Raw genomic sequence first — 57,671 nt, 5'->3', positions numbered from 1 at the left:
GATCCACAATTCCTCCTGATTCTGTATTTCCGTCTGAAACCTGAGTCGTCTGTAAAGTTGGATATCTGTTGAAAATATTTTTGCTTCCCAATGTCAGGTTAAGGCTGTTGGAAAACTCATATCCAAATGAAATATCGGTAGTTACTTTGGGATTATAGACCTGCTCTGCATCATCATATCCTATTAAAGTTGTTTTGTCAAACCTTACCAGCTGTAAATTCGCATTGAATTTACTGATTTTGTAGTTGAGGTTCAGATTAATTTTAGTCTTTGGTGCAGAAGCAAGAATAAATCCTTTTTCCCTCTTGCTCAGATAAATGTCTTCTTTGCCTTTCAATTGGTCTGAAGTATTTACTTTGGTAATTTCCATATCATTATAGTTTCCGGCCAACATAGCCGTCAACTTTCCTGAACCAATAGTTTCGGTATAGCTCAGGATGATATCAAGACCTTTTGTCCTGGTATCTATTGCATTAGCGAAAAACTGGGCCTGATCAATATATTCGTAATTAGGATCATCCTGTACATCAATGGGAAGGTCCACTCTGGAAAAATATCCTGTCAGAACAATTCTGTCTTTTACCTTAATATAGTAACCGTCCACTGTTGCTGTAAACTTACCTGTATTAAATGTAAATCCTGCACTTCCGTTGAGTGAAGTCTCCTGTTTCAGCTGGGAGATTCCAACTCTGCTGGCGAGGTCACTGTCATTAGACGCAAGCTGAACTGCAATCAGCTGCCCTCCCTGAAAATTAGTGAATTGTTGGCTATAATATTTCTGAGCTAAAGAAGGAGCCCTGAAACCGGTGGAAACAGACCCCCTGAATGCAAACTGTGGAGTAATGGCATATCGGGTTGCAAACTTACCATTCAAAGTACTGCCAAAATCATTGTAATTTTCAAATCTTCCGGCTACACTGATCATCCAGTCTTTTGTAATGTCAAGCTCAGTATCTATATAGGCAGCAAAATTATTTCTGCTTTTGCCAATATCAGAGGAATATCCGGGAAAGCCTTGCGAGCCCCCGGGTCTTACAGCTCCATTTAAAGGGTTGGTTACCAATAGATTTTCGGGAGTATCCCGGGTAACAATATTTCCATTGATATCATACATGGCATAGGAAGCTTCTTCTCCTTTGATAATATTGAATTTTTCATAACGGAATTCAGACCCGAAAGCAATATTCAGACCTTCCAGCACTTTGAATTGTTTTACCGCATTAAACCCTGTTGTATTCTGAAGTAATGAATGGCCTCCCGCATCGAAACTTGTTGGAGACTTCACGCCCAGGGTTGCGTTGATCGTATTGGTAATATCATAGGTAAATCTGTTACTTCCAAAAGCATTGTAAAAATCAACTTCCCACTCGGCAATTTTGAATTTTAAGCCATTATCAAAGGTGAAATCTGTAATGCTGGTATCTTCAACCGGGTCAAAGCCATTAGGATACACTTCAGGAATATTCCCATCAGCATCGGGTGTCCTTGTCCAGGCGTAAGCTTTGGTGTTCCTGTGGGAAAACCCCTGACGTGAATAAAACTTTAACCCGTCAGATAATGGAAGTTCAACATTTCCGAAAAAGTAAGCATTCTGAGCCTTAGCGTCCCCGAAACGTTGACGGGAAGCAGTATATTTATCCGGGTTTGCATTTCGTATTGCATAATCTTTATTCACAAACTCTGCGGTAAAGTTCCCGAAGCCTCCTTTTGAGCCAATCTGGGTTCCGAGGTTTCCACTGAAATCAAAAGTTGTCCCGTCAATTTTATGGTCAGATACAATATCTTTATCTCCCGGACTTTTAAATAAGTTCATCCCATAAAAAGCATTGCCTTCAAAACCTTTATTACGGTCATTCAGGATTAGATTAATAACTCCGGCAATAGCATCTGAACCATATTGGGCAGAAGCTCCGTCACGAAGGACTTCCACTCTCTTTATAGCGCCAATAGGAATGGTATTCATGTCGGATCCGGTATTTCCCCTTCCTTTGGTTCCGAAAAGGTTAATCAGTGATGACTGATGGTATCTCTTGCCGTTTAGCAAAAGAAGAGTCTGGTCAGGGCCTAGGCCTCTGAGTGTGGCAGGATCTACAGCATCTGCGCCGTCTGATCCTGATTGTTTATTGGAGTTAAAAGAGGGGGCTGCAAACTGAAGTAACTGATTGACTTCTACCTGTCCTGTAGACTGGCTTACCTGTTTGATGTCTATGACATCTATCGGAACAGCGGTGTTGATCACTGTTCTCTTTTTATTCCGGCTTCCTGTTATGGCAACCTCTTCTATTTTGGATTCTTTGGTGATCGTATCATTGATTTGCTGGGCGTACGATAGAGCAGATACACTAAGGAACATAGCGCTAATGTATTTTATTTTCATATTTTGAGATTTTGATTGGTGGTTATCTCAAAATTATTGATTTTTATGATTAAATCAATGTTAAAAATATAAATTCATTAATAAAATTTTAAATTAGTTGTATTTTGGTTAATTGTTGAAAAAAATTAATCTTTTGAGCTATTGTGGTTTAAAATATTAATCTAAAAACTTTTAATTATTCTGTTTAATCCTTCTTCCAGAATTTCTTGTGAAGTCGAGAAACAAATTCTGACATGTCCTTCCGCTCCTTTTCCAAACCATCTTTCTGATCCTGGAACAATGGCTACCTTTCCATATTGTAAAACATGTCTGGCAAATTCTTCACTGGATAGATTATTTTTGATTTTAGGAAATAAAACAAACGTAGCTTCAGGAAGGGTTGGATGTAATATTTCAGAATAGGCTAAAATGTTGAAAGCAAGATCCCTGTTGGTCTGTAAGTGGCTCAAAAATTCTCTGTACCACGGTTTTGCTTTTTCCAGGGCGACACTCGCAGCGATCTGGGATAATGTTGAAACTCCCTCTATGGTTGAATTAAAGTTGGATTTTTCAATAAAATCATTAAAGATCTCCTGATCATTACACAAAACAGCTCCTATTCTTAACCCTGCAATTCCAAAAGACTTTGAAAATCCATATACCGTAAAGCTTTTTTTTCTTGCTTCTTCAGAAACAGATGAATAGGTATAAAACTCTTTATTGTTATATACTATGTCGCTCCAGATTTCGTCACTCATCACCCAAAGGTCATGAGCCGCGGCAATTTCAGAAATTTTTTTCAAAATATCTTTAGTATAAACTTTCCCGACCGGATTGTGCGGATTGCATATACTGATAAGTTTTGTATTGGAGCTGATCAGTGAAACCAGCTTCTCCAGATCAATATTTCCGGTTTCAGTATCAACGGGACATAATGTGATTGTACCGCCGGCAGCTTCGACTGATTTTTTAAACAGAAAATCGACAGGATCCAAAATAATTGCTTCTTCTCCAGGTTTCAGGACATATGATGCAATCAGAAACATTCCCTGAGCAGCACTGTTAACAGCCAATATATTTTCCGGGGTAAAATTTCCGTACTTCTCAGTATTGAAATGTTCAGCTACATTCCTTCTGAACTCCGGTAATCCTGAGAATGGTCCATAACTCAGGTAGCCATCTTTAATATATTCAATAATTCCCTGTTCAATTTCCGGAGCTGTTCTGAAGTCCGGGTCAGCAGCGGTTAAAGGAATAATTCCATCTTCGAGAGCAGCCCATCTCCCGTTGTATGCTTTTCTTTTCAGGGCTTCAAAATTGATATCGTTATTAGTGAACATTTTATTTATAAGAAATTGGTAAAATATTTTTGGAATGCTGATCAGGTGGAAGTAAAAACTGGTTCAGTAAAGCTCTTCCGTTGTTGATATGGAATTCAATTTCCGGTTTTCTTTCTGCTTCATATTTTTTTAAAGCTTCGGTTATATTCCTTTCTTCAGTAAGGTATTTTGTTAGGATAAAAGAGTCTTTTAAAGCTGAGGTGACTCCCTGGCTGGTAAAAGGGATCAGTGGGTGAGCTGCATCTCCGATAAAAACAATATTATTTTCATAAAAAGGGTTCAGCTCCTCCAATTCATAAACACGCCATAAATGGACATTTCTGTAACAGGATTCTTTGATGATAGAAGCAACCAGAGGATGCCAGTCTTTGAACACAGCTTGCATATATTTTTTCAGGGTCTCAACAGAACATTTATCCCCGATTTTATATTTTTCACTGTCAAACTGAGAGTACCATAAGATTGTATCGGCAGGAAGCTTTAATATTCCAAAAGTAAGACCTCCGTCTTCATGATGAAACTTCATGAAATTGTTTTCAATACAAGCTGCTATTTTTTTGCTTTGGATAATGTTTACGACTTCAAATTCTCTTACAGCTCTTATTCTTTCATCTTTAAAAAGAGCTTTTCTGATACGGCTTTTGGAGCCTTCTGAAATAATAGCGATGTCGGATTCAAGAGGAGTTCCGTCCGAAAAAACCAATGTCTTTTTGCTGTCTGAAAGTGATACTGCTGTTTCGTATGTTATTTTTTCTGGAAGAATGTTTTGGCTCAGTATATAGATCAGGGACTGTCTTGAAATGACAAAAACATTATTAAGTTCCTTTTCAGCCAATATTTTTCCTTTATGGGAATATTGTATGTACTTTTTTAAAAAGGTTCCATGCTGAAAAAGAAGAGAGGAATCAATAATATGGGATAGGTATTCAATCCCTTCCTGGGGGATTAGGAAGCCATGTCCTGCTAAATCATCTTTTTTCCTTCTTTCGTAAATATGGTAATCAATATTGTGCTTTTCTAAATAATTCGCCATGCTTAAGCCGGAGATACCGGCACCCACGACAGCAATTTTTTTCATTTCGGAATAACAGTTTTTTTCAGTTGGTGTTTAATTACTGTTTGTAATTTATTTTTTAGATAAATGCAAATGTATATTAATTACGATAATAATTTGAAAAAAATAAGTTAATTGATTTTGAAAGTTATAAATTTTAAAGAGTAAACATAATAAATCAATCATGTTTCCAGATGGCTATGAGGTGATGTTGGAAAACAAAAAAGCCGGAATTTTTCCGGCTTTTTTTATGCTTTTTCAAGATGTACTGTAAAGTGTCTCAATATTTCTGGCTCCCAGGTGATCTTATATCCTTTTGCAATTTCTCCGCGCCTCTCATATACATTCCTGACAGCTGCTGCAATATAGTCCATATGATTGTTGGTGTAGGTCCTTCTTGGGATGGCTAAACGTACAAGTTCCAGCTTGGGATAACGGTTTTCCCTTGTTTCAGGATCCCTGTCAGCCAGTAATGTGCCGATCTCTACGGTTCGGATTCCTGCTTCTTTGTAAATTTCAAGTCCTAACGTCTGTGCCGGATATTCCTCACGGGAAACATTAGGTAAAAAATTTAAAGAATCAATGAATACTGCATGTCCTCCGATAGGTTTCTGAACCGGAATACCATATTCTATTAATTTGTTTCCAAGGTATTCAACCTGAGAGATTCTGCTTTCAAGATAAGCAAACTCTGTAGCTTCATCAAGTCCCACCGCCAGTGCTGCCATATCTCTTCCTGCCATTCCTCCATAAGTAATGAACCCTTCATAAATAATGGTAAAATTGGATGCTTTTCTGAAAACATCCTCATTGTTCAAAGCAATGAATCCCCCGATATTTACCAGGCCATCTTTTTTAGAGCTCATTGTCATACCGTCTCCGTATGAGAAAATTTCTTTACAGATTTCTTTAATGCTCCTGTTTTCCTGACCCTTCTCTCTTTTCTTGATAAAATAGGCATTCTCAGCAAATCTGGCAGAGTCAAAAAACACCGGAATTCCATATTGATCAGAAAGGGCTTTTACTGCCTTCATGTTCTCCAGAGAAACAGGTTGTCCTCCCGAAGAATTACAGGTGATGGTAATCAGACAGAAAGGGATGTTTTCTTTAGGGTGGCTTTTATAAATTTCTTCCAGTTTTTCAAGATTGATATTTCCTTTAAAGGGGTGTAGGTCATTAATATCAAAAGCTTCATCAATAGTACAGTCTACAGCGTGTGCCTTTCTGAACTCAATGTGTCCTTTTGTAGTATCAAAATGAGAATTCCCGGGAATTACATCACCTTCTTTAACTAAAACAGAAAAAAGGACATTCTCCGCTGCTCTTCCCTGGTGTGTTGGTAATAAATACTTAAAACCGGTAATTTTTTCAACGGTATTCTGTAATTGTTCAAAAGAACGGGATCCTGCATAACTTTCATCTCCGGTCATCAAAGCACCCCATTGCCTGTCGGACATAGCTCCTGTACCGGAATCTGTTAAAAGATCAATAAAAACCTGAGATGATTTCAGATTAAAAAGATTATAATTTGCTTCTTTAAGCCATTGTTCTCTCTCTTCTCTTGTGGATTGGCGGATTTCTTCCACCATTTTGATGCGGAAAGGTTCCGCGTACGGTAAATTCATGTGTTAAAGTATGTTTTTAGATTGTTTGTAAAGAAAATCTGTTTGAAAATAATTTCAAATTCATCAATATATATTTGAGTAGAAACGGATTACTCCGGAGCCTTAAATATATTTTCATCAGAATGGAATCCGGCTACACCGCCGCTAACTGCAAACTTCATGGCTGAAGCAGCAGTCATTCCTACTACAGGTTTGATGTTTTTTTCTTCAGTAACAATTACCCAGCCCGATATTGCATAGGAATGGGGAAGGTATACCGCAACGTAATTATGTTTGTCAACATCCGACATTTCTTTTTGGGTTAAAAAACCAATTCGCCAGATTTCAGGATTTTCATTGGTTTTTACCCAGACAGGATCATTGAATTTTTTCTTGTCTCCTACGAATGATGACATAACATCTTTTGTAGGAGTATAAATATGTTTTACTCCAGGGGTCTTCTCAAGAAGGCTGTCCATGGTATCGAAAAAAAATTTTCCTACCACAAATTTATTTCCTAAATAGCCTAAAATAGCAGTAAATAATATTATTGAAACGAAAACAAGCCCCGGAACCTGTTTGGCTAATGAAGGAATAAGATTATCAATAGCACTGACAATGTACCAGATTACGAAAATAGTAAGTCCGATAGGACCAATGATAACCAGCCCCTGAAAAAAGTTTTTCAGGAAAAGATTGGCAATATTCTCAAAGCTTGGTTTTTTCAACTGTATATTTTTGCTGTTATATATTAACCGTGAATGGTCTCTTTATTTCCATAAGATTTAATGATTTCTGCTTCATATTCAAGCCACTCGTCCCAGCGTTTGTTTACTGTTTCCGGATCTCCAAGCTGTCTGGCAAATCCAATAAACGTGGTATAATGGTTGGCTTCAGATATCATCAGCTCTCTGTAGAAGATTTTAAGTTCTTCATCTTTAATGTTTTCTGTAAGGACTTTGAACCTCTCACAGCTTCTGGCTTCAATCATGGCAGCAAACAGCATTTTATCTACAATAAGATCTTCTCTGCTTCCCTGAACTATAAATTTAGCCAATTGATTTACATAATCATCTTTTCTGGCTCTCCCAAAAGCGTATCCTCTTTTCTTGATGATCTCATGAACCTGGTTGAAATGATCTAGTTCTTCCTGCGCAATAGCAAGAAGTTCTGTAACAATTTCAGGATATTCAGGAAGCATCGTGATCAGTGTAATAGCATTGGTAGCGGCTTTTTGCTCGCACCAGGCATGATCCGTTAAAATTTCTTCAATGTTTCCTTCTGCAATATTTGCCCACCTTGGGTCGGTAGGAAGTTTCAACTTAAACATGTTATAAATTTTTGTAAAATTAAAACAAATTGAGATAAGAAAGATTATTTTATTTTCAATTTCACCGCTAATGTGTTAAGACGCGGTCTTTCTTCTTAGGAATTCCAAAATTTTCCATCCCGTATTGTCTGCTTTTTTTAATCCCGCAGAAATGATGAACGCTAAAATGATGTTGATAAAGTAGATCAGTATCATTAATATCCACCAGTGCATATTTTCCTTTAGCGGAACTGCCAGAAAATAAACCAAAGATGAACTTATTCCCTGCGCGAAGTAGAAGAATATGGCATTCTGACCAATGTAAGTGATGAAATTTTCTTTTTTAACCTTTAGCCTGTTGTAAAGAACAAGCAGGGTTACAATAGAAAATAAAGTCCAGATGATATAGGGGATTTTTGGAGGAAATTTATTCTTGTTGATTTTATAGAAAATATCAGGACCGTAGAACCAGAACATCCATAAGAGTGCTCCGGCAACAAGGATGTATAAAACAGGAATGAATCTGCCCTGAATTTTTTTTCCCCGTATTCTGTTTCCAATTAGAAATATGGCCAGATAAAAAGCAACATAGCCAACCTGTCCGGTAGGATAATATTCTGGAAAAAGATTGAAAAGCAAAGTTAAGGCAATACAAATACCTATAAACCAATTAATATGCTTAGGAAAGAACTTTAAAATCAAAACGCCAAAGACTGTTAATATAAAGTAAACTTTCAAATACCAGAAACTTCCCATGACAACAGGAAAGGTGTCAGCATTGGTGTATTGATGGAGGTACCAGTTACCCAGGTTTTGCCATTGAGGAGTGGTGGAAATTGCGGTTGTTGAGTATTTTGAACCAAATGTTGAATAAAAGTTTTGAAGCCATTCCAGAGAAAAAAAAGTAAGACCGAAAACTTTAAAAAAGTAATCCAGAAAAAACAGCAAAGTCACAAAAATCATGTAGGTAATTTGTAACTTGAGCAGTCTGTAGAAAGTTTTTTCAATATTGGATCCTGATGTAATTCCACTTAAAGCATAAAAAACAGCAACATCAAAGACAAGAGAAAAGACCCTGATTTCAGCCGGAATATAAAATTGGCCAGACCAGAAAGCCGTATGGATAAATATTATGGAGAGAGTAGCCAGTCCCTTGGCAAAATCAATATAAAGGTCTCTGTTCATTGTTAAAGATATGGATCAAATGTAAATAAAACTTCTGTTATTTTTCAAATCAATAAAAAAGAGGCAAGACTTAATAGTCTGCCCCCTTTTCTTAAATATGCTAAATGAATGTTTATTTCAAATTCTTGAATTCTTCAGCAGAAATTTCTCCTGTCTGAATTTTTCTCAGCTCATCAATATATTGGCTCATGTATGCATCAATTTCCGGGTTTACTTTATTCTTAGCCATTTTGTAAGTGCCGTTTAATACCCCTTGGTAGTAATAGAAAAAATTATAATCGAAATTGGAAGCACTAAGATCATATTGTCCTAGAAGAAACCCTAAACGTACTGCAGATCTTCGTTGTGCAGGAGTCCCATGATGTCCCGGACTTGTTGTCTGATAATCACCTATGCTCTGAGCAAATTCATACGCAGCTGCAATTTCGGTGAAATTCGTTTTGTTGTATCCGTTAGGTCTTCTTAAATAGTAACCTGCAAAACCATCAGCCTCCAGTTCGTTGGGTCTGGCTGTACTTTCGCTGACAGAAGGAAGCCCGAAAATGTATTGTAACTGATGCCCATATTCATGAGCAAGGATCATTGCGTTGACAATGTCTCCGCCTTTTGATTTGGCATCGTAATAGATCGCATAACCATAATAAATTTTTCCGGTAGAGTAGGAAATAGCATTGTAAGTTGATCCGAAATTGGAGGGGTCATCTACAAACCGGAGTGTGGGATTGCTTCTTCCCCACAGGCTTGCAATTTTAGTCATCTGACCATTCATAAAGTTGGTGTCGGTAGAATTCTGGAGTGAAGTCTTCAGTACTGCAGTTGAGCTCCAATAGTTATCTACATAATAACAGATCTTTTCAAGATCACCGGGCTGGTCAATTTTTGCACTTGAAGTTTGTTCCGGTAGGACGGTTTCTTCCATTTTGTCATCGCTGCACGATGTTAATGCAGATGCAGCAATAAGTCCTGCTAGTAAGCAGAAATTAAAGGTTTTTTTCATAAAAATATTTATTTTGGTAAAGCGAAGGTAAGAAATTATCCATTACATATGAGTGGTTTAGTGTAAAAAATTATTCAAAACATAGTGAATATAGTAATTGCGTAAAAAATATACCTTTGATTGTAAGGTGTTTAGATTTTTATTTGTATATTTGCACCTCGAAATAACTAAAAATTTTATAAACAATGTTTGCAATTGTAGAAATAGCAGGGCTTCAATACAAAGTTGAGCAAGACCAGAAGTTGTTTGTAAACCGTTTAAAAGGAGACAAAGGAGGAAAAGTTTCTTTCGATAAAGTTCTTCTTACTGTAAACGGAGCAATCACTGTAGGCGCCCCAGCTGTAAGCGGTATCACTGTAGAAGCAGAGATCCTTGATCACGTAAAAGCTGATAAAGTAATCGTTTTCAAAAAGAAAAGAAGAAAAGGTTACAAAGTGAAAAACGGTCACAGACAATCTTTAACTCAAATCGTAATCACTGGTATTACTGGTTTTGAAGGAGGAGCAAAAAAAGCTGCTAAAAAAGAAACTGTGAAAGCGGAAGTTCTTTCTGATAATGCAACTGTTAACTTTGGTGAAGATCACGAATTGAACTATCACTTAAAGAAAAACGGATTGTCTCAGTCTAAAGAAAACAGAGAAGCTTTAATCGCTTTAGGAAAAGAAGTAAAAGCTGAATTAGGTAAAGATGTTCTTACTCATGAAGATGTAGATGCTGCTATCGCTAAGAATATTGAAAACTTCAAAGCACTTAACAAATAATATAATCCACTAATAAAATGGCACACAAGAAAGGAGTCGGTAGTTCCAAAAACGGTAGAGAATCTCACTCTAAGAGATTAGGTGTGAAGATTTTCGGAGGACAAGAAGCTATTGCCGGAAATATTATTGTTAGACAAAGAGGTACTCAGCACCACCCAGGTGATAACGTGGGAATCGGTAAAGACCACACTTTGTTTGCATTAGTAGACGGTAAAGTAGTTTTCAGAAAGAAAGCAAACAACAGATCTTTTGTATCTGTAGAACCAAACGCATAATCCAGGCGTTTTATAAAAATTAAAGCCTCAGCAGATGCTGAGGCTTTTTTATTTTTCCAATGAAATTGATAACAGAAAGGAGATTTTGTTTTTATTTCGATGACTCAGTAAATAATATAAAATTAACTGACAGAGTATAAACATTGCTTTTTCTGATTACGGCAGTATTGTCCCTTTAAAAATAGGAGCCTGCAGAAGACAATGGTGATTAAATTGTACTTTAGAATAATGCAAAATCAATCCGCAGACCAGAGCTGCGGATTGATGTCTTTATTTTTTAGAAACCTAGCTGAAAGCCGGCTTTAATACCAAATTTAGAAATATCGGGACGGTCGAGATAGTTTCCTCTCCAGTTGAAATCAATTCTGAAAATCCTAAGGTTGCCAAATCCTATATTTTCGATTCCAAACCCATATTCGTAGTAGATGTGTTCACTTGGAGCAGAATATTTAAAGCCTTCCACATTAATTGCTTTGGATGCGTCGCTTAAAGTTCCATATGCTCCCCTGATGAAAGCAACTTCTCTTAATTTCAGTTTTTTAATCAAAGGAATATAAGAAAGTATCTTGCCATTAAAATGATGTTCCAGATGAAGAGTAGTATAAGAGTCTGCAACAAATTCATAATAGTTTAGCTGGGAAAAAGCACTTGGGGACAATCCGTAAGAAAGATTGGCAGGAATGATATTCTGTAAAGCAAGAGGAACGGTATTAAAATTCTTTCCCGCCTCAAAATTAACAATGGTTTTGCCAAGGGTCCCTATCAGGAAAGGCTTTGAAAACATAAACTGAACCTTATTGTAATTAAAGTCAGCATTGAAAAGGCCTTCAATACCTCTGGTATATCTTAAAACAATTGTTGGTGCAAGATTTGAACTTTGGTAGCGGTCTATCCCTGTTTGGGAAAATCGTGCTCCAGGCTTTGCAATTACACTAATGGTAACATGGGAGTCGTTAACTGTTTTTCTAAGGCGCCCATTTTGGTAATACATAAGATTAAACAACTCCAGATTGGCGGACTTAATGCTTTGCATTACTCCATCAACTCGTATTTGTATGTTTTTCCACGGCTCAATGGCAGCAAAAACGCTGGTTTGATTTACAGAGCTTAAGGAGTTGTTTTCCCCTCTTGCAAAGAATGTAGAGGTAGATAAAGGACGGGTTGTAACGCCGTCTCCATTGGTTAGTTGCCCGCCTAGCTGTACAATATCCCTGCTTGTTCCTGCCCCGATCATAAACCGGTTCAGTTTATTAAACATATATCGGGCGTCCGCTCCATACTTAAATTGCTGATCTTTAAAACCATATGCTGTATAAAACTGTATCCTCCACATGTCGTTAAGTCCAAAATAAGTTCTAGCACCAAGTCTTATTCTGTCACCTTCAACATTGTTTCTGCCATATACTGAAAATATAGGGCCGAAATCCAATCCTTTTACTCCATTATAATATCCAGAGCCCAGCGTTTCAAACAGTTTTACTATTCTGTTGAATTTTGGAGTTTGCTGAAGCTGGTCGAGCATATTATAAACTCCCTGTTCAGATTTAGACAGGCTGTCTGGTCTTGCTTTAGTCCAATAAATATCGTCTTTTTTGACAAAATCGTCCTCATATTCTTCTTCTTTTCGTTTAAAAACACTTGGGTCAAGCGGTTTATTGAATTCGTAGTTAGAGTAATCTACAGACCTTTTTGCAATGACGCTTTTAGAACCTTTCTTTTTGGAAAAGGGACTCATTTCGATTTCTGTAACCAGCTTTTTGGGAAGGAATGTGGTTTCATCCGGATTATCATATTCCAGCTGAGTATAAATACTGTTAACAAAATTAACGTTAATCTTTTGGGTTGACTTTAAGGTGGCTCCCATTACAGCATATGTATCGGTATCTATATAAAGGTTCCCCTGAAAAGCCAGTATATCTTTCCTTTTGGGCTGGTATCTTATATGAAAGGCTTTTTCTCCCCGGATGTTAATGGTATCTACTAAATTATAATCATATGTAGCAAATCCATCTGAACCGGCAGGGCTTTGAAAGCCTATATCCAGATAATTAAGAATATTATCATAGATGTTGATCTCGCGGTATAAATTTTTTGCAGAGACTGTAATGACCTGGTTATCCTGAAAACCTGATGTCTTTTGGGCGACAAGAGTTCTTTTTTTGTCTTTATCGGGTTTGTTTTTACCATAGTTTTCATAGACCGCTTCATTCAGGAAAACAGGAAGTCCTAGTCTTCCGCTCGCTGTGGAATCAGCATAGTCGAAAATGAAATCCAATTTATTGAATATCTTTTTTTTCATAAAAGTACTATCCAGATTGTTGAGATCAAATTGGGTTTTTTCATATTCTTTATATGAATAGGTATCAAACTTTTCCAGCCCGTTATTTCTTTTGCGTTCCCAGACTTTCTGCATGATTGTGTAGGCGGGATTTTCCTTTTTGTTTTTATATTTGGTCTTTGCGGTATTGATTACAATTTCCTGGATATTACTCACTTTTGCCTGAGAAAGCTGTACAAAAATATTTTCAGCGTTCTCCGGAGTGATCTCTATTGTTTCAGGAGTAAAGTTTTTTCTGGAAAATTTTAATTTAGTGATAATACTGTCGGATTCTACTACAAAATTGCCTGTGGTTGTAGTAAAGGATGGAGCTTTGTTGTCGTTGATAAAAATATCAACTTTGCTCAGGTCTTTATTTTTTTCGTCAACAATTCTTCCGCTTACTCTGTTTTGTGCCCATGAAAGGCTCGTGAAAAGCAGGAAAAAAAGTAAAAATTTGTGTTTAGGATTATTATTTGACATCATTCGTTTCTTCAAGCAGTTAGCATAAACAAAAAGCATGCAGTTTATTAAAAAAATAGAAAAAAATAAAAAAATACTCTGGCTAAAAACGCAAAAGTAGCGAAAATAGTACTGCAACTAATCAAAAATTAAAAATGAAATTGAAATACTTTAAGATAGAAGAGATCAGAGAATGCTTAGGAATATTATACTCCTGCATTTTATGTGTTGTTTTTAGACAAAAATATGTTTAAAAGGTTTCAAATAAAAAAGACTTACAGAAATGTAAGTCTTTTTTATTGCTCCTCCTGCTGGGCTCGAACCAGCGACCCTCTGATTAACAGTCAGATGCTCTAACCAACTGAGCTAAGGAGGAATGTTCCTTTGTTTTTAAGTGCTGCAAATATAATGGGAATATTTGTACCAAACAAGTTTTTATCCTTTAATATTTAACGGAAATATCTATTTGTTTATTTTTCAATAAATTAAATTTTATCCTTTGAATGAGTAGTGGGGAATTGCCGGCAAAGCACGTATGGCAGGAATAACCGATATTATCAATAAAAAAAGACTTACAGTATTGTAAGTCTTTTTTTATTGCTCCTCCTGCTGGGCTCGAACCAGCGACCCTCTGATTAACAGTCAGATGCTCTAACCAACTGAGCTAAGGAGGAATGTCCTTGTTTTTAAGTGGTGCAAATATAGGACGAATATTTATACCCTGCAAATATTTTAAAGAAATTTTTCTGAAAAATTACAGACTTCCTGTAATGGCTTTGAAAATATCGCTTCCGAAAATTAAGACCATTAAGCCTAAAAGGAAGATAACTCCCACCATCTGAGCATTTTCCAGTACTTTTTGCGGAACCGGTTTTCCTACAATAATTTCGTATAATGTAAATAATACATGTCCACCATCAAGTCCGGGAATTGGAATAAGATTTAAGAATGCAAGCCATACAGAGAACATTGCCGTAAAGCTCCAGAACATGGTCCAGTTAATAGAAACAGCACCGTCTTTTGATTTTTCTACAGGCATATTTTTAATGATAGCAAGAGGGCCTCCTACTTTCTTGTATCCCTGTACTTTTTTATTGAAGACAAGCTTGAATTGCTTGATCTGGTACGTTAAGCTTTCAATACTCCTTGTAAAGCCTCTGCCGATTGATTCACCAAAAGTGAAATGCTGAATACTTGCATATTTCTCCAGCTGTTTATAGGACATAATTCCTAACGTTCCTTCTTTTGAAACTTCAAGAGTTAAAGGTTGTATGGTTCCTGATCTCAAAACGTCTACATTGATAGGTTTTCCTGAATTCTTTTTAACAAGTCCCTGAAGCTCATCATAATAATTAATCTTTTGCCCGTTTACGGAAACAATCTGGTCGCCAACTTTTAAACCGGCTGCAGCAGTTTTTGCGTTTACAATAGTATCTATTACAGGCGCATATCTTGGAGTAAGGAAAGCTCTTGGATTGTCATCCCTGAATGCCATTGCTTTTCCGTCATCATTAGTGTTGAATGTAACCTCCTTTCCTTTTCTTAAGACCGTTATTTCGTCACTCAGTAATATATCCAGTGAAAGTTTATCTAAACTATTCTGAACCTTTCCGTCTACTTTTAAAATTTTATCACCGTCTTCAAAGCCCATTGCTTTGGCAACTTCTGTATAGTGCATCGGTGCATCCACTTTTGTAGTGTCAAAAGAAGACTCCCCGTTAAAATAAGAAAGACATCCGTAAATGATCCATGCCAGGAAAAAGTTTACAGTAACACCTCCAAGCATAATGATTAGTCTTTGCCATGCTGGTTTGGATCTGAACTCCCAGGGTTCTGCAGGCTTTTTCATTTGTGCAGTATCCATGCTTTCATCCACCATTCCAGCAATTTTAACATATCCTCCAAATGGCAGCCATCCGATTCCGTATTTTGTCTGCTCAGGATATTTTCTCCAGTCATTGTCAGGAAGCTTTGATATGTCAATAGGAACTTCTTCCTTTTTTCCGTTTACTTCTATTTCTTCAGTATCCGGCAGGTTTGGTGAAAAGAATTTATATTTCCATTTTCCATTGATTTTTTTCATTGAAAAAATTGAAAACCAGGGATCAAAAAACAGGAAAAATTTTTCTGCTCTGGTTTTAAACCATTTTGCCGGTAAAAAGTGACCAAGTTCATGAAGAACTACCAATATAGAGATACTCAGAATGAACTGGAAGACTTTGATTGCTATTTCCATTAATAAATTTTAGATTTTAATTTGCAAAGGTAACAATTATCAAAACTATGCCAAATAAAAAAGCTTCCCGAAACGGGAAGCTTTGTCATATTTAAAGACAATTGATTATAAATTGAATGAAACCCCAAGGCTTCCGTTGTTACCCACTTCTGCAAAGACTCCCACTTTATCGGTAAAGTAATAACGCGCTCCAATATGAGCTCCTATTCCAAAGTCTTTCCCCAGGACCCCTACATCAACACCGGGATAAATGTCCCACTTTGAAGGAAGGTCCAGAGCTTCCTGTAAATGAAAGTTTAATCTTCCGAAAACAAAGACACGGTTATCCTTATCGTTATCCTTGTAATTGTCAAAGTAGCCATTGATACCGGCTCCTACTGATATAAGTTTGTTAAGTCCGTAATCATAGGTTCCGGTAATACCTGTTCCATATCCCCAGGCACTTAACCCCAACTGAATTTTCTGGTCTCCTTTGCCTGTCCAGGCCTGAGCATTGGCGACAACCCCCAAAAAGAGTACCATCATCATAAAAACCAATTTCTTCATAAATTTTAACTTTTAATGATATTATCAAATTATCAGCATCAAAAATGAAACCGAAAATTATTACATTTATAAAAATAAACTACTTTATGAATTATTAAGATATTCGCGGAGTAAATTTATTTTTCCTTTTATTCTTTTCACTGGTAATAATAAAAAGACGTACTTTTATAAGTTGGATATTGAAACTTAAAATAAAAAGGGATGAAAGTTGTAGGTCATAATCTGGATATCACCTGGAAAAATAAAGCTGAAAATTTTAGAACTATAGAATATGAACTGCAGAATGTAGATGCTGATCTATTTCTGTTGCCCGAGATGTTTTCCACCGGGTTCTGTATGGATGCCTCTGAGGTTTCTGACAGGAATGGAGAGTCTCTGGAATTTTTAAAAAAGATTTCAAAAGAAAAGAACGCTGCTTTCTGCGGGAGCGCTCCGGTAGAGCAAAATGGTCTCTTTTATAACAGAATGTATTTTGTACAGCCGGAAGGAGAGGTGATGTTTTATAACAAAAGGCATTTATTTTCTTTTTCAGGGGAAGACAAAGTTTATACTCCGGGTAAAGAACGTATTGTAGTAGATTATAAGGGGGTGAGATTTTTACTTCAGGTTTGCTATGATCTGCGTTTTCCTGTTTTTGCAAGAAATAACGATGATTATGATGTAGTTTTATATGTAGCTAACTGGCCGGAAAAAAGAGTTGGTGCCTGGGAGCATCTTTTAAAAGCCAGAGCCATTGAAAATCAGGCCTTCGTTTTTGGGTTAAACAGAATTGGAACAGACGGCAATAGCCTTACTTATCAGGAAAGCTCCCATTGTTTTTTTGCTGACGGAAGAGAAATTTCCCAAAAACACGGAAATATTGTATCAGCGGAATTAGAGATGGAAGAGCTGAAAGAGTTTAGAAAACATTTCCAGTTTTTAAATGACCGGGATGATTTTACCATTCACTTAGAAAATAATTAAGGTTGGGTTTGACACAAACCCAACCTTAATCAGATATATTGCTGTAAAAGCTGAGTCAGGGTATTTACATCATGGACTCCGCTTTCTTTCCATAAAAGTTCTCCTTTTTTGAAAATTGCCAAGGTAGGAACACCGCGAACACTATATTGTGAAGCTAAAGCAGGGTATTGATCTACGTCTACTTTTATAATTCTTGCTGCCTCGCCAATGTTTTCTTTTACACTATTCAGAACCGAAGACTGTACTTTACAAGGCTGGCACCAGGTAGCAAAGAAGTCAATAAGTACTGGTCTTTCGGAGTTGATTATTTCCTGAAATTTTTGTGACATAATTCTGATTTTTATTTGTCCGTTAAAATAGTTGATACTATATGAATCATTAATTTTACGGCTTTAATTATTTTTTGTCGGTTTCATCCTGTATTGCTTTTACATTTTTCCAGGTAGTTCCATCATAAGCTTCCACGCCATTTCTGTTCAGAATTTCCATCGCCTGATCTGCCTGAATACCTTTATTGCAGAATACAACTACTTTCTTATTCTTTAAAACCTCTACATTATTCTGAAGTTCGGCCAAAGGAATATTAATTGCACCCTTTGCTGTTCCTTGTAAATATTGCTCAGGAATTCTTACGTCTACCAGCACTGCATCAGGACTGCTCACAATCTCTTTAATATTAGTATGTGATGGTTCTGAAATATAGGTCTTACAGGAACTTACTATAAATGCGATGATAACAAATCCAAACAGTTTATTTTTCATGGGTTTATAATGTTTTGGATTGGCACACGAAATCAGTAGTCGGGAACTTTTCTGTTTTTTTGATTCCGTTAAAACCTCCCTCAATTTCTGTAAAGTTTCTGATTCCGTGAGCGTTAAGAATGCTGGCTGCAATCATGCTTCTGTATCCTCCCGCGCAGTGCAGAAAGAAATGTTCTGAATCATCAATATTACGGGCCCATTCGTTAATTGTATCCAAAGGCCTGTTATAGGCATTATCAATATGTTCTGCGGAATATTCGGTTAACTTTCTGACATCAATTACAGTGGAGTCCCTGGTGAACAGTTCAGCAAATTCAGCAGGAGTAATCCTTTTAATTTCATCTGTTTCCCTTCCTGCAGTTTTCCATGCTTCAAATCCTCCTTTCAGGTATCCGATAACATTATCAAATCCTACTCTGCTTAAACGGGTAATGACTTCTTCTTCCGTGCCTTCATCCGTTACCAATAATAACGGGTGCTTTACATCCACGATAAGTGAACCTACCCATGGAGCAAAATCTCCTTTCAATCCTATATTAATAGAGTTAGGAATAAAGCCTTTATGAAAATCTGCAGGTCCTCTCGTATCTAAAATCAAAGCTCCTGTTTCTTCTGCCAATGCTTCAAAATCTTCTGTGGAAACCGGATTTAAACCTTTATTCATGATAACATCAAGACTCTCGTACCCTCCTTTGTTCATGGCAACATTCATTCCGAAGTATTTCGGTGGAGCGGATAGCCCGTCCAGAACTTCTCTAATGAAGGATGCTTTGTCAGGCTGATTAAGCGCGTAATTGGTTTTCTTCTGGTTTCCCAAAATGTCTACTGTTTCTTTCTGCATATTTTTTCCACAGGCAGAGCCGGCGCCATGTGCAGGATATACAGTGATGCTGTCATCCAATGGCATGATCTTATTCTGAAGGCTGTCATACAGGATTCCGGCAAGATCTTCCTGGGTAAGGCTGGTGGCTTTTTGGGCAAGGTCTGGCCTTCCTACATCTCCCAGAAACAAGGTGTCACCTGTGAAAATTGCAGTTTCAGTGCCATTTTCATCAATTAAAAGGTAGGTGCTGCTTTCCATAGTATGTCCTGGAGTATGCAATACCTTTATTTTTATTTTGCCAATTTCAAAAATTTGATTGTCTTCTGCAATGATAGCTTTAAATTCAGGAGCAGCAGTTGGTCCATATACAATCGGGGCTCCCGTTTTTTTACTTAAATCCAGATGGCCTGATACAAAATCAGCATGGAAATGAGTTTCAAAAATATATTTTAATGTGACATTATCTTTTTCCAGACGATCCAGATAAGGTTTAACTTCTCTTAACGGATCAATAATGGCAGCTTCATTTTCTGATACAATATAATAGGCACCCTGAGCCAGACAGCCCGTATATATTTGTTCAATTTTCATTAGGTCTTTTTTTAATTAGTTAAAGATACAAAGTATTAGATAAATTGTAAACGAAATGTTAAATTTCGGTGATAGTTTCTTTCAATACTACAATTCTATAGGATACTTAAGCGCTTTTTTTCAACAAAAATAATGCCTTTGAAGATGCTAATCCGTAATTGCTGTTTTTTATCATGTTCGTTGGCGTAGTTCAGGATTTTATTTCCTGGTTTGGAATTTGCTTAATCAGGTTTGAAATTTCACAAAAGACAAACTTTTCAGGGAATATTTTAAAATGTTTTGCAAAAACTTTATATTTATATGTTAAAAAAAAGCGATCAGATGGCAGATAAAACACAATTTATTGAAGAATTAAATGCAAGATACACTCCAAAAGGAGAACACATTATATTAGGAAAAGGGATGCTGGATGGTGAGGTGGTTACAGAAGTAAATGTAACTATTCCCCTGAAAACAATCAACCGTCATGGTCTTATAGCCGGTGCTACCGGAACAGGTAAGACCAAAACATTACAGGTTTTTGCTGAGCAGCTTTCTCATGCCGGAATTCCCTCACTTGTTCTGGATATCAAAGGTGACTTTTCGGGGATTGCAGAAGCGGGACAAATGAATGCTATTATTGAAGAAAGATATGCAAAGACACAGCTTCCTTACAATCCGCAAGGGTTTCCCGTGGAATTGATGAGCATTTCAGGAGAAAAAGGAGTTAAGCTGAGAGCTACAGTTACTGAATTTGGACCTGTTTTATTAAGTAAGATTTTACAACTTAACGATACTCAGCAGAGTATTATGTCGATCGTTTTTAAATATTGCGATGATAAGGGCCTTCCTTTGATAGACCTTAATGATTTAAAGAAAGTATTACAATATGTAACGGATAATGCTCAGGGAAAAGCTGAATTAGCAGCGAACTACGGGTCAATAGCACCTGCTTCTTTAGGAGCTATACTCAGATCTATTGTCGCATTGGAACAACAGGGTGCCTCAAGCTTTTTCGGAGAATTAAGTTTTGATGTGCAGGACTTACTGGAAACCAGAGAAGGGAAAGGAGTGGTAAATATTTTAAGGGTCGCTGATATTCAAAGCAAACCACAATTGTTTTCTACATTTATGCTTTCTCTTTTTGCAGAAATTTATATGACATTTCCGGAAGAAGGAGACAGTGGAAAGCCAAAACTGGTATTATTTATAGATGAAGCCCATCTGATTTTTGATGAAGCGTCAAAAGCCCTTCTTTCCCAGATTGAAACGATGGTAAAATTAATCCGTTCCAAAGGCGTAGGGATTTACTTTATTACCCAGATCCCGGGTGATGTTCCTGAAAATGTATTGTCCCAGTTAGGTTTGAAAATTCAGCATGCATTGAGAGGCTTTACTGCAAAAGATAAAAAAGAAATTTCCAAAGCTGTTGAGAATTATCCGACAACAGAGTTTTACAATGCGTCCAGTCTGATTCAGAATTTAGGAATCGGGGAAGCTTTTGTAACGGCTTTGGATGAAAAAGGTATTCCTACACCTCTGGTTCATACTTATCTTATATCGCCTGAGTCCAGAATGGATGTGCTGAGTGAAGGAGAGATTTCAGAATTGACAGCAAAATCTGCTTTAGTAGCTAAATATGAACAGGCGGTGGATAAAGAATCAGCTTACGAAATTTTAACAAACAGAATGGAACAGGCTGCCCAGAACCCTTCCTCAAACCAAAAAACAAGACCGGTAAAAGAGGAGCCGGGTATGTTTGAACAGGTATTGCAGAGTAAAGCCGGAAGAACATTTACAAATACCTTAATGAGAGAAGGAGCAAAAGCTATTCTGGGAATGTTCGGATTAGGAGGCAGAAGAAGGTAGTAACCCTTTATGGATTTTAATTTTTTTCGTTACTTTAGCAGGTTATCTTTTATTGGTGGAAGAAGATGCATAATTAAAGATTATAATTAAATTAAATAGCAGTTAGCAGGAAATAAATGTATTCGATTATAGATATAGAAAGTAATGGTGCAGGTTATAGACATGAATGCATTATAGATATTGCCATCTACAGATATGATGGTCAGAAAATTACGGACCAGTTTATATCTCTTGTAAATCCTGAAAGTGATATTACTCCTTTTGTGCAGAAATTGACCGGTATTACACCTAAAATGGTTAAAACAGCACCCAAATTTCATGAAGTTGCCAAAAGAGTGATAGAAATAACACAAAATACAACATTAGTTGGGCATAATATTGATTTTGATTACAGAATGCTGCGCCAATCTTTTAAAAGGCTTGGTTATGATTTTAAAATCAATACATTGGATACAATTCCCTTAGCTAAAAAGCTGATACCGGAGGAAGTAAGTTATTCTCTCGGGAAACTGGTAAAATCCCTGGGAATTCCTCTGACCAATCATCACAGGGCAGAAGGGGATGCCCGGGCAACGCTGGAGCTGTTTAAACTCCTGGTGTCAAAAGATACTGAAAACGAGATTATTCAAAAGCAGCATGAAGAGACCAATGCCAAAACTTATATCAATAAGATTAAGGAATTGACCCAGGATCTGCCGAATGAAAAAGGTTTTGTTTATTTTCAGGATGAAGCCGGGAAAATTATATTTTCTGATTATGTTCAGGATATCAATAAGTTTTCAAAAAAGGTCTTTAATTCCAAGTCCAAGAAATGGGAATATATTCAGAAGGAAGCCGAACAGATTAATTATGAGCTTACAGGAACTGATATTATTGCAAAACTGATTTTGAATTCTAAAAATATAAAGAAAAAAGAAGTTCTGCCTTTCGGACTCTATTTCAGAAATGATAAATATATTGTTGAAAAAAATAAACTTAACAAAACAGAGAAACCTATCCTGAAATTCAGATCTTTTACGCAGGGAACAAAAGCTGTTCAGTTTATCGGATCCCAACCGGAGTATAATGACTGTAATATACTGAAACAGAAAATAGAATTCAGAAAAAGGAATGAGCTTTGGCTGGGTCCAGGAAGAAAGCTGGGTGAGAAATTATTTTTGATTATTGAAAACGGAAAGGTAATATCCTTTGGGTTTTATGAACTGTTTACCCAGATCCAGACCCTCAGTAAACTGACTAAGCTTAAAATTGACCTTCCTTTGTTTTCGGGAGACCTGAATAATGAATTGCAGCTGGCACTGCTTCGTGGCGATTTTGAGACATTGCCATTGCCGAAATGACAGATAATTATTGTTGCAGGCTTTTATCCGGAAAGAAGCTTTCAAATCAATTTCTTAGAATAAAAAATAAATAGTATTTTTGCAAAAAAAATAAAGCAATGCAAAATTTTAAACAAATAAAAACTGGAAAAAAGGGAGCTGTAAGGTTCTCTAAGGTTTGGAATATTTAAAAGTTGTCTTGCATAAAAAATAATTAATGTGGCAGACTCTTTTGGTAGAATCTGCCTTTTTTTATGTTAAAATGAAATTATGAATTCAAAAGAATTATTAAAGATCGCCAATGAGTTTGGCACACCGGTGTATGTTTACGATGCCGAATCTATCAAAGTTCAATACGAGAAACTTACATCTTCTTTTTTAAAACACACAAAGTTTTTCTATGCAGCGAAGGCGTTGACAAACATCAACATCCTGAAGTATGTCAAGAACTTGGGTGCTTCTTTGGATTGTGTATCTATTAATGAGGTTAAACTTGGATTAAAAGCAGGATTTCCGAAAGAAAAAATACTGTTTACTCCAAATTGTGTTGACCTGGCTGAAATAGAGGAAGCGATGACTTTCGGAGTTCATATTAACATTGATAACATTTCTATTCTTGAGCAATTCGGGAATAAATACGGAAATTCTTATCCTATTTTTGTAAGGATTAATCCGCATATTTTTGCTGGGGGTAACTACAAGATTTCAACAGGGCATATCGACAGTAAGTTTGGAATTTCAATTCATCAGCTTCGTCATATTGAACGAGTGATGAAGAGTACAAATCTTAATGTTGAAGGTCTCCATATGCATACAGGAAGTGAAATTAAAGATCCGGAAGTGTTTCTTCAGGCCTTGGATATTATGCTTGAACTTGCTGAGCATTTCCCGAATCTGAAATATCTGGATATGGGAAGTGGTTTCAAAATTCCTTATCAGGACAGTGAAGAAGAAACAGATGTCAGGACCTTAGGTAAAAAAGTAGAAAAAGTTTTAAGCGAATTTTCCAAATCAACCGGCAGAAAATTTGAACTGTGGTTTGAGCCTGGAAAATTCCTGGTGGGCAAGAGCGGGTATTTGCTAGTAAAAGCTAATGTGATCAAGCAGACTACTGCTACTGTTTTTGTCGGGGTAAATTCAGGATTTAACCACCTGATCCGTCCGATGTTCTATGATTCTTACCATGCTATTGAAAATCTGTCCAACCCTAAAGGTGCGGAAAGAATTTATACTGTAGTAGGAAACATTTGTGAAACGGATACCTTCGCGTGGGACAGAAAACTGAATGAAGTCAGGGAAGGGGACATACTGGTGTTCCATAATGCCGGCGCTTATGGTTTTGAAATGAGTTCAAACTTCAATTCAAGACTAAAACCCGCTGAAGTTTTATTCTTAGACGGAAAAGCACATTTAATCCGTAAAAGAGATGAATTTGAAGACCTGTTAAGAAATCAGATTGAAGTAATTTAAATATACTGATAAAAGCTCCGCAATTGCGGAGCTTTTATTTTTTTACACGGCAGAATTCTGGATTTTAATCTTAAAGCCCATTAAAAACAGAATTAATTAACTAATTTTGATAGAGATGGAGATGATTATTAGCTCTGTCTTATAAAAAATAACACCAAATATATATTAATTATGGCTAAAAATATTGCTGAGCAAATTGTTGAAATGCTTGAGAATGCCAATGTGAAAAGAATTTATGCTGTAACAGGGGACAGCCTTAATCATTTGAATATTGCAGTTAAAAAAAGCAGTATTCAATGGATCCATGTAAGGCATGAAGAGGTCGGGGCTTATGCCGCTGCTGCCGAAGCTGAACTGGATGGGTTTGCAGTGTGTGCGGGAAGCTGTGGCCCGGGGCATGTTCACCTTATCAATGGAGTCTACGAGGCACACCGGTCCCATGTTCCCATGCTGGTTATTGCATCTACAATTCCCAGTGAAGAAATGGGAATGGATTATTTTCAGGAAACCAATACGATAAAGCTGTTTGATGACTGTAGTCATTATAATCAAATGATTACAAGGCCTGAACAAGTCCAAAGAATTGTACAAACTGGTATTCAACATGCTATTTCTAAAAAAGGGGTGGCTGTTATTGGTCTTCCGGGGGATGTTTCCGAGCTGGAAGCTGAAGAAGCAACCACTTCGGCCCAGATATTCAGAACCCATCCGGTGATCAGACCTTCAGATGATGAACTTAAGATCCTGGCAGAGCTTGTTAACACCCATAAAAAGATTGTTCTTTATTGTGGTATCGGAGCGGGAGAAGCTAATGAGGAGGTGATTCGGCTTTCTAATCTTTTAAAAGCTCCTGTAGGATATTCTTTCAGAGGCAAAATGGCAATCCAGCCTAATAATCCTAACGAAATAGGACTGACAGGACTGCTGGGGTATCCTTCTGCTTATCATGCGATGCATGATGCAGACCTGGTTCTTCTGTTGGGAACCGATTTCCCTTATCAGAAGTTTATGCCGGTTAAAAATAAAATTGTACAAATAGATGAAAGCCCCGAACGGTTAGGAAGGAGAGCTAAGCTGGAATTAGGCCTTGCAGGGGATATCAAAGAAACAATTAAAGCTTTATTACCTTTACTAAAAGAGAAAGAAGATAGCCATTTCCTTAATGAGCAACTTGCATTCTATGAAAAGGTAAAGGAAAATCAACTAACCTATGTCAAAGACTTTGGAAAAGAAAATGCAATCCAGCCGGAATATGTTGCCTATACCCTGGACCGGCTTGCAAAGAACGATGCAATCTTTACAGTAGATACCGGAATGTGCTGCGTGTGGGGAGCCAGGTTTATCACAGGTACAGGAAAACGAAAAATGTTAGGATCTTTTAATCATGGCTCAATGGCGAATGCGATGCCTATGGCTATCGGGGCTTCACTGGCCTATCCCGGAAAACAGGTGATTGCGATGTGTGGTGATGGGGGGCTCTCTATGCTTTTAGGAGATATGGCTACAATTTTCCAGTATAAGCTTCCGGTTAAACTGATTGTTTTTAATAACAGAGCTCTTGGAATGGTTAAGCTGGAAATGGAAGTTGGAGGACTGCCTGATAATGAAACTGATATGATCAATCCTGATTTTGCTGTGATAGCACAAGCTATGGGGTTTCCGGGAAAAAATGTACATAAACCTGAAGAAGTGGAAGAAGCACTTAAAGAGTGCCTGGAATATGGAGGCCCCTATCTTCTGAATATATTTACCAACCCTAATGCATTGGCTTTACCTCCTAAAATTGAATTCGATCAGGTTTTGGGAATGACAAAATCTATGGCTCAGCTTATGCTTGGTGGTAAAATGGATGAGGTTTTCGAGACGGTAAAGACCAATTACAAACACATCAAGGGATTATTATAAGATTACAATAAGACCGTTCAATCGTATCCTATGAAAACTTCATACTTTGTGTGAAGTTTTTCGTGCTTAAGGAGAGTAAATATTTACCTTTGTCTATTATTTGTTTTTAAATGATTATTATGATAAGAGTTCTGCTGTTATTTTTTACTTTTTGTTGTGTAACCCTTTCTTTTGGTCAGGATCTTGAGGATAGAGATGATTCTTTTATCACAGAGAATAACAAGAATATTTTAAAAATAGATATTAAGGAACCATTCATGCAGATTGCCGTAAAATGCAATGATTTTAAACCTGCTGCATATGAAGGTGGAGCAGCTGCTTATAAAGATATTTTAAGCAGATATATGTATACTTATCTGAATTCGGATTTTTATACTTTGTCCGGGGATTTCGTATTTACATTAACTATTGATGCAGCAGGAAAGGTAACTGATATTGAAGGTTCCCCTAAAGTATTACATAGTGAAGTCTTCTTTGATGATATGCAGTATGTGGTAAGGCGGATCAAAAAAAACTGGACTCCTGCCAGCTGTGGCGGACAGTCTGTAAAATCTGAGATGAAACTTAAAATGAATTTTTCTTCTGTCTCAGTAGATATATAGCTTTTAAATAAACAGAAAAACTAGTACCATAGATATACCATAAAATGAAGAATATTATTATTTTGTTTTGTCTGGCCTCTGCTTCTTTATCTCAGGCTCAGATACTTGATGAATATCCTCCGAAGCAGGACTTCTACGAAGGAGGCATGGTTAATTTTTATAAAGACGTTCATGAATATCTTGTTAACAATAAAATAAAGGAGTGTGATGAAAAAGAAATTTATCAGCCCAGGATTATTATAACAAAGACATCAGAAATAAAGCTGATAAAAGATCTTATGATGTATCAAGAGAAATTCTTAAAAACCTTAAAAAATGGAAGCCTGCTGAAGTAAAAGGCTGGCAAATCGGTGCTATTACTGAATTTATATTATATCCTAAAGATGTAATGAGTAATTATAAGCCCGGTTATAAGGCTACTGATTTTGTGACTCATGCAAAATATCCTGATGGGATGAAAAAATTTAATGACCTTTTCCATGATAATTTTATGATGATTTTTGAGGATTATCATTTCAACGGGAAAATAAACCTCGAATTTTATGTTGGTAAGGACGGACATATCACCAATGCCAGGATTTATCCTGAAATAGATAACCGGAATTTTAACAATGATTTTATGCGGACACTCTCCAGAATGAAAAAAGCATGGATGCCAGCATTATACAGAGATATTCCCATCCTGGAAAGGATTTCATTTCCAATGAATTTTTCAGTAACATATATTGAAAGATAGCCCTGCCAATCTGTCACAATATTTTGTATCTTTGCAGACTCATCTGTTCGTTATTTAAAATTTACAAAATCAGTGAAATTTTAAGCCGGACATTAAATTGATTATCGTGCAGGAAAAATATATAGACGAAACAAAACAAGGGGAAGCATTTGCAATTGCGGAAAGACCTGAAAATTCCAAGAAGCTGTTCCTGGAAAGTTATGGCTGTCAGATGAATTTTTCTGATTCTGAGATTGTTGCATCTATTCTTAATGAGCAGGGATATAATACAACGATGAAAGCTGAAGAGGCTGACCTTATCCTTCTCAATACTTGTTCTATCCGTGAAAAGGCAGAGCAAACCGTAAGAATGCGCCTTTCCCAGTTCAAAAATCTTAAGAAGGAAAAACCGAATATGACTGTAGGGGTTCTTGGATGTATGGCTGAGAGATTAAAAACCAAGTTTCTTGAAGAAGAACAGTTAGTGGATCTTGTGGTGGGACCTGATGCTTATAGGGATCTTCCTAATCTTTTAAAAGAAACTGAGGATGGAAGAGATGCAATTAATGTAATACTCTCTAAAGAAGAAACGTATGCAGATATTAATCCTGTCCGTTTGGGAGGAAATGGAGTGACTGCTTATGTTACTATTACTAGAGGTTGTGATAATATGTGTACATTTTGTGTGGTTCCATTTACAAGAGGACGGGAAAGAAGCAGGGATCCTCATTCCATTATAGATGAATGTAAGGACCTTTGGAATAACGGATACAAAGAGATCACCCTTCTGGGCCAAAACGTAGATTCTTATTTATGGTATGGAGGAGGTCCGAAAAAGGATTTTGCTAAGGCTTCGGAAATGCAGAAAGCAACAGCGGTTAATTTTGCACAGCTGCTTGATCAGGTAGCTAAAGCGGTTCCTGAAATGAGAATAAGATTCTCAACTTCAAACCCGCAGGATATGAGCCTTGATGTATTCCATATGATGGCAAAACATAATAACATCTGTAAATATGTACACCTTCCCGTACAAAGCGGAAGTAATAATATGCTTCAGGCAATGAACAGACAGCATACCCGGGAAGAATACCTGGATCTGATTAAAAAAGCAAAGGAAATTGTACCTGAAGTTGCTTTTTCACAGGATATGATTGTTGGATTCTGTAATGAGACTGAAGAAGATCATCAGGACACATTAAGCCTGATGAAAGAGGTAGAATATGATTATGGATATATGTTTGCCTATTCGGAAAGGCCCGGGACTCCTGCACATAAAAAAATGGAAGACAATATTCCGGCAGATGTGAAACAGAGACGTCTTGCTGAAGTTATTGCCTTACAGGGAGAATTATCCAGAAAGAGAATGAAATCTTATGTAGGAAGAACCCATCAGATTCTGATAGAAGGAACTTCCAAGAAGAATGAAAACCAATGGAAAGGAAGGAATTCACAGAATGCGGTATGTGTATTTGATAAACTTGAAGGACAGAAAATAGGTGACATTGTGAACGTTTTTGTTTATGATAACACTCAGGGCACACTTTTAGGGAGAATTGCAGAATAAGAAATCAGCGGATATATTACCGTTAGAATTTAGTAAATTGTGAAGACAGGACAGGGTAGTTCGGATTAACGTCTGTGAATTCGGATTTGATGGATATGATCGCAGATAGAATGTTGAAAAAGTTTTATCACTACAAGATTACCGGATGACCGGAAGATAAAAGGGATCAATGGTTTTAAAGCAGATTACTTTAGTATTTAACCTATAAAATTGAAAATGGAAAAGTTTCAGAGGTATTACCTAAGCTTTTTGTTACTTATAGTTTATACCAATACTATTGCACAGGTTAATTGTGGTGCAATAGAGGGAGAGGACTGTAAAAAAGCTGGCGAGTTATACAACTGGGCTTCCGATATTCAGGGATACAGGGAATCCCAAGGACTTGACAATAAAGCTTCGGAACAGTGTTCTGATTTTGCAGGTGCTCATATAGAAAAGACTGTTCCCTATTGTAAAAATAAAGGTTTTATAACCTGGAAAATACTTATTGATAAAGCTGTTTCACCAGATCCCGGAGGATATTTAAGTTGGTATAAGTTTCAGCTTTTAAGGGATTATAAAGGAGCGATTCAGTATCTTGAAGCTTTAAAAAAGTATTACTTCGAAGACTTAAGTAGATCTCAAAACGGAGGTTATGCCCTCGGCATAGTAAACGCCATGCCTTATGGTGTTTTAGGACAGAAAGGAAAAGCCGTCGCAACGATTGAAAGTCTACTGGCAGCAAGAGGTTATGTGAAGGGAATGTTTGATCATTGTTACTTAGGCTCTACCTGTTTTGAGCCGGGGAAATATGATAAAGCTCTGGAGGATTTTGAAAGACAAAGTAAAAGGTACGGCTTTGCTGAAAGCATACACTTTAAAAGTAAAGTTTCTAAAATCAGAAACAAAGATTATTTAGATTTAAAAAACGTTGGCATTGCAGACGTGTGATGAAAGGAAGACAATGAAAGATGTCTATACATCATTTAACAAAACTACAGGAAATAATTGAAGAGCTGTAGAACACATTAAATCAATAATCAAATATTTACTTATGAGCAACGAGTTACAAAACATAAAAAACCGTTTCGGAATTATTGGAAATTTTCCGGCGCTTAACCGGGCCCTGGAAAAGTCTATTCAGGTCGCACCCACAGATATTTCCGTCCTGGTGATTGGAGAAAGTGGGGTAGGAAAAGAATTTATTCCCAAAATTATACATTCAGAGTCAAGACGAAAACATCAGCCTTATATTGTGGTCAATTGTGGGGCTATCCCGGAAGGAACCATAGATTCTGAACTATTCGGGCATGAAAAAGGTGCTTTCACCGGAGCTACAGCAACCAGAAAAGGTTACTTTGAGGTGGCAGATGGTGGAACAATCTTCCTTGATGAGGTTGGAGAGCTTCCGTTACAAACACAGGTTCGTCTTTTAAGGGTGCTTGAAAGCGGTGAATTTATGAAGGTAGGATCTTCACAGGTTCAAAAAACCAATGTAAGAATTGTAGCGGCTACCAATGTTAATATGATGAAAGCTATCCATGACGGAAGGTTCCGTGAAGATTTATACTACCGTTTGAATACTGTCCAGATAGATATGCCTCCTTTAAGAGAAAGGAAAGGAGATATACATTTATTATTCAGAAAGTTTGCAATTGATTTTGCAGAAAAATACAGGATGCCCGAACTTGAACTTGAGCCAAGCGCCGTTCACTATATTGAAAGTTATTCTTTTCCAGGCAACGTTCGCCAGCTAAGGAATCTTGTAGAACAAATGACAGTAGTGGAAAGAAACAGAAATATAACAGCAGAGAAACTCGCTGAGTATATTCCTATGGAAACACACCTTCCGATGGTTGTAAATAATCAGAATTCTCCAAAGCAAAGTGACTTTGGAAGCGAAAGGGAGATTATGTATAAGATTCTTTTTGATATGAGAAATGATATCAATGATTTAAAATCCCTAACTTCGGAATTGATAAAGAACAGAGGAACAGGTGACCTGAGCAGCCATGAAAAGAATCTGATCAACAGGATTTATACTTCTGAAAATCAGCAACAGGTGAATCAGGGATCTTTGCTGTATTTTGAAAATAATAAGGATGCTCCGGCTGTGCAGACCCCAACTATTATCTCTTCACCGGATGACAGTTACGAAGATGTTGAAGATATTGAGGTTGAAGAAAATAAACCTGAATCTCTTTCTCTTCAGAATAATGAAAAAGACCTGATCATTAAGGCGCTTGAAAAGCATAAAGGACGCAGAAACAGAGCTGCAGATGAATTGGGAATTTCACAGAGAACTTTATATAGAAAAATAAAACAGTATAATCTTGAAGATTAAGGCCTGCAGGAAATAAGAACGGCAGAAATTGTTTTCATGAAATAAAGATAAAAATGAATATTAAGATTAAAAATAATCGTCTGAAAAGATCTGTATTAGTTGGAATACTTTTCGTTTTACTGGGAGTTTTGAACTCATGTTACAGTTTTACAGGATCGTCTCTGACTGATGAAAAGACTGTTCAGATCAATGAGTTTCCTAACAATGCACCTCTTGTAAATCCAACATTGTCACAGCAGTTTTCTACTGATATCCAAAATCGTTTTTTACAGAGAACCACTTTAAAGGGAACTAAAGAAAATCCTGATATTCTGATAGAAGGAGAAATTACAGATTATAGTATTGCTCCTACTACAATAAGCTCCAATACCCAGACTAACCCTTCCGGAGGAGTAATACAACAGGCTCAGAACAAACTTACCATTACGGTGAAAGTGCATTATGAAAATAAAGTACATCCTGATGCCAGTTTTGACAGAACCTATACAGATGAAGCGGCTTTTAACAGCAATTTATCGCAGAGTGACATTGAAGCTTCTCAGGTGAAAATTGTTACAGAAAGAATTATAAATAAGATTTTTAACGATATTGTAGCGAATTGGTAAGATGAATTCCAGAGTTTTAGAGTTAATAAAAAATCCGAAAAATATTCAGTCAGAAGATCTTAATCTTTTGAAAGAAGAGATTCAGGCTTTTCCTTATATTCAGAATATCAGAGCACTTCACCTGTATGGTGTGCATCTGTATGATAAAGAGAATTATCAGAAAGAGCTTTCTACAACGGCAGCTTATACGACAGATAAAAAAATCCTTTATCAGTTAATCAACGGAGTAATTGAGAAAAAACAGAATCCGGAGGTTATTGAAGAAAAACAATCATCTAAAAATTCTGAGAAAGCCAACCGCTATGGATATAAAGATAAAGGATTCCCGCTTAAAAGAGACCAGTCTCCGGAAAAAGAAGGGAGTATATGTCTGTTGCCTTCGTCTCAGGAGGTTGAACATATTTATGTAAATGGCGAAAGAAACAGGATACTGTTTGAAGGAGAAGAAAACTTTTTGGATGAAAAGAATCCTGAACAAATAGACTTAGAATCCACACTGGAGTCCGGTACCCTGGTCATTCAGAAGATTGAATCTGCAATTGAGCCTTTAAAAGAAGATATATCTGGTGATGAGAAAGAGTCGGGGTCTGCTGAAAAGAATGCAGGAGAGGAGTTTACGCCCGAAGTTATCATACATGAAGATGAAATTTCTACAAAAGCAGAAGCAGGCAAAGTGGAAGATGAAGAACATATAAGCTTCCACGAAACAGAGACTCTGACTCCTGAAACAGAAATTGAAAAACAAGCTTTGGCAGCATACAAAGATATTGCTTCTGAAAATGAAGTTTTATCCGGAAACAATATCATTGAAGAAGATGCAGAGCTTAGTTTTCACGGAACAGATGCATTTATGCCGGATGTTCAAATTCAGGTAAGAAATGAAGAAGCGATTGAATCTGTTGAAATTTCACAACCAAATGTAAACAAACATGAAGATGAGATGAGACGGCTTATCGAAGAGGTTGAGAAAAAAATGAAAGAGTCAAAAGGTATTTCACAGGAAGAAAAGGGTGAACAGGAAGTAATTTCAGATCATGAAATAAGTTTTGCAGAGACTCAAAGTTTCCATTTTTGGTCAAAAGAGAAAGATGAACCGGCTAATAATGAAAAGCCAGGCATAGAAAAGGCAGAAGAAACGGTGGCAGCTGTTGAGAATGTGGAAGAAGTCAGAAAAGAAGCTGTTGAAGAAAAAGAAATGATCCCTGAAGTTCAATCCAATTGGAAACCAATGAACTTTGAGACTAATCTGCCTGATTCATTAATCAGTAAAAATAGTAAGGCTCCTGAATTTTCAACAACAATTCAGAATGAGTCACCTGTGGCTGAAGAAACGAAAGCTAAGGATGAAAGCATGGAAGTTCTTATGGCACAGGAAACTACAGAAAAAGAAGAAAGCCCTGATCCTGAAGTAATAATAGGCGCTGTTGATATCGAAAGAGCCAATCCTGCAGATAATGATAAATCTGTAGAAAATAGCTTGTCTGAAACTATAAAAGAGGAGGCACCGGTGATGAATGTTTCATTCTTCGGTACTGATATATCAAGTTTGAAAGTAGACGAAAGGCAGAAAGAAAATAAAGAAGGTCCGAAAAAAATGGAAATAGTGCAGGAAGCTCAGATGAAAGATGCAGTTCAATCACCTATAGACAGTAATGTTCCTGGTTTTATCAATACATGGCAGAGTTGGCTGAAAATTGACAGAACGGAAGAAATAGAAAAGGAAAAGGCTGAAATTAAAGAAAAAGTTATTGATGCCTTTATTGAGAATAATCCGAAGATCAGTCAGCTAAAAGAAGAAAGCTCTTATGTTGTTAAAGAAAGGAATGATGATATTTCTCATTTGATGACGGAAACGCTCGCCAATCTCTATTTCGAACAAAAACTATACACTAAAGCTATAAAAGCTTTTGAAATACTGATCAGTAAAAATCCTGATAAAAAAGAATACTTTGAAACTAAAATTCAGGAAATAAAGGACTTCAGAAGTAAAAATTAATATACAAAAGGTACTGGCTTGCCAGTACCTTTTTATTTTAATGATTCTGAGATATATTTTTAGTGCTCCGCAGCTTTTTCCAGGCTTTCCGCCCAAAGACAAGTATAAGGATGATAAGGGCTATGGCTAAAATGGCTGCAACAACTGGCATAGCCATAGCCAAAACAGACATTATTCCCGCACCTGCTGTTTCGGTAGTTCCTACTACGGAATTTCCCAATCCGCCGGTGGTTGCAGTAGATGCTGCACGAATTCCCGCAAAGCCAGAGCTGATTGTTGCAGCGGTTCCCCCTCCTGCGATTAAAGCCAATGCCCACTGCGGAAAAGTTCCAAGATCTGCGAACTGACTTGCAAATAATACTGATCCGGCTATAGTTGCCATTGGAATAGAAACGGTATCCAGTAAATGATCAATAAAAGGAATATAATAAGCTAAAATCTCAGCGATGGTAGCAATTCCTGTTGTTATAAGCGTTGGCAATCCTGCAAGCCATTCAAAGCTTTCATTCATGGGAATCCAATGAAAATATGATGCAAGGCTTACCATAAACATGGGAAGGAAAATTCTGAATCCTGTTGCTGCTGCCAGCCCAATGCCGATAAATGCACTTAGCGCATAAGATAAATAGGGAATGTCATCTAACATATTAATTTTCAGATTTATTGTTTCCTATAAAATTACAAAAAGAATCTGAAAATTAATGAAAACTGGAATTATAATATTTCCGGTAAACCATAGGACCTAAGATTTTTTCTGTGCATTGCAAAGCTTTATAAACTGAGCCTCTACATCCTGAAATTTTGAAGGCATATCCGGAGAAGCCCAGAAAAGCATAGCAAGTGTTTTATCCCCGAAAGCCTCTTTAAACAGATCCTTATTCAAACGATAGCATTCTCTGAGAAGCCTTTTTAATCGGTTTCTGTCAACAGCCTTTTTAAAATATCTTTTGGAAACAGAAACTCCGAACCTGCCACTTTCTAACGGTAAAAGCGGTTTGTCTTTTAATATAATGATTCTAAGGTTTCCGCAAGTTCTCCATTTACCTTTTTCGAAAAGTAAAGAGATCTCAGTATTTTTTTTGAGTTTTTCTGCTCTGGAATATTTGAAATTCTGCATTAATCTTTTTTCACTAAGTAATTGATCACTTCAGCAGCAGCATACAGACCGAAAATAGCCGGAATAAAACTGATCGTACCGTAGAATGATTTTTTAAAATTGCTGCCATCAGTCATTTTAAGGCTTTCTTCTTTCTGTATCTCATTAGAGAATACACACCTGAATCCTTTATTGATCTTTTCTTTTTTCAGTCTTTTTCTCACCTGCTTGGCAAGAAAACAGTTATGAGTCTTACTGATATCCCTTACCATAACCATACTTGGATCAGTTTTCCCACCTGCTCCCATCGAGCTGATTATTTTTATCTTTCTTTTCCTTGCTGCTTTAATCAGGCAGATTTTTGGAGTTACGCTGTCAATACAGTCAAGAACATAGTCAAATTTCCCTGAATCCAGCACTTCATCCATTCTCTCAGGATTTAGGAATTCATTGATTTTGGTTAAATGTAGTGAAGGATTAATGTCAAGCAGCCTTTCAGCCACCACTTCCACTTTATGCTTTCCCACTGTAGAATGTAAAGCAGGAAGCTGTCTGTTGATGTTGGTAATGTCTACCGTATCACCATCTACAATTGTCATATTTCCCACCCCTGCTCTGGCAAGAAACTCTGCCGCAAAAGAGCCGACACCACCAAGCCCTATAACCAGGATATTTGCTTTGATCAGCTTTTCTAACCCTTTTTCCTTGATTAACAGCTCAGTTCTTTCCAGCCAGTATTTATCCATTTTTTATAGTGTGTAAATTTTCTAAAATTTGTTCATTCAGTTGCTCCAGGGAAATACCTTTTATCTCTGAAACTTTGTAATACAGTTCTTCGATGTTAAAATCTTCATTATCAGTTTCTAAAAAGATTTTGTCTGATGGAGTGTTCCTTATAATGTCCTGCAAAGATAAATTATACAAAACAGCTTTTCCAAAACTGAGATAAAAATTATTTTTAAGCAGATCCTCAGCAATTTGTCGTTTTTTATTAAAACCGTGAATAATCATGGCCTGATCGGCCTTCTTTTTAAAAGAAATTACCTCATAAAATTTTCTGACACAATGTATAATCATTGGTTTTTTTACCTCATTGGAGATCCTTATCTGCCTTAAAAATACCTCTTCCTGGATTTTCTGATCAGTACTAACCAAAGAATCTAACCCACATTCCCCGATAGCAAAGCAATTTTGAAGCATCATACTTTCCATCCAGTTAATTTGTCTTTCGATATGATGAATATCTATATCGTTCGGGTGAATACCTGCCGAGTAAAGCTGGTCCGGAGGAGATTCCTCAATGTTTACATTATAAATCCCGTTCCGGAAATGTTTTTTATGATGATGGAAATCAAAAAATTGCATTTTCAAAAATACTATTATTTGGAATTAATATAAAATTATTAAACAAACGTTTATAAATGTGTTAAAAATTTCTTAACTTTACTCAAAGTACACTTCATGAAGAAAAAATTTACAGAAAAACAGATTCACATACTGGATATCGCTGAAGAGCTTATAGCGAAAAAAGGATACGAAGGAACTTCTGTAAGGGATATCTGCTCCAAAGCAAATATCAATGTTGCAATGATTTCATACTATTTCGGGTCCAAAGAGAAAATGATGTCTTATCTTTACCAGTACAGAGTACTGAAAACAAGAGAGAATTTTTCAGAATTTGCAGACACTATTAAAGAGGGTAAACCGGAAATGCAGATGCGGGAAATAATTAAATATATTGTTTCTCAGTTATTCAAGTATAATTATTTTCATGGATTCGTTACTCAGGAGTTGCGTCATACTGATAATCTGAAGGATGAATTATTGGACTTTTATCAATTGTTTGTAAAAAAGCTTGATGAAGTGATTAAAAAAGGAGTGGCATCCGGAGTATTTACTTTTACCCCAAAGCCTGAAGATATTCTTACAATGATTATTGGCTCCACGTTATTTGTTATCCGGAATAAAAATTTCTATGAACTGTACGTTCCGAGTAAGAATGAGGAAACTTATGTCAAAGAAGCTGAAAAGAAGGTAAGAATGAATCTTTTATTGAGCGTTTTTGCAATTTTGGGATACGCTGCAGACTAAAATTACGTTAAATATTCATAAAAAAAAATCTATTGACAAAAAAGTTATATTTTTGCAAATTAGTAAATCGGCTGTATAATCCGAAAACTGTTGAATTTTTTATATGAAAAAATATATTTTAGGTCTGTTTGCCGTAGCAGTAGTCGCTTCATGTGCAAGCCGTCAGGAGAAAGCAATGAGGAGTGCTGATAAGGATTTTATCTTAAAGGCTGCTAATGATAATTTTGCGAAGAAGAAGTGGAAGAATGCATTGGCTCTTTATGACAGACTTGCCAATCTTGTAGCAGGAACAGATGATTTCCCTAATGTAGGTTTCAACACAGCCTATGCAAATTATTACGATAAGAGTTATAAACTGGCAGGGCATCAGTTTAAAAATTTTGCAGTTAATTTCCCTAAGGATCCACGGGCAGAAGAAGCCGCTTATATGTCGGCATTATGTTATTATGAAGGTTCTATGGATTATAATCTGGATCAGTCCAGTACTGAACTGGCAATCAATGAACTTCAGGATTTTTTAACAAACTATCCAAATTCTGAAAGATCTAAAAACATCAGCCAGCTTATTGATGAGCTATCTTATAAACTGGAGTTTAAGGCATATGAGAATGCCAGACAGTATTTTAAGATGGGAGAATACAAGGCAGCCAATGTAGCACTGGAGAATGTATTGGAAGATTTTCCAAGTACTAAGCTTCGTCCAAAGATTTACGACTATATCATGAAATCCCGTTATGAATTGGCAACCAAGTCAATTTATGATCTTAAAAGTGAGCGTATTGAAAGCGCCCTGACTTATACGAGAATGGTTGAAAAGGAACTGCCTGATACGGAATATGCTAAAACAGCTGTAGATCTTCGGGGTAAACTGGAGAAGGAAAAACAGAATTTTGCTGTTACTAAAAAACAGGTAGAAGAAAGAATGGCGGCTCTAAATGCTAAGCAAAAGAAAGAAGCTGCGAAATTAGCTGAAAAGAATAAAACAGATCAGCAAATTAAAGATCAGATCAGCAATGAAAAGAAGGCAATGCAGATTCAGAGGGATAGTGCGGCGCTTCAGACCCCTCCGCCTGCAGCGACTTTCAAAATTCAAAGATAATTTGTAAATTTGCAATCTTAAAATAAAAATAATTTTCTCAAAATGAGTGTAAAAGATACAAAAGCAGAAGTAAATACGATTACTTACGATAAAGATAAGATTGAAGATAAAGTAGGTTCAATCTATGAAGCTATTGTTATCATGGGAAAGAGAGCAGAGCAGATCAATGCGGAGATCCGTACGGAGCTTCACAATAAACTGGATGAATTTGCTGTTCACAATTCTACATTAGAAGAAGTTTTTGAAAACAGAGAGCAAATTGAGATCTCTAAACATTACGAAAAACTTCCAAAACCAACTTCAATTGCTATTGAAGAGTGGTTAAATGAAGATATTTATTTCAGAAAAACAGAAGACAGAAAATAATTATCTGTGTTTTTATAGATCAAGGTCATAAAAGAATTCCGTTCTTTTATGACCTTTATTGTTTTAAACCCTGATTGTGGGAAAAAATAAGTATTTTAGTATTCCAAAAAAATTAAACTAAATGAGTGTTTCCGGTAAAAAGGTACTTATTGCAGTTTCCGGAGGGATTGCAGCTTATAAAATTCATTTTCTGATAAGGAATTTTATAAAAAAAGGGGCGGAAGTACAAGTGATTATGACTGCTGATGCTGAACACTTCGTGACAAAATTAAGCTTGTCTACCTTATCAAAAAAACCTGTTTATTCAGATTTTTATGGCGATAACGGAAGCTGGAACAGTCACGTGGAATTAGCACTTTGGGCAGATGTAATGATTGTGGCGCCATGTACGGCCAATACATTATCTAAAATGGTCCACGGAATGTGTGATAACCTGCTTATTGCAACTTATATGTCTGCCAAGTGCCCGGTTTTTATTGCTCCGGCAATGGATCTGGATATGTATGTACATCCTTCTACAAAAAAAAATCTGGAACTTGCAGAAAGTTTCGGACATACAATAATACCTGCTGAAAACGGGGAACTGGCAAGCGGACTTGTCGGACAGGGGCGAATGGCAGAACCCGAAACAATATTTAACGTTGTAGAACATTTTTTTAACGGAGAAAGTCATTTGGAAAGCCTTAAAGGGAAAACGGTACTAATAACTGCAGGACCAACTTATGAAGCAATTGATCCGGTAAGGTTTATCGGAAATCATTCTTCCGGAAAAATGGGTTTTTCTTTAGCGGCAGAGGCTTCAAAAAGAGGAGCAAAAGTAATTTTGATCTCAGGACCAAGTTCTCAGCTGATCCGGGACAAGAATATTGAATTGCATAGAGTAACTTCTGCCAGGGAGATGCTGTCAAAGGTCTTTGAATTTTACGACAGGATAGACATTGGAATTGCCAGTGCAGCTGTTGCCGACTATGCTCCTAAAGAAGTAGCAAAGGAAAAAATCAAGAAAAATGATGAAAATCTGACTATTGAACTTGTTAAAAACCCGGATATCCTGAAAACAATGGGAGAAAAGAAAACCCATCAGTTTTTAGTAGGTTTTGCTCTGGAAACTCAGAACGAAGAGGAAAATGCGAAAGGAAAACTTGAAAAGAAAAATCTGGATATGATCGTTTTGAACTCTCTGCGAGACGAAGGAGCCGGCTTTAAAAATGATACCAACAAAATCAAGATATTTACCAAAACGGATAAGATAGAATTTAATCTTAAATCTAAAGATGAAGTGGCCAGAGATATTCTCAACTTTATTGAGAATCAACTTTTAAAATAATTTTAATAAATTTCCGTTCTCAATTTTTACAGACAATGAAAAAAACGATAAGCTTATTTTTTCTGTTTTTTATATACAGCCTTTGCTTTTCCCAGGAACTGCTGGCAACAGTTCAGGTAAATTCCCAACAATTGGGAGGAAGTAATCAGCAAGCTTACAAGGCATTGGAAAAAAGTCTGAAAGACTTTATCAATAATACCAGCTGGACCGGGAAAAAACTTCAGAACTTTGAAAAAATAAAATGTGGTTTTGCCATTGTTATCTCTGAAAGAGTAGATAATAAATTTAAAGGTACCATCGTAGTACAGGCTGTCCGCCCTGTTTATAATACGACTTATGAATCACCACTGATTAATCTTCAGGATCAAAGATTTGCCTTTGAATATATCGAGAATGAAAACCTTATTTTTAACGAACGGCAATTTTCAGGAAAAAACCTTACAGACGTAATCAGCTTTTATATTTATCTGATTTTAGGATATGATGCTGACAGTTTTCAGTCTATGGGAGGGTCACAGTGGTTTGCAAAAGCTCAGCAGATTGCCCAGAATTCCCAGAACAGGAATTTTGAAGGATGGAATACGGTGAATGAACCACGGAACCGTACCATGCTGATCAATGAAATTCTTAATCCTAACTGGAGTCAGCTTCGCTCAACAATTTACACGTACCACAGAGCAGGATTGGATAACCTTTTTAATCAGGATCAAAGTCCGGCCAAAAAAGTAATTTTTGATGCACTTATGCAGTTGAAGACCTATGAAAATTCATTTCAGCAGGCTTATTTTTTCAATCTGTTCATGGATAATAAGAGTGATGAGATCTTCAATATTTTTAACTCAGGGAATAACGGCCCTGTTAATATTAATGATCTGAAACAAACCATGATTATCCTTTCTCCCAAAAATATTGACAATAAATGGAATAAGTGGAAATAGATGGAAATGAAACATTCAGCTATTGAATACTGAACTCTAAAATTCTATATTTGCAATACGTAAAGTAACCATTCACTTATCCATGCTTTCAAGAATTTACATTAAAAATTTTGCCCTGATTGATACCCTGGAAGTATCATTGAAAAATGGGTTACAGGTAATAACAGGTGAAACAGGAGCAGGTAAATCTATTATTTTAGGCGCCTTAAGGCTTATTCTTGGCGAAAGGGCTGATGTGAAATCTGTTTCGAATGCAGAGGAGAAAAGTGTGGTGGAAACCGAATTTGCATTAAATAACCAGTTTAAGAAATTTTTTATTGAAAATGATCTGGACTATGAACTTCAGACCATTATCAGAAGAGAAATTCTTCCTTCAGGAAAATCACGTGCATTCATTAATGATGTTCCGGTAACGCTTGATGTACTCAGAGAATTCTCGTCTCAGCTGATTGATATTCACTCTCAGTTCGAAACATCAAACCTTTTTACTTCAGAATATCAGTTTAAAATCATTGACGGACTTTCCGGAAATAAACAGATTATTGAAGAATATCAGTACGAATTTTCGGATTTTCAAAGTCTTAAAATACAACTTAAAAAACTTCAGAACCAACTTTCTGAAACAAATAAAGAAAGTGATTATAAAGAATTTCTGCTGAATGAACTGGAAGAGCTGAAACTGGATGATGTGGATTATGAAGACCTGCAGAATCAATTGGCTATTCATGAAAACGCAGGGGTCATTTCTGATAACCTGGTGCAGATTTTGTCGAGATTTCATCAGGAAGAGATTGGAATCTTATCCTTTTTCAATGAAGCGAAAAATAAGCTTTCAAAAATTTCTGAAATATCAACAAGTTTTGCTGAACTGAATGACAGGCTGGAAACTTCTTTTGTGGAAATAAAAGATATCATTGCTGAACTTGAAAATGAGGCAGAAAAAGTAGAGATCAATCCTGAAAAGCTGTTAATTCTTACAGAGCTAAATAATAAAATCAATGCTTTGCTATTGAAGCACAATGTTTCGGATTTTAATGAGCTGATTGAAGTTAGAAATGAACTGGCCGGAGATCAGAAGGGAGTCTCGGAACTGGAAGAACAAATTGCGGAGACAAAAGAAAATATATCAAAAAAAGAAAATATACTTCAGGCTCTTGCTGAAAAACTTTCAGAAAACAGAAAAAAGAATATCCCGGTCTTTGTAAAAAAAGCAGAAGGTTTACTTAAAAAATTAGGACTAGAAAAGGCCAAAGTAGATATAGAATTGCAGGATATCACAGAGTTCAGCCCGTTTGGAAAAGAGAATATCCAACTCTTGTTTCAGGCTAATTCAGGATTTCCTTTAAAACCGATTCAAACAGCTATTTCGGGTGGTGAAAGATCACGGGTTATGCTTGCTGTGAAGAAAATTATTGCAGAAAGCGATGATCTTCCTACGCTTATTTTAGATGAAATAGATACCGGAGTTTCCGGTAAAGTAGCAGAAGAAATAGGAAATCTGATGAGAGAAATGTCAAAAGATATGCAGCTGATCGTTATTTCCCATCTTGCACAGGTAGCAGCCAAAGGAAACAATAATTATAAAGTTGTAAAAGAGGATATTGCCGGAAGAACACAGTCTACTATTATTCCATTAAGTGATGATGAAAAGCTGAAAGAAATTGCTCAGCTGCTTTCAGGGAGTAAAATTACAGAGGCAGCATTAGCACAGGCCAAAGAACTTATCGGATAAAAATATGTAACATATTTTGCATTATATTTACTAATGTAAAAAATAAAAATATGTTTCTCAGGTTCCTTAAGCTTGAAATCAAAAGCTTTTTTCGCGGTACGTCTTTAGGGATTAATCTGACCATGAAAATACTCCGGTTCATTGGTATTATTTATTTCATGGGATGTTTTGTCGGAGGGGCATTTCTTGCTTTTTTCTATATACATAAGGAAATGCATCAGAACCCTTTACGCATGGTTTCAAAATTTATGATTGTTGCATGGATTATAGATCTGGGTATTAAATATCTCTGGCAGGAGATTCCCACGCAGAATATTAAACCATTTCTTACCCTGAATATCAGAAAAAATACACTGGTGAATTATATGCTTGCCAAAACTTTCCTTTCGGCATTTAGCTGGCTAAGCTCTTTATTTTTTATTACATTTTCTATCATCGCTTTATTTAACGGGTATAGTATTTCCGGGATGTTGGTATGGCTTCTAGGTGTTATCGCATTACTCTATCTGAATAATTTTATCAATATTTTCTTCAACGGGAGGGAAACACTGGCTGTTATTATCGGGATATGCTGTGTTATCATTGGAGTTCTGGGGTATTATAACATCGTTCCAGTGTTGTCTTATTCTGAATCGGTATTCTTAAGTTTCTATGAAAAGCCCTATTTTGTTTTGGTTCCTGTATTTCTGTTTGTTCTATTGTGGAGGCTCTGTTTCCGTTATCTGCGCAAAGAATTTTATCTGGATCAGGGATTTGAAGCCAGAAAAACGGTTGGGAAAACAGAAAATATTGCTTTTTTGAATAAATATGGGGTAATAGGAACCTTTATTAACAATGATATCAGAATGCTGCGGCGTAATAAAGTAACGAAAGGGATTCTTATGGGGAGCTTTATGTTTCTTTTCTACGGATTGCTGATGTTTACGTCTTCTCTTTACAAAACCCCGGCAATGATGATGTTTATGGGGCTTTTTGTAACAGGAGGTTTTCAGTTTATGTTTGGGCAGAGGGTACCGGCTTTTGACAGCTCTTACTATCCCCTTATGATGACTCTGAATGTACCTTACAAAGAATACTTAAAGGCAAAATGGTGGCTGATGAATATTGTGACAGGAATTTCTGTGGTTATCGCTCTATGCTATGTTTACTTCGGATGGGAAGTCTACATCACTTTTTTTGCAGCGGGGTTATATAACATTGGTGTAAATTCTCAATTTACCTTATGGTCCGGTGCTTTTAACAAAGCACAGATTGATCTTAATGCAAAAGAAAAAAGGATGGGACAGAAAGGGAGCTTCAATCTTACGGCGATGCTTTTGCTGATTCCCAAAATGCTTCTTCCTATGGGAGTTTTCGCTATTGCAAGATATTTCTCAGGAATTGCAGGCGGAGTAATAAGTATTGCCATTATCGGAATTATAGGATTTTTCCTGAGGGAAAAAATCTTTGATATCATTGTAAAACATTATAAAAAGGAAAAATACAGCACACTTGATGCATTTAAAAATAAAAGTTAAACCATGATCAATATACATAATTTATCCAAAACATATGGCCCGGCTACTGTTCTGCGCATTGAACACCTTGAAATTCCAAATGGAGAAACTTTTGGTCTTGTAGGAAATAACGGGGCAGGGAAAACGACCCTTTTCAGCCTGATGCTGGATCTGATTCAGGCTACTACAGGATACGTAAGTATCGATGGTATTAAAGTTAACGAGTCCGAATCCTGGAAAAATAAAGTTTCAGCCTTTGTGGATGATACGTTTTTGATTGGTTATCTTACTCCTGAAGAATATTTTTATTTTATCGGCGAGCTGAGAGGTCAAAACAAAGCTTCTGTAGATGAGTTCCTGAAGCCTTTTCATGATTTTTTTAACGGTGAGATTCTCAAATCAGGTAAATATATCCGTGATCTTTCGAAAGGAAACCAGAAGAAGGTAGGTATTGTAGGAGCAATCATCGGAAATCCCGAAATTATTATCCTTGATGAACCTTTTGCCAATCTGGATCCTTCTACCCAGATCAAACTTAAAAATCTTATCAAAGAACTGTCCAAGCAGGATGGAGTTACTTTTCTTATTTCCAGCCACGATCTTTCCCATACAACAGAAGTGTGTAACAGAATTGTGGTTGTGAATAAAGGTCTTTTGGTTAAAGATATTCAGACAAGCCCGGAAACGTTAAGAGATCTGGAACAATATTTTGCAGATCAGGTTTCAGTTTCGGATATTTAATACCACAAAAAAGAGGTATGAATACGATAGAATCACAGAATGTAACAGATTATCCGAACAGCAATACTATTTTCATGGTCTGGAAACTTAATGACCGTCTACAGCTAAAGGATACTTTTCAGAAACTAAGCGCTTTGGTTTTAAATCTTAATAATTCGGTTTTCAACCGTTTTCCGGACAGCAGAGCAAGCTGTGTGATGGGAATTGGCGCTGAGGCATGGAGAAAACTGGAACTTCCAACGCCTCCTCCCAAGGAATTAGTCAGTTTTGAAGAAATAAAAGGAATAAAACATACAGCTGTTTCCACTCCCGGAGATCTTCATTTTCACCTGAGAGCAGATAACAAAAGCCTGATCTTTGATATGGCTGTAGAAATATCCAAATTGCTGAGCCCGGTAGGCGAGAGTATTTTGGAAATCCATGGGTTTAAATACTGGGATACACGTTCCATTCTTGGTTTTGTAGACGGAACGGAAAATCCGCATGGGGACGACCGTGATTACTTTGCAAAAATCGGAGATGAAGACCTTCAGTATAAAGGTGGGAGCTATCTTTTCGTACAGAAATACCTTCATAATATGGATGCCTGGAAAGGATTATCCACAGAAGAGCAGGAAAAAGTGATCGGAAGGTCAAAAGAAAATGATATTGAAATGTCTGATGATGTAAAACCTTCAAACTCACATATTGCCTTAGCCAACATTGAAGGTGAAAACGGGGAAGAACTGAAAATCGTCAGGGATAATATGCCTTTCGGAAGCCCTTCTACCAATGACTTTGGAACCTATTTTATTTCATATGCCAGCACATTTACAACAACCAGAAAGATGCTGACCAATATGTTTATAGGTAACCCGCCGGGAAATTATGACAGAATTTTAGACTTCAGCACAGCAGTTACCGGAACGCTTTTCTTTGTTCCTACCAGAAATATGCTTGATGAATTTGCCGGATAAAATGCAAGGCTGTTTCTTTCAGGGCAGTCTTTCTTATTTAATTAAGTACAGCAAGTAAAATTTTTTTATAAAAGTTGTAACCTTTTTTTGTTTTCATTGTCTTTAGTATAGAAACAGCATAAGCATGAAACTCTTGTTCGGAAATAAAAAGAATGATTTGTTAAGCCTCCTGAAAAAACAGGACCCGGCTGCACAGAAGATTTTCTATGAACAGAATGTAAAGAAATTTCTGAGTGTAAGCAAAAGCTATGTAAGCGATTTGTACCAGGCGGAAGATTGCCTCATTAAAGCATTCTGTAAAATTTTTAAGCATATAGAAAGCTTCAGAGGAGAGTCGAACCTGGAAAGCTGGGCAAGAAGAATTGTGGTCAATGAGTGCCTTAATTTTATCAAAAGTCATAAAACAGTTTTCTATCTGGATGAGATCAACCAATCTTTTCATGAAGATATCCACGAAACGGAGATTGACTGTGACTTTAATGCACAAGAGCTTCTGGATCAGCTGCCTGATGCTTACAGAATGGTTTTTAACCTGTACGTACTGGAAGGATATTCCCATCAGGAAATTGCCAATACTTTGCAGATTTCAATTGCCATGAGTAAAACACAATTGTTCAGGGCAAAAGAAAAATTAAGAAAGATCTACTTTCAACAACAAAAAAAAGTGAAAAATGAAAACGTTTAAAGATAATATTGAATTTCAGATCAAAAAGCAGATTGAGGAAAGAGAAATTGATCCAGCCCGTGATCTGTGGTCCGAAATAGAGTTTCATAATAACAGTAATCGTTCACCAAGGTTACAAGTGAAATGGGGTTTAATAGCTGCATGTTTAATATTAACCATTGGTTTGGGTACTGTTCTGTTTTTTCTTAATCAGCCTGCGGAAATTCATCCTGAAATCGTAAAGGAAACAGAAAAAACTCCTGTTGACAGTATCATAAAAGATCCGGTTCAGAATAGCATTCAGCTGACAGCTGAGAATAATGATAAAAAAGATATAAAAAAAATACCTGCTCAGAATAAAGAGCAAATAGTTTCTGCTGTGGCAATAGGATCAGAGAAACTGATTCCTAAAGAAACAGTCCCTGCAAAGAAACCGGAAATTCTCCAGATTTCCACTCCTAAGCTCATGGCAAAAGCCGATTCTTTAAAAACTCCGGTTAAAAAGAAGAAATATGTAGACCCATCCACGCTTCTATTTTCAGTAGAGCATAAAGACGTTATCGAAAAAACGAAGGATGGAAGCAATGTTGCTACTACTATTGACCTGAATGCCAGATAATTTATCCGAAAATTAAAAATTAATAATATGATCAAGAAATTAATCGTAACGGGATTGCTATGTTTTGTTTCAGCATCTTTCCATGCACAAAAGACTTTTAATATTAACCTGTCTTCCAAAAAAGATACTGAGGTAAGCCCGATTGTTAAAGAAAAAGTGGAAGAATATGCCGCTAAGATCAATGCCATTATCCAGGAAGAAAAAAAGCTGATGGAAGAAGAGCTTAAGGTTTTGCAGGCCAGAAATCTGGATAAGGTAGAATTTGACAGAGAAAAAGCCCAGATTGCAGATCGCTATTCCGAGAAAATGGATAAAAGAATTGAAGAGCTGGGATTTGATCTGGATGATGTGATTCAGAAACAGGTAAGATATTCACTTTTGAATACTGATGTAACTTCCAACGAAGAGCTTAAAGAAAAACTGTTGAAAAAATTCCGTCCCACAAGAAGTTTTACTGGATATTTCTCTTACGGAATCATGACATTGACAAACAGTTCTCAGGATAACGAGCTGGATAAGAACATCGGATACGCGAATAATCTGGAATTTGGACTGAAACTGAATTATCAGCTTAGCAGAACAAGCCCTTGGGCGGTTACTTCAGGATTAGGGTTTTCCTGGAGAACCGTCAGAACAGATAATAATATGTACTTTGCAAAAAGCGCAGGCCAGGGGGTTGCTTTGGTTCAGGCTAATGAAAATCTGGACAAAAGCAAGCTGAGAACGGGATATATCATCGTTCCTCTTGGAGTACAGTATAACTTCTCCAAACTTAAAAATGCAGGTATGGATATCCAGTACCGTACTTACTATACCGGATTTAAAATAGGAGCGAATATATATGGAGGGGTGAAAATGTCTACGAATAATATTGTGAAAGACGGTGACGGAGAAAGAAGAGACCACGGAAATTACCAGGTGAATCCTTTTGTGTATGGGGCACAGCTTACTCTTTCTTATAATAGCTTCAGCATATTTGTAAAAAAAGATTTCAGCAATTTCTTTAAGGACGGCTATTTTAAAAATGATAAAGCGCTGATATTCGGCTTAGCCATCGGCTTGGATTAAAATATATTTGATTGCAAAACAAAAACTCCGGGAGCAAGTCTTCCGGAGTTTTACATAGTATCAGTTATATAATCATTATTTTAAGCTTCCTACCATATCTTCAGGTTTTACCCATTCATCAAACTGTTCAGCAGTTAACAGACCAAGATTGATGGCTTCCTCTTTTAATGTCGTACCATTTTTATGGGCTGTTTTAGCAATCTTAGCGGCGTTTTCATATCCGATGTGGGTATTTAAAGCCGTAACAAGCATCAAAGATTTGTCTACAAGCTCTTTAATCCTCTCATGATTTGGCTCAATACCTATGGCACAATGGTCGTTGAAAGAAATACATGCATCAGCAATCAATTGGGCAGACTGTAAGAAATTAAAAGCCATTACCGGTTTGAAAACATTCAGCTCATAATTCCCCTGAGTTCCGGCAAACGAAATGGTAGTATCATTTCCTAAAACCTGTGCGCAAACCATGGTCATTGCTTCATTCTGGGTCGGATTTACTTTTCCTGGCATAATAGAAGATCCCGGCTCATTTTCAGGTATATGAATTTCCCCGATTCCTGAACGCGGTCCCGAAGCCATGAGTCTGATATCCTGAGCAATTTTGAACAGAGATACAGCCAGCTGCTTTAATGCGCCGTGGCTTTCAACAATGGCATCGTGAGCAGCAAGAGCTTCAAATTTATTTTCAGCTGTAACGAAAGGCTGCTTTGTAAACTGAGCTATATATTCAGCTACTTTTACATCATAGCCGTTAGGAGTATTCAGACCCGTTCCTACAGCAGTTCCTCCTAATGCCAGCTCAGAAAGATGAGGTAATGTATTTTTTAAAGCTCTCAATCCGAATTCCAGCTGAGCCACATATCCGGAAAATTCCTGTCCGAGAGTAAGTGGGGTAGCATCCATCAGGTGGGTTCTTCCGATTTTGACAATATCTTTGAAAGCTTTCGATTTTTCAGCCAGCGTATTCTTTAGTTTTTCCACGGCAGGAATTGTTACTTCCACCACTTTTGTATAAGCAGCGATGTGCATGGCTGTAGGATAAGTATCATTCGAAGACTGAGATTTGTTCACATCATCATTCGGGTGAATTTCAGACTTTTCTCCTAAGGTTCCTCCATTATTAACATGAGCTCTGTTTGAAATTACTTCATTCACATTCATATTAGATTGGGTTCCGGAGCCGGTTTGCCAGATAACTAACGGAAACTGATCATTTAATTTACCTTCCAGGATTTCATCACAAACTTTAGCGATCATATCTCTTTTTTCAGCAGGAAGCACTCCAAGATCAGTATTGGCATAAGCTGCAGCTTTCTTCAAATAGGCAAAAGCTTCAATAATTTCATGTGGCATTGAACCTTCCGGGCCTATTCTGAAGTTATTTCTTGAACGTTCTGTTTGTGCTCCCCAAAGCTTATCGGAAGGTACCTGCACCTCACCCATAGTGTCTTTTTCTATTCTGTAATTCATTGTGATTGAAATTTTTATAAAGTTACTTATAACCGAAGAATTCTGCAATTTATAATCATTATAAATATCAATTGAAATGACTGATTTTACTCATATTTTTTTAATGGAAGCCGTATTTTTGTACAAACAAAAATTGAATGGATTTTAGATATCAGGATCCGTATCCTATTCAGAAAGATGATACGGTGTACAAGAAGCTTACATCAGACTATGTAAAGGTTGAAAAACTGGGTGATAGAGAAATTTTAACAGTAGATCCGAAAGGATTGGAATTATTGGCAGAAGAGGCCATGGCAGATGTTTCTTTCATGCTTCGTTCCTCACACCTGGAAAGCCTTAGAAGAATTATTGATGATCCTGAAGCTACAGATAATGACAGATTCGTTGCTTACAATCTTTTACAGAACGCTGCAGTAGCGGTTGAGGGAGCTCTTCCTTCATGCCAGGATACAGGTACAGCGATTGTAATGGGAAAGAAAGGTGAAAATGTATATACAGGAGTAGATGATGGCGAATACCTGAGCAAAGGAATCTTCAATACTTACCAGAAAAGAAACTTAAGATATTCTCAGGTGGTTCCTTTAACGATGTTTGATGAAAAGAATTCCGGATCCAACCTTCCGGCTCAGATTGATATCTATGCTAAAAAAGGAGATTATTATGAATTCTTATTCTTAACCAAAGGAGGAGGCTCTGCTAACAAAACATTTTTATACCAGAAAACGAAGTCTTTACTGAATGAGAAATCGCTGGAAGAGTTTATTAAGGAAAAAATATCGGATCTTGGTACTGCTGCCTGCCCGCCTTATCACCTTGCTTTGGTAATCGGAGGTACCTCAGCAGAAGCCAACCTTGCGGCTGTTAAAAAAGCGTCAGCAAAATATTACGATAATCTTCCGACAGAAGGAAACGAGGCCGGACAGGCGTTCAGAGACCTTGAATGGGAAGCCAGAGTTCAGAAAATCTGTCAGGAAAGTGCCATCGGAGCTCAGTTTGGAGGAAAATACCTTACTCACGACGTAAGAGTGATCAGACTTCCGAGACACGCTGCATCTTGTCCTGTAGGAATGGGAGTTTCATGTTCTGCAGACAGAAATATCAAAGGAAAAATAACAAAAGAAGGAATCTTCCTTGAGCAATTGGAGCAGGATCCGAAAAGATTCTTACCTGATACTCCTCCGCATCTGGAAGAAGCTGTTGAGATCAATCTGAACAAGCCAATGCCGGAAATTCTTGCAGAACTGTCAAAATATCCTATTAAAACGAGATTAAAACTGAACGGAACTCTGATTGTAGCCAGAGATATTGCTCATGCCAAGATCAAAGAGATCATTGATAGCGGAAAACCAATGCCGGAATATTTCAAGAACCATCCAATCTATTATGCAGGACCGGCAAAAACTCCGGAGGGAATGGCTTCAGGAAGCTTTGGGCCTACAACTGCAGGGAGGATGGATGTTTATGTGGATGAGTTCCAAAGCCACGGAGGAAGCATGATTATGCTGGCAAAAGGAAACAGAAGTAAAGATGTTACTGATGCATGTAAAAAGTACGGAGGTTTCTATCTGGGCTCTATCGGAGGACCGGCTGCCATTCTTGCCAAGGACAATATTGTGTCTGTGGATATAGTGGATTTCCCGGAATTAGGAATGGAAGCTGTAAGGAAAATTGAGGTCAAAGACTTCCCGGCATTCATCATTACAGATGATAAAGGGAATGATTTCTTCGCTGATCTTGCTCATTAATTAGTTTAAATTTAAAATAAATTATAAAATAGAGCCTGTATCTTTTGTATAAAAAAGAAAAAAGTTCTATTTTTGCCTAAAATCTTTAAGAGAATGATAACGATTTTATCAGCATTTTGGCCGTTCTACCAGTTCCTTTGGACTGTTTTCTTCATAACAATGTTCCTAGTAGGATTCTGGTGTATTTTTATGTTCTTCGGATTGGTAATCCCAATGTGGTTGACTGAAGGTTTGAAAGAATATTTCGGAAAGGTAAAGCCTTTCGATCCTGAAGATATCAGAAGAAAGAACATTTACGAACAGGAAGGAGTAGAGGTTATTTATAACCAACCTAAAGGGAACGGACCTTTTATTCACGATCACGGACATCATCATTAATTGATTGTCATTGCTTTTTCACCTGAATTCTGAAAAAGTAATATCAAAGCAAAACAACATATATAAAACCGCTTAAACAAATTAAGCGGTTTTTCTATTTATTATTTTTAAGCTTGATAATTTAATCTCTATATTGAATTTCAGTAATGCTCTTTCTGAATAATTAAGGCAAGTATAAGCTTATTAAATTGAATAGACCCGGCATTGAATTTTATTCAGTGCCGGGTCCTTTAAATAATAAATGGAATGTTGAAAAGATCAGATAATGTCGATTTCTACATGGATATTCCCTCTCGTTGCTTTAGAATAAGGACAGGTTTGATGGGCTTCTTCAACAAGTGTTCTTGCAATTTCATCTTCAATTCCTGGAAGGCTTACAGCTAGACGGGCCTGTAAAAAATAAGCATCATTATTTATACAAAGATCTACCTCTGCATTGACAGCTGTTTCAGAAGAAAGCCTTATTTTTCTTTTTCTGGCAGCAATTCCCAGGGCTCCGATAAAACAGGCGGACCATCCGGCCGCAAAAAGCTGTTCCGGATTTGTTCCCGGCTCTGTGCCTCCCGGGGTTGAAAGTTTTATCTGAAGATGGCCGTCAGAACTTTTTGATATCCCTTCACGGCCGCCTGTTGTATAGGTTTTTCCCGTATATAAAATTTTTTCAGGTTGTAAGGTTTGATTGTTTTTCATTGTTAAAATATTAAATTATTATTGATTAAATGATAGGTATGAAATGGGTTGAATTATTTTTTGTATCCGTCAACCTTAATAATTGCGTCTGCAAATGATTTTGGATCTTCCTGAGGTACATTATGCCCAATCCCCCTTAAAATTTCATGTGAATACTTTCCTGTAAATTTATCTGCATAGGCTTTTCCGTCAATTGCAGCACCGTCAAAATCACTGCTGATGGTAATTGTTGGAACGCTAATGGCAGGTCTTGCTGAAAGCTTTTTTTCCAACTCATCATATTGTGCTTCTCCTTTCTCAAGAGAGAGTCTCCAGCGGTAATTGTGGATGACAATGGCAACCTGGTCAGGATTATTGAAAGCCATTGCAGTCCGGTCATAAGTTGACTGATCAAAATTCCATAACGGAGAAGCTGTTTTCCATATAAGTTTATTGAACTCATATAGATTGTCATTGTACCCCTTTTTACCACGTTCGGTTGAAAAATAATACTGATACCACCATCCTAATTCTGCTGAAGGAGATAAAGGGTTCTTATTGGCTTCAAGGTTGGTGATCAGATAACCACTTACGGATACCAGTCCCTTCACGCGCTCTGGCCAAAGTGCTGCTATTACATCTGCAGTTCTTGCACCCCAATCAAACCCTCCGATAATGGCTTTGTCTATCTTCAGGGCATCCATAAGGGCAATAATGTCAAGGGCAACTGCTGATTGCTGGCCGTTTCTCATGGTTTTATCAGAAAGGAAACGGGTGGTTCCAAAACCTCTCAGATAAGGGGTAATTACTCTGTATCCTTTCTTTGTGAGCAGTGGAACTACATTTTCATAACTGTGGATGTCATAAGGCCATCCATGGAGTAAAATTACCGGTGGGCCGGAAGTGGGGCCTGCTTCGGTATAACCGATATTCAGCAATCCTGCATCAATTTGCTTTAGGGTCCCTAAGGAGCTTTTAATCTGCTGGGCGTGCAGTACGAAATTAAAAACTAAAATCAGAATTATACTGATTACATATTTTCTGATCCGAGACAGATCCTGGGTTTTTGGGTTCAGATACATAATAATGGTGTTTAAAATTGTATCCCAAATGTAGAGAGCCTGTTCATTTCATGCCATCATATTACCAGGCAGGCGGACAAATTCAATCCTGAAACAGACAAGATGAGGTCTTAAAATAACATACATTTTTATCCCTTGAAAAGTTAATAATTCTCAAAAAATAAATTACTTTAGTAGTATTATTATCTAAAAAAGGACTTTTATGAAGAAATTTTATTCCGGTATATTGTTGTTTATTGTTGTCTTTATTTTCGGGCAAATCAACTATACCATTACTCCGGATCCGTTTAATGAAACGGATCAGATTACCCTGACAATACCCGGTAATCAGATCGATGAATCAGCCTGGGGAATCACTGATCATTCTGTTTATATCTGGGCATGGTCTTTCGATACCAACTATCAGAATAGCCAGGATTGTCCTACGAATGGCAGCTGGAATGACTCTGATGCTTTAAATAAGCTGATTTACAATACTGCCACAGATTCCTACTCTCTGACATTTACGCCTACTGTTTTCTTTGGCAGAACAGGGATCGGAAGATTTGGATTTTTATTGAAAGATAAAACGGGAACACATCAGACTTCACCGGACATTTTTGTAAATGTTGGAATTTTAAATATCAATTTAACCACTCCTGCGGCAAATAGCCTAACTTCTGTGCCGGCAGGAAACTCAATTAATATTACAGCCACTACCAATGTTGATGCTACCTTTCAGCTGAAAGCGAACGGAATTGTAGTACATTCTACTTCCACACCATCATCAGCATATTCATATTCTTATACCGTTTCAGAAGATGCCAATATGGAACTTATTGCAACACAGGGGACGAACTCAAAAAAGGTAGCTTTCATCCTGCAGATACCGAGAAATGTAGTATCTGAATCTATTCCGGGCTGGATCAGGCAGGGGATCAATTACCACCCTACAGATCAGACAAAAGTAGGACTGGCACTTTATGCTCCTCATAAAAACTTTGTCCATGTAATTGGAAGCTTTAACAACTGGGCTGTGAATGACGCCTATTTAATGAAAAAAGATACTGCAATTCCTGATTTGTACTGGATTGAGCTTAGCGGACTTACGCCACAGCAGCTTTATACTTTCCAATACAGAACAAACGATTTGAAAAAAGTAGCTGATCCGTATTCTCCGCAAATACTGTCTTCCTATGATGATCCATGGATATCAGCATCTACTTATCCTAATTTGCCAACATTTCCGGCAGGACAGGACTTTGAAGTTTCGACATTTAAAACCGGACAGGTTCCTTATAACTGGCAGGTGACTAATTTCCAGAGACCAGCAAAAGATGATCTTATTGTGTATGAATTACTGTTAAGAGATTTTACCCAGGAAAAGAACTGGCAGTCACTGATTAACAAAATATATTATTTAAAGAATCTGAAGATCAATGCTATTGAATTGCTACCTGTCATGGAATTTGACGGGAACCTGTCGTGGGGATATAATACCTCTTTTCACTATGCTTTAGATAAAGCGTATGGTACTCCGGAAAAATTCAAAGAATTTATTGATCTCTGCCATCAGAACGGGATTGCGGTCATTTTAGATATTGCTCTGAACCATGCCACCGGGCGTTCTCCACTGGTAAGACTATGGAACACGGATCCTGATGGAGACGGCTATGGAGATGTTGCCCCTAATAATCCATATTTCAATCAGGTTCCAAAACATTCATATAATGTTTTTAATGATTTTAACCATACGAGCCTGTCAACTCAATATTACGTTGAAAGATGTCTTCAGCAATGGCTGACTGAATATCGTATCGATGGGTTTCGCTGGGATCTGACGAAGGGGTTTACCCAGAACTGCTCTGAAAATGATGAAACCTGTACCAATGCTTATCAGCAGGATAGAGTAGATATTATGAAACATTATGCTGACAGGCAATGGGCAATAGATCCCGGTTCATATATGATTTTTGAACACCTGGGAACAGATCAGGAAGAACAGCAGTGGGCGAATTACAGATTGGCGGAGGGAAAAGGAGTTCTTCTGTGGAATAAGCAGACTGATCCTTATAATCAGAATACTATGGGATATAAGGAGAATAGCAGTTATGACAGGATGAACCATAGTTTGCATGGTTTTACGAATATGAGTGCGGTAGGATATGGGGAAAGCCATGATGAAGAAAGGCTGATGTATAAGAATCTGGAATATGGTGCTATGAATGGAAGTTATAATGTTAAAGATCTGAACACAGCCCTTAACCGGATGAAAACTTTCGGAGCTACCTTTTTCACGATTTCGGGCCCTAAAATGATCTGGCAGTTTGGAGAATTAGGTTATGATTTCAGCATCAACAGGTGTGCAAACGGAACTGTTAATACCGGATGCCGGACAGATGAAAAACCGGTTGCATTTGCTTTAGGATATGATACAGATATCAATAGAAAAGGTGTTTACGACACCTGGGCAAAGATTATTGATATCAGGAATACTCATCAGGTATTTAAATCCAAAACATACAGTATAGAATCGAATAACCTGACCAATGATCCTGACGGATTGATCACCAGAATCTATATTTATGACAATACCATCAGTGGAATGAAGAATGTGGTGGTTTTAGCAAACTACGGAACTTCGGCCCGAAATGTTGTTCCTTATTTTCCTTATACGGGTGAATGGCAGAATCTGATGGACAATACAGTCCAGAATATTGTTTCTACGACAGCTCCTATTACATTACAACCGGGGGAGTTCAGGATTTTTGGGAATTATACAGGAACATTATCAACAGAAGATATATATGCAGGAAATAAGCTATCTCTTCAGATTGCAGACAATCCGGTAAAAAACGGAATTGTAAAGTTTGTTTACAGTAAAGCTAAAAATGGAGAAATAATTATTTCTGATATGGCAGGTAAAATACTTGATACTATTAAATTAAGTAATGAAACCGGGATTCATGAAATGAAAGTTCATTATCCGGCCGGGGTCTATCTGGTTCATCTGAAATCTGATACAGGAATTGCTATCCGGAAGCTGATTGTGAATTAGCATAAGTCATCAAAAATCAGAAGCAAATCTACAGATTAGTAGATTTGCTTTTTTTTGCATATTAAAAAAAATAGTCTACTTTTGCAGTAGATTTATCAAGAAAGGTGGAGGGATTTGGCCCAAAGAAACCTTAGCAACCTGCACGATTCCAGAAGTGTAAAGGTGCTAATTCCAACCCGAGGGGAAGATAAGTGAAGTCAATATTCTATATGAATTCCATTTCTTGAAGTCTTGTGTATCCGGAGATTGATCCTCCGGGATATTAATAATTTTCAGGAACAAAAAGATGAAAAAATTAAGCATAGCAGTAGTATTGCTTGGGACAATTGGAATTGCTGCCCAGGAACAGGAAGAAAAAGGAAAACAAATTGAAGATATTGTTATTGTCGGAAACCGTAATGTGAAAAGGACAAAGCTGGAAACACCGGTTCCTGTAGATGTTATTAATATCGACAAAATTCAAAGGAGCGCTCCGCAAATGACCGCCCAGGATCTGCTGAACTATGTGATTCCGTCATTTAACGCAGTAAGACAGTCTGCTTCAGATGGGACAGAGCATATTGACCCTGTTACCTTAAGAGGAATGGGACCGGATCAGGTTCTGGTATTGCTGAACGGGAAAAGGAGGCATACAACATCTTTAGTAAATTATCAGAATACCGTTGGAAATGGTTCTGTGGGAACAGATCTGAGTACTATCCCGGTGATTGCCATTGACAGAATTGAAGTTCTGAGAGACGGGGCAGCCGCACAGTACGGATCTGATGCCATTGCAGGTGTCATTAATATTATTCTTAAAAAGAATGCCGGGGCATCAGCAAGCCTTACTTACGGCTTAAGCGGCAGAAATGATGGCGATACGTATCAGGCAGGAGCGAACTACGGAACTTTATTAGGAAAGCAAGACGGCTATATCAATCTTTCACTGCAGTTAAGCCACAGGGGGAAAACAACAAGAACACAAAATCATGATCTGGATATTTTCGGAGATAATTTTGCCTATGAATTTGCCGATGATCCAGAGGCTGCCAGAGCCGCGGATGATGAAGAAATTAAAAAGAGAGGACTGACCCGTGACGATTTTAACTTTCAGATCGGAGATGCACAGATCAGGCAGGCACAGTTATTTTTTAATTCTGAATATCCTTTTAATGATCGGTTCAAACTCT

At 37.0% G+C, this 57,671-nt stretch carries 52 protein-coding genes, 2 tRNA genes and 1 riboswitch (2 of these 55 only partly in view); of the genes, 31 read left to right on the top strand and 23 right to left on the bottom strand.

Annotation, left to right across the window (positions count from 1 at the left end; genetic code table 11):
* The 8 genes from DRF59_RS04955 to DRF59_RS04920 all read right to left on the bottom strand — a co-directional run.
* Positions 1 to 2,377 carry the 5' portion of a TonB-dependent receptor plug domain-containing protein gene (locus DRF59_RS04955; protein WP_115957383.1) on the bottom strand. 59 nt of this gene lie to the left of the window's left edge, so the window shows 2,377 of its 2,436 coding nt (coding positions 1-2,377); the start codon lies at positions 2,375 to 2,377; the stop codon falls past the left edge of the window.
* A gap of 161 nt (positions 2,378 to 2,538) precedes the next feature.
* Complete coding sequence (locus tag DRF59_RS04950) at positions 2,539 to 3,696, bottom strand: pyridoxal phosphate-dependent aminotransferase (RefSeq protein WP_115957381.1); 1,158 nt, start codon at positions 3,694 to 3,696, stop codon at positions 2,539 to 2,541.
* A 1-nt stretch (position 3,697) separates the two neighbouring features.
* Positions 3,698 to 4,774: an FAD-dependent monooxygenase gene (locus tag DRF59_RS04945; protein WP_115957379.1), complete on the bottom strand. Its 1,077-nt coding sequence runs from the start codon at positions 4,772 to 4,774 to the stop codon at positions 3,698 to 3,700.
* A 224-nt stretch (positions 4,775 to 4,998) separates the two neighbouring features.
* Positions 4,999 to 6,375 carry a tryptophanase gene (locus tag DRF59_RS04940; RefSeq protein ID WP_115957377.1) on the bottom strand — a complete coding sequence of 459 codons (1,377 nt, stop codon included), beginning with the start codon at positions 6,373 to 6,375 and terminating at the stop codon, positions 4,999 to 5,001.
* An 89-nt stretch (positions 6,376 to 6,464) separates the two neighbouring features.
* A complete protein-coding gene (locus DRF59_RS04935) occupies positions 6,465 to 7,082 on the bottom strand; it encodes a DUF502 domain-containing protein (RefSeq protein ID WP_115957375.1) in 618 nt (205 codons plus the stop codon).
* A 23-nt stretch (positions 7,083 to 7,105) separates the two neighbouring features.
* On the bottom strand, positions 7,106 to 7,684 hold the full coding sequence (gene miaE, locus DRF59_RS04930) for a tRNA-(ms[2]io[6]A)-hydroxylase (RefSeq protein ID WP_115957373.1): 579 nt from the start codon (positions 7,682 to 7,684) through the stop codon (positions 7,106 to 7,108).
* 75 nt (positions 7,685 to 7,759) lie between these two features.
* Complete coding sequence (locus DRF59_RS04925) at positions 7,760 to 8,848, bottom strand: acyltransferase family protein (protein WP_115957371.1); 1,089 nt, start codon at positions 8,846 to 8,848, stop codon at positions 7,760 to 7,762.
* A gap of 112 nt (positions 8,849 to 8,960) precedes the next feature.
* Positions 8,961 to 9,845 carry a neutral zinc metallopeptidase gene (locus DRF59_RS04920; protein ID WP_115957369.1) on the bottom strand — a complete coding sequence of 295 codons (885 nt, stop codon included), beginning with the start codon at positions 9,843 to 9,845 and terminating at the stop codon, positions 8,961 to 8,963.
* 185 nt (positions 9,846 to 10,030) lie between these two features.
* Here DRF59_RS04920 and rplU point away from each other — a divergent pair, with 185 nt between their 5' ends.
* Positions 10,031 to 10,606, top strand: a complete 576-nt coding sequence (gene rplU / locus DRF59_RS04915) for a 50S ribosomal protein L21 (protein WP_115957367.1) — start codon at positions 10,031 to 10,033, stop codon at positions 10,604 to 10,606.
* A gap of 17 nt (positions 10,607 to 10,623) precedes the next feature.
* The gene (gene rpmA / locus DRF59_RS04910; protein WP_002984034.1) at positions 10,624 to 10,881 is read left to right on the top strand and encodes a 50S ribosomal protein L27; all 258 of its coding nucleotides are present in this window, start codon (positions 10,624 to 10,626) and stop codon (positions 10,879 to 10,881) included.
* A gap of 277 nt (positions 10,882 to 11,158) precedes the next feature.
* Here the strand turns inward: rpmA and DRF59_RS04905 are convergent, their stop codons facing one another.
* The 5 genes from DRF59_RS04905 to DRF59_RS04885 all read right to left on the bottom strand — a co-directional run bounded on the left by DRF59_RS04905 (position 11,159) and on the right by DRF59_RS04885 (position 16,442).
* Positions 11,159 to 13,684, bottom strand: a complete 2,526-nt coding sequence (locus DRF59_RS04905; protein ID WP_241505479.1) for a DUF5686 family protein — start codon at positions 13,682 to 13,684, stop codon at positions 11,159 to 11,161.
* A gap of 278 nt (positions 13,685 to 13,962) precedes the next feature.
* A tRNA-Asn gene (locus DRF59_RS04900) sits at positions 13,963 to 14,036 on the bottom strand.
* Positions 14,037 to 14,260: 224 nt separating this feature from the next.
* A tRNA-Asn gene (locus DRF59_RS04895) sits at positions 14,261 to 14,334 on the bottom strand.
* Positions 14,335 to 14,414: 80 nt separating this feature from the next.
* Positions 14,415 to 15,896 carry an RIP metalloprotease RseP gene (rseP, locus tag DRF59_RS04890; RefSeq protein ID WP_115957364.1) on the bottom strand — a complete coding sequence of 494 codons (1,482 nt, stop codon included), beginning with the start codon at positions 15,894 to 15,896 and terminating at the stop codon, positions 14,415 to 14,417.
* Positions 15,897 to 16,001: 105 nt separating this feature from the next.
* On the bottom strand, positions 16,002 to 16,442 hold the full coding sequence (locus DRF59_RS04885; protein WP_115957362.1) for a DUF6646 family protein: 441 nt from the start codon (positions 16,440 to 16,442) through the stop codon (positions 16,002 to 16,004).
* Between the two features lie 201 nt (positions 16,443 to 16,643).
* Between DRF59_RS04885 and DRF59_RS04880 the strand changes: the two genes are divergently transcribed.
* Positions 16,644 to 17,405, top strand: coding sequence for a nitrilase-related carbon-nitrogen hydrolase (locus DRF59_RS04880; protein ID WP_115957360.1), 762 nt, complete (start codon positions 16,644 to 16,646; stop codon positions 17,403 to 17,405).
* 29 nt (positions 17,406 to 17,434) lie between these two features.
* On the opposite strand, the gene DRF59_RS04875 is transcribed toward DRF59_RS04880, so the two are convergent.
* Genes DRF59_RS04875 through DRF59_RS04865 form a run of 3 tightly spaced genes read right to left on the bottom strand, consistent with a single transcriptional unit; the run spans position 17,435 to position 19,581 of the window.
* The gene (locus DRF59_RS04875; protein ID WP_312991750.1) at positions 17,435 to 17,770 is read right to left on the bottom strand and encodes a thioredoxin family protein; all 336 of its coding nucleotides are present in this window, start codon (positions 17,768 to 17,770) and stop codon (positions 17,435 to 17,437) included.
* Between the two features lie 31 nt (positions 17,771 to 17,801).
* The gene (locus tag DRF59_RS04870; RefSeq protein WP_115957356.1) at positions 17,802 to 18,167 is read right to left on the bottom strand and encodes a rhodanese-like domain-containing protein; all 366 of its coding nucleotides are present in this window, start codon (positions 18,165 to 18,167) and stop codon (positions 17,802 to 17,804) included.
* A 4-nt stretch (positions 18,168 to 18,171) separates the two neighbouring features.
* The gene (locus DRF59_RS04865; RefSeq protein WP_115957355.1) at positions 18,172 to 19,581 is read right to left on the bottom strand and encodes an MBL fold metallo-hydrolase; all 1,410 of its coding nucleotides are present in this window, start codon (positions 19,579 to 19,581) and stop codon (positions 18,172 to 18,174) included.
* 321 nt (positions 19,582 to 19,902) lie between these two features.
* On the opposite strand from DRF59_RS04865, the gene DRF59_RS04860 reads away from it, so the two are divergent.
* The 12 genes from DRF59_RS04860 (at position 19,903) to DRF59_RS04805 (ending at position 33,928) form a co-directional block, all read left to right on the top strand.
* Positions 19,903 to 21,429, top strand: coding sequence for a helicase HerA-like domain-containing protein (locus DRF59_RS04860; protein ID WP_115957651.1), 1,527 nt, complete (start codon positions 19,903 to 19,905; stop codon positions 21,427 to 21,429).
* Between the two features lie 116 nt (positions 21,430 to 21,545).
* Positions 21,546 to 22,769 carry a 3'-5' exonuclease gene (locus DRF59_RS04855; RefSeq protein WP_115957353.1) on the top strand — a complete coding sequence of 408 codons (1,224 nt, stop codon included), beginning with the start codon at positions 21,546 to 21,548 and terminating at the stop codon, positions 22,767 to 22,769.
* A gap of 249 nt (positions 22,770 to 23,018) precedes the next feature.
* Complete coding sequence (lysA, locus tag DRF59_RS04850) at positions 23,019 to 24,218, top strand: diaminopimelate decarboxylase (protein WP_185144903.1); 1,200 nt, start codon at positions 23,019 to 23,021, stop codon at positions 24,216 to 24,218.
* A gap of 171 nt (positions 24,219 to 24,389) precedes the next feature.
* Entirely contained in the window at positions 24,390 to 26,123 is a 1,734-nt protein-coding gene (locus DRF59_RS04845) for a thiamine pyrophosphate-dependent enzyme (protein ID WP_115957349.1), read from the top strand.
* Between the two features lie 119 nt (positions 26,124 to 26,242).
* Entirely contained in the window at positions 26,243 to 26,725 is a 483-nt protein-coding gene (locus DRF59_RS04840) for a hypothetical protein (protein ID WP_115957649.1), read from the top strand.
* A 44-nt stretch (positions 26,726 to 26,769) separates the two neighbouring features.
* Positions 26,770 to 27,060 (top strand): hypothetical protein, encoded by a 291-nt coding sequence (locus DRF59_RS04835; RefSeq protein WP_115957347.1) that lies wholly within the window; start codon positions 26,770 to 26,772, stop codon positions 27,058 to 27,060.
* 53 nt (positions 27,061 to 27,113) lie between these two features.
* The gene (locus DRF59_RS04830) at positions 27,114 to 27,461 is read left to right on the top strand and encodes an energy transducer TonB (protein WP_115957345.1); all 348 of its coding nucleotides are present in this window, start codon (positions 27,114 to 27,116) and stop codon (positions 27,459 to 27,461) included.
* Positions 27,462 to 27,567: 106 nt separating this feature from the next.
* Complete coding sequence (miaB, locus tag DRF59_RS04825) at positions 27,568 to 29,004, top strand: tRNA (N6-isopentenyl adenosine(37)-C2)-methylthiotransferase MiaB (RefSeq protein WP_115957343.1); 1,437 nt, start codon at positions 27,568 to 27,570, stop codon at positions 29,002 to 29,004.
* Positions 29,005 to 29,220: 216 nt separating this feature from the next.
* A complete protein-coding gene (locus tag DRF59_RS04820; RefSeq protein ID WP_115957341.1) occupies positions 29,221 to 29,934 on the top strand; it encodes a hypothetical protein in 714 nt (237 codons plus the stop codon).
* A 103-nt stretch (positions 29,935 to 30,037) separates the two neighbouring features.
* Positions 30,038 to 31,327, top strand: a complete 1,290-nt coding sequence (locus DRF59_RS04815) for a sigma-54 interaction domain-containing protein (protein ID WP_115957339.1) — start codon at positions 30,038 to 30,040, stop codon at positions 31,325 to 31,327.
* Between the two features lie 53 nt (positions 31,328 to 31,380).
* Positions 31,381 to 31,932 carry an LptE family protein gene (locus DRF59_RS04810; RefSeq protein ID WP_115957337.1) on the top strand — a complete coding sequence of 184 codons (552 nt, stop codon included), beginning with the start codon at positions 31,381 to 31,383 and terminating at the stop codon, positions 31,930 to 31,932.
* 1 nt (position 31,933) lies between these two features.
* Entirely contained in the window at positions 31,934 to 33,928 is a 1,995-nt protein-coding gene (locus DRF59_RS04805; RefSeq protein WP_115957335.1) for a hypothetical protein, read from the top strand.
* A 37-nt stretch (positions 33,929 to 33,965) separates the two neighbouring features.
* Here DRF59_RS04805 and DRF59_RS04800 read toward each other — a convergent pair whose 3' ends face one another.
* The 4 genes from DRF59_RS04800 to DRF59_RS04785 form a co-directional block, all read right to left on the bottom strand.
* Positions 33,966 to 34,574 (bottom strand): DUF4126 domain-containing protein, encoded by a 609-nt coding sequence (locus tag DRF59_RS04800; protein ID WP_115957333.1) that lies wholly within the window; start codon positions 34,572 to 34,574, stop codon positions 33,966 to 33,968.
* Positions 34,575 to 34,670: 96 nt separating this feature from the next.
* A complete protein-coding gene (gene rnpA / locus DRF59_RS04795) occupies positions 34,671 to 35,045 on the bottom strand; it encodes a ribonuclease P protein component (protein ID WP_115957331.1) in 375 nt (124 codons plus the stop codon).
* Entirely contained in the window at positions 35,045 to 35,770 is a 726-nt protein-coding gene (locus DRF59_RS04790) for a tRNA threonylcarbamoyladenosine dehydratase (RefSeq protein ID WP_115957329.1), read from the bottom strand. The genes rnpA and DRF59_RS04790 overlap by 1 nt, the downstream gene beginning before the upstream one ends.
* Positions 35,763 to 36,389 (bottom strand): TatD family hydrolase, encoded by a 627-nt coding sequence (locus tag DRF59_RS04785; protein WP_115957327.1) that lies wholly within the window; start codon positions 36,387 to 36,389, stop codon positions 35,763 to 35,765. The genes DRF59_RS04790 and DRF59_RS04785 overlap by 8 nt, the downstream gene beginning before the upstream one ends.
* A 96-nt stretch (positions 36,390 to 36,485) precedes the next feature.
* Here DRF59_RS04785 and DRF59_RS04780 point away from each other — a divergent pair, with 96 nt between their 5' ends.
* The 12 genes from DRF59_RS04780 (at position 36,486) to DRF59_RS04725 (ending at position 48,121) form a co-directional block, all read left to right on the top strand.
* A complete protein-coding gene (locus DRF59_RS04780) occupies positions 36,486 to 37,115 on the top strand; it encodes a TetR/AcrR family transcriptional regulator (protein WP_115957325.1) in 630 nt (209 codons plus the stop codon).
* A gap of 103 nt (positions 37,116 to 37,218) precedes the next feature.
* Positions 37,219 to 38,214, top strand: a complete 996-nt coding sequence (locus DRF59_RS04775; RefSeq protein ID WP_115957323.1) for an outer membrane protein assembly factor BamD — start codon at positions 37,219 to 37,221, stop codon at positions 38,212 to 38,214.
* 42 nt (positions 38,215 to 38,256) lie between these two features.
* Positions 38,257 to 38,580: a DNA-directed RNA polymerase subunit omega gene (locus tag DRF59_RS04770; protein ID WP_027372958.1), complete on the top strand. Its 324-nt coding sequence runs from the start codon at positions 38,257 to 38,259 to the stop codon at positions 38,578 to 38,580.
* A gap of 121 nt (positions 38,581 to 38,701) precedes the next feature.
* Positions 38,702 to 39,907, top strand: coding sequence for a bifunctional phosphopantothenoylcysteine decarboxylase/phosphopantothenate--cysteine ligase CoaBC (coaBC, locus tag DRF59_RS04765; protein ID WP_115957321.1), 1,206 nt, complete (start codon positions 38,702 to 38,704; stop codon positions 39,905 to 39,907).
* A 35-nt stretch (positions 39,908 to 39,942) separates the two neighbouring features.
* Entirely contained in the window at positions 39,943 to 40,845 is a 903-nt protein-coding gene (gene porD / locus DRF59_RS04760; RefSeq protein WP_115957319.1) for a type IX secretion system protein PorD, read from the top strand.
* A gap of 82 nt (positions 40,846 to 40,927) precedes the next feature.
* Positions 40,928 to 42,577, top strand: coding sequence for a DNA repair protein RecN (locus DRF59_RS04755; protein ID WP_115957317.1), 1,650 nt, complete (start codon positions 40,928 to 40,930; stop codon positions 42,575 to 42,577).
* A 50-nt stretch (positions 42,578 to 42,627) separates the two neighbouring features.
* Positions 42,628 to 44,094 carry a DUF5687 family protein gene (locus DRF59_RS04750; protein ID WP_115957315.1) on the top strand — a complete coding sequence of 489 codons (1,467 nt, stop codon included), beginning with the start codon at positions 42,628 to 42,630 and terminating at the stop codon, positions 44,092 to 44,094.
* Between the two features lie 3 nt (positions 44,095 to 44,097).
* Positions 44,098 to 44,814 carry an ABC transporter ATP-binding protein gene (locus DRF59_RS04745; RefSeq protein WP_115957313.1) on the top strand — a complete coding sequence of 239 codons (717 nt, stop codon included), beginning with the start codon at positions 44,098 to 44,100 and terminating at the stop codon, positions 44,812 to 44,814.
* Positions 44,815 to 44,831: 17 nt separating this feature from the next.
* Positions 44,832 to 45,770, top strand: a complete 939-nt coding sequence (locus DRF59_RS04740) for a Dyp-type peroxidase (RefSeq protein ID WP_185144902.1) — start codon at positions 44,832 to 44,834, stop codon at positions 45,768 to 45,770.
* A gap of 124 nt (positions 45,771 to 45,894) precedes the next feature.
* Complete coding sequence (locus DRF59_RS04735; RefSeq protein ID WP_115957311.1) at positions 45,895 to 46,455, top strand: RNA polymerase sigma factor; 561 nt, start codon at positions 45,895 to 45,897, stop codon at positions 46,453 to 46,455.
* The gene (locus DRF59_RS04730) at positions 46,442 to 47,053 is read left to right on the top strand and encodes a hypothetical protein (protein ID WP_115957309.1); all 612 of its coding nucleotides are present in this window, start codon (positions 46,442 to 46,444) and stop codon (positions 47,051 to 47,053) included. The genes DRF59_RS04735 and DRF59_RS04730 overlap by 14 nt, the downstream gene beginning before the upstream one ends.
* A gap of 27 nt (positions 47,054 to 47,080) precedes the next feature.
* Complete coding sequence (locus DRF59_RS04725; protein WP_115957307.1) at positions 47,081 to 48,121, top strand: porin family protein; 1,041 nt, start codon at positions 47,081 to 47,083, stop codon at positions 48,119 to 48,121.
* A gap of 75 nt (positions 48,122 to 48,196) precedes the next feature.
* Here DRF59_RS04725 and fumC read toward each other — a convergent pair whose 3' ends face one another.
* The gene (gene fumC, locus DRF59_RS04720) at positions 48,197 to 49,591 is read right to left on the bottom strand and encodes a class II fumarate hydratase (protein WP_115957305.1); all 1,395 of its coding nucleotides are present in this window, start codon (positions 49,589 to 49,591) and stop codon (positions 48,197 to 48,199) included.
* Between the two features lie 137 nt (positions 49,592 to 49,728).
* On the opposite strand from fumC, the gene DRF59_RS04715 reads away from it, so the two are divergent.
* Positions 49,729 to 51,336, top strand: coding sequence for a fumarate hydratase (locus tag DRF59_RS04715; protein ID WP_115957303.1), 1,608 nt, complete (start codon positions 49,729 to 49,731; stop codon positions 51,334 to 51,336).
* A 93-nt stretch (positions 51,337 to 51,429) separates the two neighbouring features.
* Positions 51,430 to 51,714 carry a hypothetical protein gene (locus tag DRF59_RS04710; RefSeq protein ID WP_185144901.1) on the top strand — a complete coding sequence of 95 codons (285 nt, stop codon included), beginning with the start codon at positions 51,430 to 51,432 and terminating at the stop codon, positions 51,712 to 51,714.
* Positions 51,715 to 51,972: 258 nt separating this feature from the next.
* On the opposite strand, the gene DRF59_RS04705 is transcribed toward DRF59_RS04710, so the two are convergent.
* Together DRF59_RS04705 and DRF59_RS04700 are read right to left on the bottom strand one after the other, a co-directional pair.
* Positions 51,973 to 52,404, bottom strand: a complete 432-nt coding sequence (locus DRF59_RS04705) for an organic hydroperoxide resistance protein (protein WP_115957301.1) — start codon at positions 52,402 to 52,404, stop codon at positions 51,973 to 51,975.
* Between the two features lie 53 nt (positions 52,405 to 52,457).
* Positions 52,458 to 53,465, bottom strand: coding sequence for an alpha/beta fold hydrolase (locus DRF59_RS04700; RefSeq protein WP_115957299.1), 1,008 nt, complete (start codon positions 53,463 to 53,465; stop codon positions 52,458 to 52,460).
* 202 nt (positions 53,466 to 53,667) lie between these two features.
* On the opposite strand from DRF59_RS04700, the gene DRF59_RS04695 reads away from it, so the two are divergent.
* Together DRF59_RS04695 and DRF59_RS04690 are read left to right on the top strand one after the other, a co-directional pair.
* Positions 53,668 to 56,502 (top strand): alpha-amylase family glycosyl hydrolase, encoded by a 2,835-nt coding sequence (locus tag DRF59_RS04695; protein WP_115957297.1) that lies wholly within the window; start codon positions 53,668 to 53,670, stop codon positions 56,500 to 56,502.
* An 89-nt stretch (positions 56,503 to 56,591) separates the two neighbouring features.
* Positions 56,592 to 56,696, top strand: a riboswitch (SAM riboswitch).
* Between the two features lie 92 nt (positions 56,697 to 56,788).
* Positions 56,789 to 57,671: the start of a TonB-dependent receptor plug domain-containing protein gene (locus DRF59_RS04690; protein ID WP_115957295.1), read on the top strand. It continues 1,541 nt past the right edge of the window; 883 of the gene's 2,424 nt are visible here — the first part of the coding sequence; the start codon lies at positions 56,789 to 56,791; its stop codon lies beyond the right edge, outside the window.

Source organism: Chryseobacterium flavum (genome assembly GCF_003385595.1).
Lineage (GTDB): Bacteria > Bacteroidota > Bacteroidia > Flavobacteriales > Weeksellaceae > Chryseobacterium > Chryseobacterium flavum.
This window is presented reverse-complemented; position numbering and strand designations above follow the sequence as displayed.

What these genes read in the sequence shown, in the direction of transcription:
- DRF59_RS04710 (WP_185144901.1), top strand. Translation starts at nt 51,430, where the DNA reads ATGATAACGATTTTATCAGCATTTTGGCCGTTCTACCAGTTCCTTTGG.
- DRF59_RS04840 (WP_115957649.1), top strand. Translation starts at nt 26,243, where the DNA reads ATGATAAGAGTTCTGCTGTTATTTTTTACTTTTTGTTGTGTAACCCTT.
- DRF59_RS04855 (WP_115957353.1), top strand. Translation starts at nt 21,546, where the DNA reads ATGTATTCGATTATAGATATAGAAAGTAATGGTGCAGGTTATAGACAT.
- DRF59_RS04815 (WP_115957339.1), top strand. Translation starts at nt 30,038, where the DNA reads ATGAGCAACGAGTTACAAAACATAAAAAACCGTTTCGGAATTATTGGA.
- DRF59_RS04750 (WP_115957315.1), top strand. Translation starts at nt 42,628, where the DNA reads ATGTTTCTCAGGTTCCTTAAGCTTGAAATCAAAAGCTTTTTTCGCGGT.
- DRF59_RS04920 (WP_115957369.1), bottom strand. Translation starts at nt 9,845, where the DNA reads ATGAAAAAAACCTTTAATTTCTGCTTACTAGCAGGACTTATTGCTGCA.
- DRF59_RS04950 (WP_115957381.1), bottom strand. Translation starts at nt 3,696, where the DNA reads ATGTTCACTAATAACGATATCAATTTTGAAGCCCTGAAAAGAAAAGCA.
- DRF59_RS04725 (WP_115957307.1), top strand. Translation starts at nt 47,081, where the DNA reads ATGATCAAGAAATTAATCGTAACGGGATTGCTATGTTTTGTTTCAGCA.
- rnpA (WP_115957331.1), bottom strand. Translation starts at nt 35,045, where the DNA reads ATGCAGAATTTCAAATATTCCAGAGCAGAAAAACTCAAAAAAAATACT.
- DRF59_RS04870 (WP_115957356.1), bottom strand. Translation starts at nt 18,167, where the DNA reads ATGAAAAATAAACTGTTTGGATTTGTTATCATCGCATTTATAGTAAGT.
- DRF59_RS04775 (WP_115957323.1), top strand. Translation starts at nt 37,219, where the DNA reads ATGAAAAAATATATTTTAGGTCTGTTTGCCGTAGCAGTAGTCGCTTCA.
- rpmA (WP_002984034.1), top strand. Translation starts at nt 10,624, where the DNA reads ATGGCACACAAGAAAGGAGTCGGTAGTTCCAAAAACGGTAGAGAATCT.
- DRF59_RS04865 (WP_115957355.1), bottom strand. Translation starts at nt 19,581, where the DNA reads ATGAAAATTGAACAAATATATACGGGCTGTCTGGCTCAGGGTGCCTAT.
- DRF59_RS04835 (WP_115957347.1), top strand. Translation starts at nt 26,770, where the DNA reads ATGAAGAATATTATTATTTTGTTTTGTCTGGCCTCTGCTTCTTTATCT.
- lysA (WP_185144903.1), top strand. Translation starts at nt 23,019, where the DNA reads ATGAATTCAAAAGAATTATTAAAGATCGCCAATGAGTTTGGCACACCG.
- coaBC (WP_115957321.1), top strand. Translation starts at nt 38,702, where the DNA reads ATGAGTGTTTCCGGTAAAAAGGTACTTATTGCAGTTTCCGGAGGGATT.
- DRF59_RS04905 (WP_241505479.1), bottom strand. Translation starts at nt 13,684, where the DNA reads ATGATGTCAAATAATAATCCTAAACACAAATTTTTACTTTTTTTCCTG.
- DRF59_RS04845 (WP_115957349.1), top strand. Translation starts at nt 24,390, where the DNA reads ATGGCTAAAAATATTGCTGAGCAAATTGTTGAAATGCTTGAGAATGCC.
- rplU (WP_115957367.1), top strand. Translation starts at nt 10,031, where the DNA reads ATGTTTGCAATTGTAGAAATAGCAGGGCTTCAATACAAAGTTGAGCAA.
- DRF59_RS04705 (WP_115957301.1), bottom strand. Translation starts at nt 52,404, where the DNA reads ATGAAAAACAATCAAACCTTACAACCTGAAAAAATTTTATATACGGGA.
- DRF59_RS04940 (WP_115957377.1), bottom strand. Translation starts at nt 6,375, where the DNA reads ATGAATTTACCGTACGCGGAACCTTTCCGCATCAAAATGGTGGAAGAA.
- DRF59_RS04810 (WP_115957337.1), top strand. Translation starts at nt 31,381, where the DNA reads ATGAATATTAAGATTAAAAATAATCGTCTGAAAAGATCTGTATTAGTT.
- DRF59_RS04860 (WP_115957651.1), top strand. Translation starts at nt 19,903, where the DNA reads ATGGCAGATAAAACACAATTTATTGAAGAATTAAATGCAAGATACACT.
- DRF59_RS04715 (WP_115957303.1), top strand. Translation starts at nt 49,729, where the DNA reads ATGGATTTTAGATATCAGGATCCGTATCCTATTCAGAAAGATGATACG.
- DRF59_RS04800 (WP_115957333.1), bottom strand. Translation starts at nt 34,574, where the DNA reads ATGTTAGATGACATTCCCTATTTATCTTATGCGCTAAGTGCATTTATC.
- DRF59_RS04695 (WP_115957297.1), top strand. Translation starts at nt 53,668, where the DNA reads ATGAAGAAATTTTATTCCGGTATATTGTTGTTTATTGTTGTCTTTATT.
- DRF59_RS04730 (WP_115957309.1), top strand. Translation starts at nt 46,442, where the DNA reads ATGAAAACGTTTAAAGATAATATTGAATTTCAGATCAAAAAGCAGATT.
- DRF59_RS04780 (WP_115957325.1), top strand. Translation starts at nt 36,486, where the DNA reads ATGAAGAAAAAATTTACAGAAAAACAGATTCACATACTGGATATCGCT.
- DRF59_RS04880 (WP_115957360.1), top strand. Translation starts at nt 16,644, where the DNA reads ATGAAAGTTGTAGGTCATAATCTGGATATCACCTGGAAAAATAAAGCT.
- DRF59_RS04830 (WP_115957345.1), top strand. Translation starts at nt 27,114, where the DNA reads ATGAGTAATTATAAGCCCGGTTATAAGGCTACTGATTTTGTGACTCAT.
- DRF59_RS04770 (WP_027372958.1), top strand. Translation starts at nt 38,257, where the DNA reads ATGAGTGTAAAAGATACAAAAGCAGAAGTAAATACGATTACTTACGAT.
- fumC (WP_115957305.1), bottom strand. Translation starts at nt 49,591, where the DNA reads ATGAATTACAGAATAGAAAAAGACACTATGGGTGAGGTGCAGGTACCT.
- DRF59_RS04740 (WP_185144902.1), top strand. Translation starts at nt 44,832, where the DNA reads ATGAATACGATAGAATCACAGAATGTAACAGATTATCCGAACAGCAAT.
- DRF59_RS04945 (WP_115957379.1), bottom strand. Translation starts at nt 4,774, where the DNA reads ATGAAAAAAATTGCTGTCGTGGGTGCCGGTATCTCCGGCTTAAGCATG.
- porD (WP_115957319.1), top strand. Translation starts at nt 39,943, where the DNA reads ATGAAAAAAACGATAAGCTTATTTTTTCTGTTTTTTATATACAGCCTT.
- DRF59_RS04805 (WP_115957335.1), top strand. Translation starts at nt 31,934, where the DNA reads ATGAATTCCAGAGTTTTAGAGTTAATAAAAAATCCGAAAAATATTCAG.
- DRF59_RS04790 (WP_115957329.1), bottom strand. Translation starts at nt 35,770, where the DNA reads ATGGATAAATACTGGCTGGAAAGAACTGAGCTGTTAATCAAGGAAAAA.
- DRF59_RS04785 (WP_115957327.1), bottom strand. Translation starts at nt 36,389, where the DNA reads ATGCAATTTTTTGATTTCCATCATCATAAAAAACATTTCCGGAACGGG.
- miaE (WP_115957373.1), bottom strand. Translation starts at nt 7,684, where the DNA reads ATGTTTAAGTTGAAACTTCCTACCGACCCAAGGTGGGCAAATATTGCA.
- DRF59_RS04755 (WP_115957317.1), top strand. Translation starts at nt 40,928, where the DNA reads ATGCTTTCAAGAATTTACATTAAAAATTTTGCCCTGATTGATACCCTG.
- DRF59_RS04885 (WP_115957362.1), bottom strand. Translation starts at nt 16,442, where the DNA reads ATGAAGAAATTGGTTTTTATGATGATGGTACTCTTTTTGGGGGTTGTC.
- DRF59_RS04735 (WP_115957311.1), top strand. Translation starts at nt 45,895, where the DNA reads ATGAAACTCTTGTTCGGAAATAAAAAGAATGATTTGTTAAGCCTCCTG.
- DRF59_RS04925 (WP_115957371.1), bottom strand. Translation starts at nt 8,848, where the DNA reads ATGAACAGAGACCTTTATATTGATTTTGCCAAGGGACTGGCTACTCTC.
- DRF59_RS04745 (WP_115957313.1), top strand. Translation starts at nt 44,098, where the DNA reads ATGATCAATATACATAATTTATCCAAAACATATGGCCCGGCTACTGTT.
- rseP (WP_115957364.1), bottom strand. Translation starts at nt 15,896, where the DNA reads ATGGAAATAGCAATCAAAGTCTTCCAGTTCATTCTGAGTATCTCTATA.
- DRF59_RS04700 (WP_115957299.1), bottom strand. Translation starts at nt 53,465, where the DNA reads ATGTATCTGAACCCAAAAACCCAGGATCTGTCTCGGATCAGAAAATAT.
- DRF59_RS04820 (WP_115957341.1), top strand. Translation starts at nt 29,221, where the DNA reads ATGGAAAAGTTTCAGAGGTATTACCTAAGCTTTTTGTTACTTATAGTT.